This is a genomic window from Actinomadura sp. BRA 177 (genome assembly GCF_013372625.1).
Lineage (GTDB): Bacteria > Actinomycetota > Actinomycetes > Streptosporangiales > Streptosporangiaceae > Spirillospora.
This window is the reverse complement of sequence record NZ_JABXFD010000102.1, coordinates 1-56684: the sequence shown is the minus strand read 5'-3', so window position 1 is coordinate 56684 and position 56684 is coordinate 1. Positions and strand designations below refer to the sequence as shown.

Genomic DNA, 56684 nt, shown 5'->3' with positions numbered 1-56684 from the left:
GCGGCGCGGACGCCTCCGACACGATCGGCTGCGGCGCGGTCTCCCGCGGAGCCGATGCCGGGGACTGCGCCGGGGACGGCGGTGTGAAGGCCGCCATCGCGTCGGCGACGGGGGCCGGGTGGTTCGAGTTCTGTCGTTCGTCTCGCCTAGGGGACCCGGGATGGTCTCCGTACAAGGCGGTCCTTCCGACGGTCGCACGCGCATGGACGCGCGCACGAGCTGGTGTCACCCCCGGACCGGTCGGCCTGGCACCGCCCGGGGCGTGCTTACGGGGACACACAATGCCGGAGCCTGCGGGCCGCTGCGCAACCGAAACGAGACAAATGCGGCCGGTGGGATCCTTGTCAACTCCCCGGACGAACCGCCGAAACCCCGGACCGGCCTGCGTTTCTCCACCAACGCGGGCAACGCTGTGACCTTAATCACAATTCAACGGTACGAGGTTTCGTGATCACGTTCTGTAGGGAATGGAGCAGGGTGTTCTGAGACAAGAAACCCCGGCGGCCCGCACCAGGTCCGCCGGGGTTTCGACGCGTCTCCCGCTACGCCCCCACGTCACCGAGCATGTCGGTGACCAGCTCGGCGATCGGCGACCGCTCCGACCTGGTCAGCGTCACGTGCGCGAACAGCGGGTGGCCCTTCAAACGTTCCACCACGGCCGCGACGCCGTCGTGCCGCCCCACCCGCAGGTTGTCGCGCTGCGCCACGTCGTGGGTCAGCACGACCCGCGACCCGGAGCCGATCCGCGACAGGACGGTCAGCAGCACGCCGCGCTCCAGCGACTGCGCCTCGTCCACGATCACGAACGCGTCGTGCAGCGACCGGCCGCGGATGTGCGTGAGCGGCAGCACCTCCAGCATGTCGCGGTCCACGACCTCCTCGATGACCTCGGGCGTCGTCACCGCCGACAGCGTGTCGTAGACGGCCTGCGCCCACGGCGACATCTTCTCGTTCTCCGAGCCGGGCAGGTAGCCGAGCTCCTGGCCGCCGACCGCGTACAGCGGGCGGAACACCACGACCTTGCGGTGCCGGCGCCGCTCCATGACGGCCTCCAGCCCGGCGCACAGCGCGAGCGCCGACTTGCCCGTGCCGGCTCGCCCGCCGAGCGAGACGATGCCGACGTCCTCGTCCATCAGCAGGTCGAGCGCGATCCGCTGCTCGGCGGACCGGCCGCGCAGCCCGAACACCTCGCGGTCGCCGCGCACCAGCTTCACCGACTTGTCCGGCAGCGTCCGGCCGAGCGCGGAGCCGCGCTCCGACAGCAGCCGCAGCCCCGTGTGGCAGGGCAGGTCCCGCGCCTCCTCCAGGTCGGCGCGCCCCGACTCGTACAGCTCCTCGACGGGCCCGGCGGGCACCTCCAGCTCCCGCATCCCGGTCCAGCCGGACTCCACGACGGCCAGCTCCGCCCGGTACTCCTCGGCGGCGAGCCCGACCGCGGACGCCTTCACCCGCATCGGCAGGTCCTTGGAGACGAGCACGACGTCCCGCCCCTCGTGCGCGAGCCAGCCCGCCACCGACAGGATCCGGGTGTCGTTGTCGCCGAGCCGGAACCCGTCCGGCAGCACGCTCGGGTCGGAGTGGTTCAGCTCGACGCGGAGCGTGCCGCCCTGGTCGCCGTGCGGCCCCTCGACGGACACGGCCTCGTCCAGCCGGCCGTGCCGCAGCCGCAGGTCGTCCAGCGTGCGCAGCGCCTGCCGGGCGAAGTACCCGAGCTCTGGGTGGTGGCGCTTGGCCTCCAGCTCGGAGATGACGACGATGGGGAGTACGACCTCGTGCTCGGCGAACCGGGTCAGCGCCCCGGGGTCGGCGAGCAGGACGCTGGTGTCGAGGACGTACGTGCGCCGCTCCGGGACCTGGGCCCCGGAGGTGTTCCCGGACATGCCGGGACGGCGCGGGGAGGATGTGGCCACTCGATCTCCCTGACTATGGGGAACCAACCGGTGGCGCGCAGGTCCGCCGCAGGGGCGGTGGTCCGCGTGGGACGGTCAGGTACCGTAGCGCCGGTGCCGCGCGGCGTAGGAGCGCATGGCCCGGAGGAAGTCGACCTTGCGGAAGTCCGGCCAATGGACTTCGCAGAAGTAGAACTCCGAGTGGGCGCTCTGCCAGAGCATGAAGCCGGAGAGACGCTGCTCCCCCGAGGTGCGGATGACCAGGTCCGGATCCGGCTGGCCGCGCGTGTAGAGATGCTCCGCGATGTGCTCCACGTCGAGGGACTCGGCGAGTTCCTCGATGCTGGTGCCCCGGCTCGCCTGCTCGATGAGCAGTGAGCGCACCGCATCAGCGATCTCACGTCTACCTCCATACCCAACCGCGACGTTCACAATCAGGCCGGGAGCGCCGGATGTGGTCTCACCCGCATCTTTAAGGACACGCGCGGTCTTATCGGGCAGCAGGTCGAGGGCGCCGACGGGCTTCACATGCCAGCCGTCGGCGGCGAGCTTGCCGACGGTGTTCTCGATGATCTCCAGCAGCGGCGCCAGCTCGGCCGCGGGCCGGTTCAGGTTGTCGGTGGACAGCAGCCACAGCGTGACGACCTCGACGCCGGCCTCCGCGCTCCACTGCAGCAGCTCGGAGATCTTCTGCGCGCCGCGCTGGTGCCCGGTGTTGACGTCCGCCAGCCCCATCGACCTGGCCCAGCGCCGGTTCCCGTCCAGTATCACGCCGACGTGCCGGGGCGTGACGTCGGTCGGCAGGTCGGCCTCGACCCGGCGCTCGTAGAGCCGGTAGACGACGTCGCGGAAGGCCGCGTACGGGCCGCTGCGGCGGACGGCCGACACGAGCCGGCCGCCCTCGGCGGGGCGGCGGCGCGCGCCCTCGCTCCGCCCGCCGCGCAGCTTCGCGATGCGCGGCATTCCCGTACGCCGAACCCCCATATGGGCTTCCCTTCGAGCGACCCGTCCCTGGCGGGAGGACGCTCAATTATGGCCCGCCCGCGACACTTGTCCCGCCGTTTCGGTGGGGTCAGGGTAATGCGGAGGACGGCCCGGAAGGGACGGCCGGCCTGCTTCGGCCTGGCCGGCGTACGGGGGCGTCAGGCCGTCGGACCTGCGGCGCGGGCGCGTTCGACGTGCTGCAGCGCGGTGCGCAGTTCGGCGAGCCACGCGTCGGTGTTCTTGCCGACCAGCCGGACGCACCAGGCGAGCGCGTCGCTGCGGCTGCGCGCGACGCCGGCGTCCACGAGCGTGTCCAGGACGCGGCGCTCGGGCTGCCGCAGCCGGGTCATGACCGGCACCGACAGGTGGGTGAACATCTCCAGCTCGCCGTCGCAGTCGACGCCCCAGGAGACCTTGTAGCCGAACCGCTGCTCGGCCTCGCGGGCGATGCCGATGCGCCGCTCGCGGGTCTCCTCGCGGAACCGCTGGACGTGCCCGGCGATCTTTCCGGCCCGTTCCGCGCCCGACACCGCCTCGGCGCCCTGCGGCAGGGGCAGCCGGCCGACGATGCTCGCCTCCTCGCGGTCGAGGACGACCTCGGGGGCGCCGTCGAACCACTCGTCCGGAAGCCGCCCGGAGAACCAGCCGCGCAGCTCCTCGGCCGCTTCACTCGTAGTCATGTAATCAAAATTACAGCTCCACACTCCACTACGCCAGCCCGTCGCCACGTTTGACATTCACCATCTTTTGAGAGCTACTCTCATTTCATAGTGAAACTCATTTGGAGGTGACCGCCATGGCGGTGGGACACGCCCGGCGCTGGATCGGGCTCGGCGCGCTGTCGCTGTGCATGCTGGCGCTCGGGTTCGACATGACGATCCTCAACGTGGCGCTGACCACGCTGTCGGAGGACCTGCACGCGAGCACCAGCGAGCTGCAGTGGATCGTGGACTCCTACCTGCTGGTCTTCGGCGCGCTGCTGCTGCCGGCCGGGCTGCTCGGCGACCGGTTCGGCCGCAAGTGGCTGCTGCTGACCGGCCTCGGGATCTTCGGCGCCGCCTCGCTCGCCGGGGCGCTCGCCGGCGGCACCGGCGGCCTCATCGCGGCCCGCGCGTTCATGGGGGTCGGCGCGGCGATCGTCCTGCCGCTGTCCATGTCCATGCTCCCGGCCGTCTTCCCGCCGGAGGAGCGGACCAGGGCGGTCGCGATCTGGTCGGCCGCCAACGCGCTCGGGCTGCCGCTCGGCCCGCTGCTCGGCGGCTGGCTGCTCGACAACTTCTGGTGGGGCTCGATCTTCCTGATCAACGTCCCCGTCGTCGTGGTCGGCGGCATCGCGGTCGCGCTCCTGCTGCCCGAGACGCGCGACCCGGCCGCCCCGCGCGTCGACATGACCGGCTCACTGCTGTCAATGGCGGGCCTCGTCGCGCTGGTGTACGGGGTCATCGAGGGTCCGGTGCGCGGCTGGTCCGACCCCGTCGTGCTCGTCTCGTTCGCCGCCGCCGCGCTCGTCCTCACCGGGTTCGTGCTGTGGGAGCGGCGGGCGGCTGAGCCGATGCTGAACATGGCGCTGTTCCGCGACAACGCGTTCGTGTGGGCGATGGTCGCCGCCGTGACCGCGAACCTGATGCTGGGCGGGATCCTGTTCGTCCTGCCGCAGTACCTGCAGGCCGTCCAGGGCGCGGACGTGTTCGACACCGGGCTGCGGCTGATCCCGATGCTGCTCGGCCTGATGGCGGGCGCGGTCGCCACCGACCGGGTCGCCGGCCGCGCCGAGCACAAGCCGATCATCGTGACGGGCCTGCTGGTGCTGGCGGCCGGCTTCGGCTGGGGCATGCTCAGCGCCGCCGGCGACGGCTACGCCGCCACCGTGCCGTGGCTGGTCGTCATCGGCGTCGGCTCCGGCCTCACGCTGATCCCGGCGATGGACGCGGTGCTCGCCGCGCTCCCCGCCGACCAGGCCGGCCGCGGGTCCGGGCTCGTCCAGGCGCTCCGGCAGACCGGCGGCACCCTCGGCGTCGCCGGCCTCGGCAGCGTCCTGTCCGCGATCTACCGCGACCGCGTCTCCACTGGCGACCTGCCCGCGGACGCCGCCGACCGACCCGCGAGTCGGCCGGCGGCGCCGTCGCCGTCGCCGACCGCCTGCACGACGGCGCGCTGCTCGCCTCGGCACGGGACGCCTACGTCCATGGCATGGACGCGGTGCTCGGCGCCTGCGGGGCCGCCGCGGTCGCCGCCGCCGTCCTGCTGTGGCTCTTCATGCCGCGCCGCGCGGCGGGGGATGCGGCACCCGCCGCCGATGTCCGAGAATCGGACCATGAGCACGTCGTCCCCTGAGCACGCCATCGACCGGATGGAAGACCGGCTCTCCCGCCTCCCGCTGCGGGAGCGCAAGAAGCTGCGGACCCGGAGGGCGATCCAGGACCACGCCCTCCGGCTCTTCAGCGAGCACGGCTACGACGCGACGACGGTCGAGCAGATCGCGGCGGCGGCGGAGATCTCGCCGAGCACGTTCTTCCGCTACTTCCCCACCAAGGAAGACGTCGTGGTCACCGACGAGTACGACCCGATCATGGCGGAGGTCATCCGCGACCAGCCGCCCGAGCTGACCCCGCTGGACGCGCTGCGCGCCATGCTCCGGGAGATGCTGCCGCAGCTGTACGCGGACGACCTGGAGGTCATCCGGATGCGGCTGCAGCTCACCGCCGACGTCCCCGCCCTGCGTGCCCGCACGTTCGAGTCGATGCGCGGCACCTTCGAGCTGCTGAGCGAGGCGATCGGCGAGCGCACCGGGCGGGCCGCCGACGACTCGGACGTGGAGGCGTTCAGCTGGGCGGTCCTCGGCGTCATGCAGGCCGCGCTGTACCGGCTGATCGACGGCAAGGTCACCTACGAGGAGCTCCCGGACCTGCTGGACCGCAACCTGGACTTCCTCGCCCGCGGCTGCCCGCTGTAGGTCAGCCGCGCCGTCAGCCGCCGATGGCGGCGGCGACCTTGGCGGCCGTCTTCGGGCTCACCCGGACGGCGCCGCGCATGTTGCGGGTGTAGACCTTCTGGACCTGCACCACGGTGCCCCGGCGCGGCGCGGCGATCATCTTGCCGTCGCCCAGGTAGAGGGCGATGTGCGAGATGTAGCCGGGCGCGGTCGGGTCGTTCGCCCAGATGAGCATGTCGCCCGGCTCGGCCTTGCTGTAGGGGATCACCCAGCCGACGCGGGCCTGGTCGGCGGCGACGCGCGGCAGCCTGATGCCCGCCTTGGCGAACGCGAACTGCATCAGGCCGGAGCAGTCGTAACCGCCCTCGGCCTCGGACTCGCCGCCCCACACGTACGGCCAGCCGAGCCGCGTGCCCGCCGCCTTGATCACCGTCCGCACCTGCTGCGCGGTCATCACCTGGCCGTTGGACGCGGGAACGTCCCCGGCCTCCGGGAAGTCGATCTCCGGGTTGACCGCGACGGCCTTCGCCTGCTTCGGCAGGACCTTGCGCAGCTTCTTGATGAACGTCTTCGGCTCGCTCTTCGGGACGCTGATCAGCATCGCGTTGCCGCTCGGCATCCCGAGCGCCTGCGCGGTGGTGTGCGAGATGACCGCGTCGACGTCGCTGATGCCCATCGTCGCGTAGGCGCCGACGCGCAGCTGCGACTGGTGCTGCTTGCCGCCGGTGGGGACCTGGCTGCCGAGCTTGACGCCGCCGTCGCTGCCCATCGTGAACGAGATCGCCACGTCGCCGGACGCCAGGTTGCGCCAGAGCGCGTCCGACTTGGCGGTCGGCTTCGGCGTGTAGTTGCGGAACGTGGACGGGTTCACGCCCATCAGCCCGACCCGCTTGCCCGCGACCATGCCCTGCACGGCGTCCACGACCTCGACGCCCTTCACACCCTTGGCGCCGCGGACCTTCTGGACGAGGTCGGCCGGCAGCGTCGACGGGGCCGCCACCAGGACGTGCGGTTCGAGCCGCTTGCCGAGCGGTGCGACCGCCGTGGGCGACAGGCCGGTGCTGCCGGACGCGGCCACGTACCGGGCGCGCTTCTCGTCCGGCCGCGTGTCGGCGGGGCCGTCGTCGTGCGCGACGAGGACGGCCACGTTGGCGGCGAGGGTCGTCAGCACCGAAACGCCGATGATCGTCGGTAGGATCCGGCGGTTCGGCTTTCCCACTGCCACACTCCTCGATGGTCGCCCTGCGCCCTGACCGGTTCGCTGACCGTCCCCGGGACACGACTATGACTCAGTGGGACGGCCACCGTCCAGATACCCGGCCCCGCCGTCCGGCACCCTCGCCCGCCGCACCCCATCGGGTCAGTTCCGGCTCGGCTACTCAGTAGTAACACAAAGCCTGAACGAGACCAAGGTCACGTTGCCACAAAAGTGGACCATCAGTCCAATTGCCCACGTAGTTCGCGGTTCAGGTCGGCCTGGGTCGTCACCGGGAGGCGGCACACGAACCCGCGGCACACGTACGCGGCCGGCACCTCGTCCACCAGTCCGCGCCCCTCCAGGAGCGGGACGCCCTCCGCGTCCGGCGGGCCGACGCTCACCACCGCGCCCGGCGCGACCGACATGAGGGCCGTCCGGTGCAGCGCCTTCGTCCGCTCGTCGGCCGGGTCGCCGATCACGGCGATCTCCACCGGACCGGTCGCGTGCGCCTCCGCCACGGCCAGCCCCCAGCCCGCGAACCGCGCGTGCTCGCGGGCGAGCGTCCCGGCCGGGGCCAGCGCCGCCTCGGCGGCCTGCCGGTGCCAGTCCGAGCCGGTGAGCGCCGCGAACGACAGCAGCGCACCCGCCGCCGCGAACTGCCCGGACGGTGTCGCGTTGTCGGTCGGGTCCTGCGGGCGCCGGAACAGCCGCTCCGCATCGTCGGCCGTGTCGTAGAAGCCGCCGCCGCCGTCCGCGAACCGTTCGAGGACGGTGTTCAGCAGCTCGCCGGCCAGCCGCACGTGACGCGGGTCGCCGGTGACGGCGTGCAGTGCGATCAGCCCCTCGGCCACGTCGGCGTAGTCCTCCAGGACACCCGAGTTGGCGCCCGCCACGCCGTCCTTGGACGTCCGCGTCAGCCGCCCGTCGCGCTCGTGGACGTCCACCAGCAGCCGCGCCACCTCCTCGGCCGCCCGAACGAGATCCGGCCGGTCGAACAGAGCACCGCACTCGGCCAACGCAGCAACGGCAAGCCCGTTCCACGCGGCAACGACCTTGTCGTCCCGCGCCGGAGGAATCCTGTGCGCGCGCGCCGACAACAGTGCCGTCCGCACACGCTCGTACCGTTCAACGTCATCGGGGTCGCTCAGAAGCTGCAGAACCGACGTCCCATGCTCGAACGTCCCCGTCACCTCAAACAGGCTCTCCGCAAACGCGCCATCGTCTTCCCCGAGCACTTCACGCAACTGCCCCGGCGTCCACACGTAATACTTGCCCTCAACGCCTTCACTATCAGCGTCCAGAGCCGACGCAAGGCCACCCTCGTTCGTGCGCAGGTCGCGCAGCATCCAGTCGCACGTCTCCAGCGCGATCCGCCGCGCGAACGGCGTCCCGCTGAGCCGCCACCAGTGCGCGTAGACCCGCGCCAGCAGCGCGTTGTCGTAGAGCATCTTCTCGAAGTGCGGAACGACCCACCCCGCGTCCACCGAGTACCGCGCGAACCCGCCGCCGAGCTGGTCGTACATCCCGCCCCGGGCCATCGCCTCCAGGGTGTGCGACGCCATCGCGAGCGACTCACCGTCCCCCGTCCGCGCGTGGTGCCGCAGCAGGAACTCCAGCGCCATCGACGGCGGGAACTTGGGCGCGCCCCCGAACCCGCCGCGCGCCGCGTCGTAGGACCCGGCGAGCACCTTCACCGCGTGCGCGAGCATCTCCTCGCCGGGCACCTGCGTCCCGGCCAGCCCCGACCCCCGCGAACTGAGCGCCGCGACGACCTGCTGCCCCTGCCCGACCACCTCGTCGCGCTGCTCCGTCCACGCCTTGTGGACGGCCTGCAGCAGCGCCTGGAACTGCGTGCGCGGAAAGTACGTCCCGCAGTAGAACGGATGCCCCTCCGGGGTCATGAACACCGTCATCGGCCACCCGCCCTGGCCCGTCATGGCCTGGGTCGCCTCCATGTAGACGGCGTCGATGTCGGGCCGCTCCTCCCGATCCACCTTGATGTTCACGAACAGTTCGTTCATGACCCGCGCGGTCTCACCGTCCTCAAAGGACTGATGAGCCATCACATGACACCAGTGAGGTCAGCGGAGCTACCAGTGGCAGGATGCGTACCCTACTGAGAGCAGTATGGGCACGTCCCGCCGCTTTGCCTCCGCGATCGCCTCCTCTCCCCATTCCCACCAGTCGACCGGATTGGTGGCGTGCTGAAGGAGATAGGGCGACGTAGCTTGAGCTAGTCGATTCACCCCTCCAGCCTCTCATACGCCCTGCAGCCCCTCGCGATCACCCACTGCGAACTGTCCGACCCGGACCGTAACCTCCGACTCGTGCCCGCAGGCCGACCCCCGGAGGAGACATGAACCCCACCAGGCTCTCTCTCGTCGCGTATGCGCGGATCAGCGACCTTTCGGGGAAACGGCGGACGCTCGCCAGTGTGCTCGGCGTGGAGGCTCAGCACACCGCTTGCGAGGCGATGGCGCGTGACGCGGGGGCCATCGTGATCAAGCGGTACACGGACAACGACAGGTCGGCGAGCCGCGGCGAGCACCGGCCCGGCTTCGAGGCGATGCTCGCCGACATGCACCACGGCCGCACCGCCGATGGCGAGCCCGTCCAAGGCGTAATCACGGTGGACGTCGACCGGATCTACAAGACACCGGCTCAGTGGGAACGCTTCGTGACCGCCTTTCGCGCCGCCCCCGGACGCCTCTTCATGGATTGGCGGGGACAGCGCGACCTGTACGCCCCAGACGCGGAGGAGTCCGGCCTGCAGGACGTGTCAACGGTGATGCGTGAGAACTCGAGGCGCAGTGACCGGACGCGACGATGGCACGCCGCGCAGGCGCAGCGGGGAATCGCGCATACGGGCGGACGGACCTTCGGCTATCGCCCCGTTCCGGGATCCCCCGGCACCATCGAGGTCGTTCCGGAGGAGGCCGCGGTCATCCGCGAGGCCGTGGCAGCCTGCGTAGAGGGTCGTCCCTGGGGCTCGATCACACAGATCTTCACAGGCTCGGGCATCCCCACCGAGAACGGCGGCCCTTGGCGAACTCAGACCGTCAAGCAGATCATCTCCAGCCCGCGCCTCGCCGGACTGCGGATGCTCGACGGCCTGATCGTCACCGACCAGGCCGGCGAACCCGTTCTCGGCTCGTGGGAGCCCATCGTCAGCCCGTCCGAGTGGGCGGCCGTCCGGGAACGGCACGCACCGCGCCACCGGGCTCCAGGCGGCCGGAGCCGCGCCGGCAGGGGACGCACACCGCGCAAGTACCTGCTCTCCGGGTTTCTCCTCTGCGGCCGCGAGGTGGACGGAGGGCTCTGCAGATGCGTCATGTCAGGCTGTGCCACCAAGGCCGGTCAATCCACGTACCGGTACGCATGCCGCCCGAGGAGCGACGGCGGATGCGGCGGCAGCGCCGTACGAGGCGAGTGGATGGACCGCGAGGTGGCCGACCTCGTCCTCGGCGTGCTCGCCGCCGGACGGCCAGGCGTCCTGAAGCAGCCCGCGTGGAGCCGAGCCCGAGAGCTCAACGCCATCCAGGGCAGGCTGGACGAACTCCGGACACGGCAGCGGCTGGGAGACATCACGGAGACGCTGTTCCGGCAGCGGGCGACCGTCCTCAGCGAAATCCTCGACGACCTTCTGGCGGAGAAGCGGGCTTGGGAGGCGGTCGAGGCATGCTTCAACGATGACGGGCCCGAAAGACTCCGACGCTGGGAGATGCGTCCGAACGAAGGCGGTTACGGCCTTCGTCAAAGACGGGCGCTCGTTGCGGAGGTCCTTACATCGGTCCTTGTCTTCCCGGCGGGCCGTGGAACGAGACGCCGGCGCGGGGAGGGCTACCTACCGATTCTCAAGGACGGCCTGACAGGGAGGCAGGTCACGTGAGGTCGGCGAGGGCGGTTTCGATGGCTCGGTGGAAGGTGGGGTAGGCGTACATCATGTCGCGGAGGGTGGTGGTGGGGGTTTCGGTGTGGACGGCGACCGCGAGGAAGCCGAGGACCTCGCCGGCGGACGGGCCGACGGCGGTGGCGCCGACCAGGGTGCCCCATTCGGTGTTCTCGACGAGTTTGATGAAGCCGTCGTTGCCGACCTTGTGGATCCAGCCGCGGGCCGACTCGGGGATTTTCGCCATGCCGGTGCGGATCGGGAGGTTCTGATCGCGGGCCTGGGCCTCGGTCAAACCGACGGAGGCTATTTCCGGGTCGGTGAAGGTGACGCGGGGGACGGCTCGGTAGGCGGCGGGTGAGCCCTCCTCGCCGAGGATGTCGCGGACGGCGATGGCCGCCTGGTACATGGAGACGTGCGTGAACGCGCCCATGCCGGTGATGTCGCCGATCGCCCACACGCCGTCGGCGGCGCGCATGTGGCCGTCGACTGAGATGCTTCGGGCGTTCTCGTCCAGGCCGATGTGGTCGAGGCCGAGGCCCTTCAGGTTGGGGCGGCGGCCGGTCGCGATGAGGAGGCGGTCGGCGGTGAGGGTCTCGTCGCCGAGGTGCATGGTGAATTCGTTGTTCTCGTGGGTGACGGCGGTGACGTTCGCGCCGGTGCGGACGCCTATGCCTTCGCGTTCGAAGACTTCCTTGATGAGGGCGCTCGACTCGGGTTCCTCGTTGGAGAGGAGGCGGTCGCCCGCTTCGACGATGGTGACGCGGCTGCCGAAGCGGGAGAAGACCTGCGCCATCTCGGCGCCGACGACGCCTCCGCCGAGGACGAGGAGTGAGGCGGGGGCCTCGGTGGCCTGGACGGCTTCGCGGTTCGTCCAGAACGGGGTGTCCGCGAGGCCGTCGATGGGCGGGGCCGTGGGAGCCGTGCCGGTGTTGAGGACGATGCCGCGGCGGGCGTGGAAGACCTGGTCGTTGACGGTGACCTCGTTGGGAGCGGTGATGCGGCCCTCGCCGCGGACGAGTGTCGCGCCCTTGCCGGTGAGGCGGTCGGCGGCGACCTTGTCGTCCCACGAGTCGGTCGCCTCTTCGCGGATGCGGGTGGCGACCGGCGCCCAGTCCGGGGTGACCGTCGCTCCGCCTGCCATTCCGGGGATGCGGCGGGCCTCTTCGAGCAGCCCGGCCGCGCGCACCATCATCTTGGTGGGGACGCAGGCGTAGTACGGGCATTCCCCGCCGACCAGCCGGGACTCCACCGCGACGACGGAAAGGCCCGCTTCCGCCAGTCTCCCGGCGGCGTCCTCTCCGCCGGGGCCCAGACCGATCACCACGACATCGCACTCGTCAGCCATGCCGTCAATCCTCCCCCCGTTGCGGCTCGGTCAGTCGGCGCGGCGGCATCGGGATCCGGTCGAGGTCGTGGACGAGCGTGATCTCGCCGCCGAACACGGCGGACGCCTCGTCCACGTAGCGGTGCTCGTCCGCGGCGGGGTACCGCTCGGAGAAGTGGGTCAGGACGAGGTGCCGGACGCCCGCCTCCGCCGCGGCCGCGCCCGCCTGCGCCGCCGTCAGGTGCCCGTACTCGGCGGCCAGCGCGGCGTCCTCGTGCAGGAACGTCGACTCGATGACGAGCATGTCGACGCCGCCGGCCAGTTCGCGGACGCCGTCGCACAGCCGGGTGTCCATGACGAACGCGACCTTCTGCCCCGGACGGGGCACGCTGCATTCGTCGAGGGTGACCGTGCGGCCGTCCGGGGCGGTGACCCGGCCGTCCTCCTGGAGCCGCCGGATCATCGGCCCGCGGACGCCCCGCGCGGCGAGTTCGGCGGGCAGCATGGTGCGGCCGTCCGGTTCCTCCAGCCGGTACCCGTACGCCTCGACGGGGTGCGACAGCCGCCGCGCGACCAGGGTGAACGGGGCGTCGCCGGTGTCGAGCGGCATCCGCTCGCCGGACACGGGCCGCTCGCGGATCACGCCGGTGTCGTGGAAGGCGGTCGCGTGCCGCAGCCGCTCCCAGTAGCGCCGCCCGCTCGCCGGGAACGCCGCGTCCACCGGGTGCTCGACGCCGTCGCGGGCGATGCGCTGGACGATGCCGGGCACGCCGAGGCAGTGGTCGCCGTGGAAGTGCGTCACGCAGATCCAGGTGACGTCGTTCGCGGAGACCCCGGCGCGCGACATCTGCCGCTGCGTCCCCTCGCCCGGGTCGAACAGCACGCCGTGCCCGTCCCAGCGCAGCAGGTAGCCGTTGTGGTTGCGGGCCTTGGTGGGCACCGCGCTGGCGGACCCGAGAACGGTCAGATCGCGAACCGACATCCCCCCATGGTGCCGGGTGCGGAAGCATGCAAGCGCTTGGTTATTCTGTGCGCGATACAGGCGAGCCAGGGAGGCCCCGTTGGCCGGGAGCAAGCGCGACAAGATCAAGATGACGCCGGACGAGGTGGACGCCTACCTCGCGGACAACTTCAAGGTCCAGATCGCGACCGTCGGCAAGGACGGCGAGCCGCACCTCGTCACGATGTTCTACACGCTGCTCGACGGCAAGATCGCCTTCACCACGTACAAGGCGTCGCAGAAGGTGCTGAACCTGCGCCGCAACCCCACGATGACCTGCCTGGTCGAGGACGGCGTCGAGTACGGCGAGTTGCGCGGCGTCGCCCTCTACGGGCGCGGCCTCGTCATCGAGGACCCGAAACCGCGCAGCAAGGTCGGCATGGTCGTCGGGTCCCGCATGGCCGGCCTGCCCGTCCCGAAGATCGGCGAGCCGATCGACCCGGTGATCGCCGAGGGCATCGAGCAGGCCATCTCCAAGCGCGTCCTCATCGTCATGGAGCCCGACCGCATCGTCAGCTGGGACCACCGCAAGGCCTAGCCGGGATCGGCGTCCCGGACGAGGTCGGTGGCGCGGATCAGGGCCGCCGTCTCGGCGGCGTGGTCGGCTCGCTGGTGAGCGGCGTCGGCGATGTGGACGAACATGGCCGCCTGCTCGTCGCGCGTGCCGTGCTTCCGCAGGATCTCCAGCGCCTGGCCGAAGAAGTTGGTGGCCGCGACCGGGCGCCGCGCGCGCAGGTGCGCCTCGCCCAGGGTCGTCAGGGCGCGGGCGCGGTGGTGGTCGTCCGGATCGGGGAGGGCGGCGAACTCGTCCGGGAGCGGGCCGAGCAGTTCGATGGCGCGGTCCAGGTCGTCCGTCCTGATGAGGGTGCGGGCGAGGTCGTGGCGTGCCACCAGGATCGCGCGCTGGTCGCCGTCGTCCTCCGCCCGGCCGAGGTGCTCCCGCATGACCTCGGCGGCCTGCGACCAGCGTTCGCGGTCCAGCAGGGCCGCGGCCTGGGGGTCGTCGACCGCGGTCTCCGGGGTGAGGGCGCGGTCCAGGCGCCGGCGGAGATCGGCCTCGTCGCCCGGGGAGGCGTCCTCGAAGTTCGCGCACACGACGAGGGTCCTCCCCGGACGCGGCCCGATCGAACCGGACGGCTCAGGCGTCGTCGCCGGGGCTCTTCGCCGCCGCGGCGTCCTTCTCCTGCTGGGCGCGCTCCCACGCCTGCTGCTTCAGGTCCTCCTCGCTGGGCGCCTGGATCTTCTTCATCTGCTTGCTCATGGAGCGGATCAGGAAGACCGTCGCGACCAGGAGGGCGAGGAAGACCACGAAGCCGAGCACGCCGGGCGTGACCGTGTCGTCGTTCAGCGGCATGGCGTAGAGGGGAGGCATTACAGACACACCTTCTCCCGGATGCCGGCGAACAGGTCGTCCTCCGGCACCTCGGTGTCGACGAGGGACCTGGCCAAATGGTAGTCCTCGGTCGGCCATGCCTCGCGCTGGACGTCCATCGGGACGACGAACCAGAACCCGTTGGGGTCGATCTGGGTGGCGTGGGCGAGGAGGGCGCGGTCCCTGGTCTCGAAGTGGTCGGCGCACGGGACGCGGGTCGTCACGTCCCACTTGGCGCGCTTCTCGCTCTCCTCGTCGAAGCGCTTGATCCAGTCGTGGTAGGGCGACTCCAGGCCGGCCTGCTCCATCGCGGCATGGAGAGCGAGGATGCGCTCCTTGTTGAAGGTCAGGTGGTAGTAGAGCTTGAGCGGCTGCCAGGGCTCGCCCGCGCCCGGGTAGCGCTCCGGGTCGCCCGCGGCCTCGAACGCCTCCACCGACACCTCGTGGCACTTCACGTGGTCGGGGTGGGGGTAGCCGCCCTTCTCGTCGTAGGTGAGCATCACGTGCGGGCGGAACTCGCGGACGGCGCGCACCAGCGGCTCGGTCGCGGTCTCCAGCGGCTCCAGCGCGAAGCAGCCGTCCGGCAGCGGCGGCAGCGGGTCGCCCTCCGGGAACCCGGAGTCGACGAAGCCGAGCCAGCGCTGCTGGACGCCGAGGATCTCCCGCGCCCGCGCCATCTCCGCCTCGCGCACCTTGCCGATGCCGGCCTTGACCTCCGGCCGGTCCATCGCGGGGTTCAGGATGTCGCCGCGCTCCCCGCCCGTGCAGGTGACGACGAGGACCTCGACGCCGTCCGCGACGTACTTCGCCATCGTGGCCGCGCCCTTGCTGGACTCGTCGTCGGGGTGGGCGTGCACCGCCATGAGCCGCAGCGGGTGCTCGCCGCCGCCGCACGGCCGGTCGAGCGTCGTACCGTCGATGACCTCGGACACGGATCTTCCTCTCCGGACTCTCTTGGCGCCCCCCCGGTTCGAGGCATGCGCCGGCACAGACGAGAATTGTCCCTGACAACGTCCGCACACCGCACGGAGATTCCCCGCCATGACGACGAGCGTGTCGAAACCAGCGGCGCCCGCCGAGCCCCGGCGCGGCCGCGCCGGGATGGTGATCGCCGGCCTGCTGGCCGCGCTGATGGCGGCCGGCATCGGGATTCTCGCCGCGCACGCCGGGCAGACTCCCGGGATCGTCCCGCAGACCGTCTCCTACGACATCACCGACACCAGCGTGACGATCAACTACACGGTGGCCAAGGGGACGGACGACGAGGTCCGCTGCACGGTGGACGCCTACGACACCGACTTCGTGGTCCTGGCGAAGAAGGAGGTCTCCGTCCCGGCCGGGAAGTCCGGCATCAAGGGGACGGAGACGCTGACGACGCCGCGCCGCGCGACCGGGGCCCGCATCGGCGACTGCCGCACGGTGTAGGACGAACGATTGGCGGATTGCGGACGCCGAGTTCAGGGAACCTTTACCCGCACACACCGGATAGGCTAGAGGTTTCACCCGGCCGCACTTCATGTCGATGTGACACCCACCCGCGTGGGCGGGTGAGGATCGCAACATGTGGATGAGGAGTACCCGTGACCGAGACCCGCGCTGACAACGTCACCTGGCTGACCCAGGAGGCGTACGACCGGCTCAAGGCTGAGCTGGACCATTTGTCGGGCCCGGGCCGCATCGAGATCGCTCAGAAGATCGAGGCGGCGCGGGAGGAGGGCGACCTGCGCGAGAACGGCGGCTACCACGCGGCCAAGGAGGAACAGGGCAAGATCGAGGGCCGCATCCTCCAACTCCAGGCCATCCTGGAGAACGCGCGCGTCGGCGAGGCTCCGCGCACCGAGGGGGTCGTCGGCCCCGGCATGACCGTCACGGTCTCCTTCGAAGGGGACGACGAGGAGGTCACCTTCCTGCTCGCCTCCCGCGAGGAGGTCGGCGCCCCCATCGACGTCTACTCGCCCAAGTCGCCCCTCGGCGCCGCCATCGACGGCAAGAAGGTCGGCGACAAGGCCAGCTACACCCTCCCCAACGGCCGCTCCATGACGGTGGAGATCCTCGACGCGACGCCCTACGGCGCCGCCTGAGACAGTGACCTCGGCAAGCGCGGGCAGACGGTTCTACGCGACGCCCTTGCGACCCGGCGAACCCATGGGGAAGGCGGCCTCTCCCTAGCGCACCGAGCAATACGCGCGGGATGGTGGTTTTACGCGGCGCCCGTTGCGGTTCAGACGCCTCCAGGCGGATGAACCGCAACGGGCGCCGCTCATTGGTCCTCTTCCTTGGCGGCGGCGCGCACCAGGGGAAGGGTGCGGTAGGGGATCTGGTTGGCCAGGGAGATCACTGAGGAGGCGCGTTCGACGCCTCCGACGTCCACGATCTCGTCGATGACGCGTTGCAGGTCGGTGTTGCTGCGGGCGACGATGCGGCACAGCATGTCGCCGGGGCCCGTGATGGTGTGCGCCTCGATCACCTCGGGGACCTGGGCGAGGCGCGCGGCGACCGGGTCGTGGCCGCCCGCCTGACGCAGTTGCAGGGTGACGAACGCGGTCACGCCGTAGCCGAGGGCGGCCGGGTCGATCTCCGGGCCGAAGCCGGCGACGACGCCGTCCCGGGCGAGCCGGTCGAGCCGCGCCTGGACGGTGCCGCGCGCGACGCCGAGCCGGCGGGACGCCTCCAGCACGCCGACGCGCGGCTCGGCGGTGAACATCCCGATCAGCCGCGCGTCCAGTTCGTCGATCGCCACGACACCTCCACGTGACCGTGGTCACCATGTACAGGAATACCGGTCGGTACCCGAGTTCACTGTACAGATTGCCCAGCGATTCACGCGACCCTTGCGCACCTTGTAGCCGTATGCCGAGATTAGTGGGCATGGATGAGTTTCCGGTCAAGGGTATGGACGCCGTCGTCTTCGCCGTCGGCAACGCCAAGCAGGCCGCCCACTACTACTCGACCGCGTTCGGGATGCGCAGGGTCGCCTACCGGGGCCCGGAGAACGGCAGCCCCGACGAGGCGGTGCACGTGCTGGAGTCGGGCGGCGCCCGGTTCGTGTTCCGCGGCCCGGTGAAGGCGGGCACGGAGATCGGCCGGCACATCGCCGCGCACGGCGACGGGGTCGTCGACCTCGCGATCGAGGTCCCGGACGTGGAGCACGCCTACCGGCACGCGGTCGCGAAGGGCGCGAAGGGCTTGGAGGAGCCGCACGTCCTGGAGGACGAGCACGGCAAGGTGACCATCGCGGCGATCGCCACCTACGGCGAGACACGGCACTCGCTGGTCGACCGCTCCAACTACACCGGCCCCTACCTGCCGGGGTTCGCGCCCGCCGACCCCATCGTGGACGGGCCGGAGAAGCGGTACTTCCAGGCCATCGACCACTGCGTCGGCAACGTCGAGCGCATGGACGAGTGGGCCGACTTCTACCACCGCGTCATGGGCTTCACCGACATGGCGGAGTTCATCGGCGACGACATCGCGACGGAGTACTCGGCGCTGATGTCCAAGGTCGTCGCGGACGGCACCCGCAAGGTGAAGTTCCCGCTGAACGAGCCCGCGGAGAGCGCGCGCAAGTCGCAGATCGACGAGTACCTGGAGTTCTACGGCAGTCCGGGCGTGCAGCACATCGCGCTCGCCACGAACGACATCCTGGCGTCGGTCGACCGGATGCGCGCCGCCGGCGTCGAGTTCCTGGAGAGCCCCGACTCCTACTACCAGGACGCCGAACTGCGCGAGCGGATCGGTGAGGTGCGGGTACCGATCGAGGAGCTGCAGAAGCGCCGCATCCTGGTCGACCGGGACGAGGACGGCTACCTGCTGCAGATCTTCACCAAGCCCGTCCAGGACCGTCCGACCGTGTTCTTCGAGCTGATCGAGCGGCACGGCTCGCTCGGCTTCGGCAAGGGCAACTTCAAGGCCCTGTTCGAGGCGATCGAGCGGGAGCAGGAGCGCCGCGGCAACCTGTGACGGCCGGTGACTCGGGGGCCCGGCCTCGGACGCGCGTCCGGGGCCGGGCTTTTCCGTGACCTGGGCGTGGCCGGTAGCGGGCACACTGTGGGGGCATGAGTGAACCCCCTCAGAACCCCCGGCCTTCGGACGACGATCAGGCGACCCCCGATCCTCAGCAACCGTCCGCCGAACGTCCGCCGCCCTTCCAGGGGACGTACGGCTCCCAGCCCGGCCAGACCCCGCCTCCGCAGGCGGCCCAGTACGGGCAGCCCGGTCCGCCCCAGTACAACCAGCCGCTGCCCCAGGCGCCGCCGCTGCCCGGTTACGGCGCGCCCGGCGGCCCGCAGGACGCGCCGGCCGGACGTCTCGCCCGGCTAGGCGCGGGCATTCTGGACAGCGTCGTCCTCAGCATCGTGGCCATCCCGGCGGCGCTGGTCTCCATCCGCTGGGACAGGTTCATGGACGCCGCAGAGTCCGGCGAGCCGATCACCGACCCGATGGACATGTACAACATCCCGGTGCTGCTGATCGGGTACGCGGTCGTCTTCGTGCTGGGCTTCGGGTACTTCACCGTCCTGCACGCCAAGTTCGGCCAGACGCTCGGCAAGAAGGCGTTCAGCATCCGGGTGGTGAAGGCGTCCGACCGGTCCGCGGTGACGTGGGGCCAGGCGGTCGCCCGGCAGGCGTTCGTCTATGCCATCACCATCGTCACGGTGGTGCTCAACTTCGTCACACCCGCCGCGGGCATCCTCGGACTCGTCGGCCTGCTCGACAACGCCTGGATCCTGTGGGACGAGCGGCGCCAGGCCTTGCACGACAAGGTGGCGGGCACCGTGGTGATGAAGGCGACGCCGTGGACGCCGAACCCGTACGCGCGGACGTCCGGGCGGGAGCAGGCCGGCGGCCCCGGCAAAGTTTGATCACCGGCAGGCGAACATTTCGGGCACTCCCGGACGCGGCGATGTTTGGACGGCGGTGGCGCGGCCACGCTGACGACATGACGCAACCGCCGAGAGACCCCGCGTCCGGGGAAGGGCCGGAGGAGAACCGGCCGCATGGACACGAGGAGCCCGGACGGCCGGGACCGTACGAGGGCGGGCCGTACGGCGGCCTGCCCCGGTACGGCGAGCAGCAGTCCGGGCAGCAGCAGCCCCAAGGCGGGCAACAGCCGTACGGGGAGCAGCCGTACGGCGGCCAGCAGCCCTACGGCGGCCAGCCCGGATACGGAGGCCAGCAGCCGTACGGCGGTCAGCAGCCCTACGGCGAGCAGTCCTACGGGCAGTCGCCCTACGCCGGGCAGCCCGGGTACGGGAACGTGCCCGGGTACGGCGGGGGCGGCTACGGCGCCCCGCAGGCCGAGCTCGCGAGCCGGTGGGCGCGCCTCGGCGCCGGCATCCTCGACCTCATCATCGTGGGGATCGTCGCGGGCCTGATCTCCATCCCGTTCATCAACTGGGACCGGGTCGTCAATCCGGAGCCGGGCACGTCGTTCTACAACGGCGCCCAGGTCGGGACGAACGCCGTCAGCGTCATCGTCGCGTTCCTCTACTTCTGGCTGATGCACGCCAAGTGGGGGCAGACGCTCGGCAAGATGCTGCTGCGCATCCGTGTCGTCCGGGACGAGGACGGGCAGGCGATCAGCACCGGCCAGGCACTGGGGCGTTCGGCGTTCTACAGCGTCCTCGGCGGCATCTGCGGCTGCATCGGTTTCATCGACATCCTGTGGATCCTGTTCGACCCGCGTAAGCAGGCCCTCCACTGCAAGGTGGCGCACACGGTCGTCGTCAAGGCCCACCCGGGCCTTCCCAACCCGTACGAGTTCCGCTGACGAGCGCGCCTGCGGGCGGCTGAGTTGCCCGGCGGGCACCGGTACGGGCAGGCTGGGCGCGTGCATATGGCCGGAAACTCCCCCAGCCCCCGCCCGCATGGGTCACGTGCCGTCCGCGGTACCGCGGGGCTGGCCGCCCTCGCCGTCGCGGCGTCGCTGAGCGCAGCCTGCCAGGTCCCGCTCGGCGGCGACGACGCGGGCGGGTCCGGCGAGTCGCCGGCGGGCGCGGCGACCGGGCCGGCGGGCCCGACGACCGCGGGCGACAACTACGTGCCGGGCGACGGCAACGGCGGCTACGACGTCCAGCACTACGGGCTGAAGCTCACCATCGACCCGAACGGGGCGAAGCAGCTCGACGGCACCGCGACGATCACCGCGACCGCGACCGAGCGCCTCGCCCGCTTCAACCTCGACCTGGCCGGCCTGGACATCGCGTCCATCAAGGTGGACGGGGCGCCCGCGCGGCAGCAGCGCGGCGGCGACGAGCTGGAGGTCACCCCGGCCAAGCCCCTGCGGAAGGGGACGAAGTTCACCACGGTCATCAAGTACTCGGGAACCCCGAAGCCGGTGTCGGACCCGGTGCTCGGCACCTACGGCTGGATCCGCACGCCGGACGGCGTGTTCATCGCGTGCCAGCCGAGCGGCGCGCACACCTGGTTCCCGAGCAACGACCATCCGAGCGACAAGGCCACGTTCGACTTCGAGATCACGGTCCCGCAGGGCCTGACGGTCATCGCCAACGGCGAGCCGGAGACGCCGCCCGAGGGGACGGGCGGGACGCCGACCCTGCCCGGCGCACCGACGGGCGGCCCCGGCACGGACGGCCCCGGCCTCGAACCGGTCTCCCTCACCGGCACGAAGAAGCGCGCCATGACGACGTCGAAGTGGCACGTCAAGAACCCCATGGCCACCTACCTGGCGACCGTCAACGTGGGCCGTTTCGGGGTGCGGTCGAGCAAGACGGCGAGCGGGATCCCGAACATCACCGCGGTCGACCCGACGCTGTCCGGCGTGAGCCTCGACCAGTTCCACAAGCTGAACGGCGACATCACCGAGGAGTGGACGAAGCTGTTCGGCCCCTACCCGTTCTCCTCCACCGGCGGGCTGATCGACAACGCCGACGTCGGCTTCGCGCTGGAGACGCAGACCCGCCCGGTGTACGGGGCGTTCGGGCTGCAGCCGACCATCGTCGCGCACGAGCTGGCGCACCAGTGGTTCGGCGACAGCGTCAGCCTCACCCGCTGGCAGGACATCTGGCTGAACGAGGGCTTCGCCACCTACGCCGAGTGGCTGTGGGACGAGAAGACCGGCGGCCCGACCGTCCAGGAGCACTTCGACGAGGCGTACGAGGGCCTCGGCGCCGGCGAGCTGTGGAACGTCCCGCCCGGCAACCCGGGACGCAAGCAGATGTTCGGCCGCTCGGTGTACGACCGGGGCGGCATGACGCTGGTGGCGCTGCGCGGCCGGGTCGGCGAGGACACCTTCTACAAGATCCTCCGGACGTGGACGAAGGAGCGCGCGCACTCCAGCGGGACGACGGAGCAGTTCATCGCGCTGGCGAACAAGGTGTCGGGCAAGAACCTCGACACGTTCTTCGACGACTGGCTCTACCAGAAGGGCCGTCCAGCGAAGTAGTGGCGTCCAGCGAAGTAGTGGCGTCCAGCGAAGTAGTGGGGCGGATGCCGGATCCGGCCACAAAATCGCCTCGGCCGAGCGAATTCGAGACCAAATCGCGCTTGCACGGCCCCGGATCGCGAGAAAGTCTTGATCACGGTTGTGACGGCTTACCGAGGATCCGAGGACGAGGTCGATGAGCAGAACTCCGAGAGCCCTGGCCGCCGTGTCGCTGGGCGTGGCCGCGAGCCTTGCGGTGACCGCCGCGCCCGCGGGCGCCGCCACCGCGCGGTTCACCCCCGGCGCGCCCGGCGCGGGCGACCCCTACTTCCCCGACATGGGCAACGGCGGCTACGACGTCGCCCACTATGACATCGGCCTGAAGTACGACCCCGCCACCAAGGGCATCCAGGCCGTCACCAGGATCAAGGCGACGGCGACGCAGAACCTGTCCCGGTTCGACCTCGACTTCCTCGGCCCGCTGAAGATCTCGTCGCTGCGGGTGAACGGGCACCAGGCGTCCTTCACGCGGACCGGCGCCCAGGAACTGGTCATCACGCCGCGCAAGGGGCTGCGGAAGCACCGGCACTTCACGGTGACGGTCGCGTACTCGGGCGTCCCCGCGACGATCAACGACGCGACGCTGGGCACGTCCGGCTGGATCCCGACGGCGGACGGCGCGGTGATGCTCAACCAGCCGTTCGGCGCCGCGACCGTCTACCCGGTGAACGACCACCCGACCGACAAGGCGACGTACACGTTCACGCTGTCGGCGCCGAAGGACCTCACCACGCTCGCCAACGGCGACCCGCGCGGCACGCGGACCAAGCACGGCTGGACGACCACCCGCTGGGACGTGCGCCACCCGATGGCCAGCGAACTCGCCATGGTCGCGATCGGCAAGTACGACGTCCTGAAGGGGCGGACGGGGTCGGGCATCCCGAACCTGACCGCCACCGACCAGGCGATGGCCATCAAGCCGGACGACGCGAAGACGTTCCACGACCAGACCGCCGAGGTCACCGACTTCCAGGCGGCCACCTACGGCCGCTACCCGTTCACCTCGACGGGCGGGATCGTCGTCAAGGCCGGCGTCGGGTACGCGCTGGAGACGCAGGGACGTCCCGTGTACGACCTGGGCCGCCGGCCGGGCAGCATCCCGAGCGCCGGCCTCCTCGCGCACGAGCTGGGCCACCAGTGGTTCGGGGACGCGGTGTCCCCGGCGAAGTGGTCCGACATCTGGCTGAACGAGGGCTTCGCGACGTACTCGGAATGGCTGTGGGCCGAGCACGAGAACGGCACGCCCGTCCAGAAGAGCTTCGACGCCGTGTACGCGACCCCGGCGAGCGACGGCCTGTGGAAGGGCGAGGTCGCCGACCCGGGCCGCGACCACATCTTCGACGGGCTCGTCTACGACCGCGGGGCGATGGCGATCCACGTGCTGCGCACGACCATCGGCGACCGGGACTTCTACCGGCTGCTGAAGGCGTGGCCCGCCGCCCACCGGTACGGCAACGCCTCCACGGCGGACTTCGTCCGGTTCGCCGAGCGCCTCTCCCACGAGAACCTGGACGCGTGGGCCAAGGCGTGGCTCTACTCGGCGGGCAAGCCGTCCCTGTGACGCTCAGCTCAGGGTGAGGGTGTAGCCCTTCTCGCGCAGGCGGCCGATCACGTCTTCGGAGTGGTCGGCCCCTCGCGTCTCCAGGTGCATGAGGACCTCGGCCTCCTCGACGTGGAGGCGGGCGGCGACGCGCTCGTGCATCACGTCCAGCACGTTGACGCCCAGTTCGGCGAGCTCGCCCAGCAGGGTCACCAGGGCGCCGGGACGGTCTTTCAGCCGGCAGCGGACGACGAGGTACCGCCCGGCGCCGGCGAGGCCGTGCCGCAGCACCTTCGACAGCAGCAGCGGGTCGATGTTGCCGCCGGACAGCAGCACCACGACGGGCGGCTCGACCGCGTACGCGTGCTCCAGCAGCGCCGCGATCCCGGCGGCGCCGGCGGGCTCGACGACCTGCTTGGCGCGTTCGAGGCAGAGCAGCAGCGCCTGCGAGATGGACTCCTCGGTGACGGTCACGACGGCGTCCACCAGCTCGGTGAACAGGGCGTAGGTGAGGTCGCCGGGACGGCCGACGGCGATCCCGTCCGCCATGGTCGGCTCCAGCTCGATCTGGACGGGCCGGCCGGCCGCCAGCGAGGGCGGGAACGCGGCCGCGCGCTTGGCCTGCGCGCCGAGGATCTTGATGTCCCGGCCGCCGGTCTCCTTCACCGCGCCCTTGGCCGCCGCGGCGATGCCGGACAGCAGGCCGCCGCCGCCCACCGGCGCCACGATCGTCCGGACGTCCGGGCACTGCTCCATGATCTCCAGCCCGATCGTGCCCTGCCCGGCGGCGACGTCGGGGTGGTCGAACGGGTGGATGAACACGGCGCCGCACTCGCCGGCGTACTTCTGCGCGGCGATGAGGCAGTCGTCGACGGTCGGGCCGGGGAACACGACCTCGGCGCCGTAGCCGCGGGTCGCGGCGATCTTGGGGAGGGGCGCGCCGACCGGCATGAACACGGTGGCCTTGCAGCCGAGCATGGACGCGGCGAGCGCGACGCCCTGCGCGTGGTTGCCGGCGCTGGCGGCGACGACGCCGCCGGCCCGCTCGGCCCCGGTGAGCCGGGCGATCCGCACGTACGCGCCGCGGATCTTGAACGAGCCGGTGCGCTGCAGGTTCTCGCATTTCAGCAGGACGGGCCCGCCGAGTTGCTCGGACAGGACCCGGGACGGGAGCAGGGGGGTGGGAACGGCGACCTCGCTGAGCAGGTCTTGCGCAGCTCGGACGTCGGTGACGCTGACGGTGGTCATGCCCCGATCCTCGCACCCGCCCCGCTCAGCCCGCACTCCAGTAGCGATCTTGCGCGTAGACCAGGGCGGCGGCGCCGACGAGCCCGGCGGTCTGGCCGAGCGCGGCCGGGACGATCCGGGCGCGGCGCGCGAAGTCCATCCGGGCGTGCGTCCGGAACGCCTCGTTCATCGGGTCGAACAGCAGCGGGCCGGCCTGGGAGAGACCGCCGCCGATCGCGGCGACCTCCAGGTCGCACAGGTGGGTGGCGGACGCGATCGCGAGGCCGATGGCGCGTCCGGCGCGCCGCATCGCCGATCCGGCGACCGGGTCGCCGCGGCGCGCGTCGGCGGCCAGTTCCACGCCGGTGACGTCGCTGCCGCGGGGCCGCCAGCCCTGCTGCTGCGCCCACGCGACCAGTCCGGGACCGCGCGCGATCGCCTCCAGGCAGCCGCGGCCCCCGCAGGCGCACGGCGGCCCGTCCGGCTCGACGATGACGTGGCCGATGTGCCCGGCGTTGCCGCTGGCGCCGTTGACGAGGTGGCCGCCGAGGATCAGGCCGCCGCCGACACCTGTGGACACCACCATGCCGAGGACGTTGTCGTGCCCGCGTCCGGCGCCGAGCCAGTGCTCCCCCACCGCGACGCAGATCGCGTCGTTGTGGATGCGGACGGGCAGGCCCGGATGGCGGGCGCGGAGCCGCTCCCGCAGCGGGAAGCCGCGCCACGCCGGGATGTTCAGCGGGGACACCTCGGCGGCGGGCCACGTCATGGGCCCGCCGCAGCCGACGCCGACGCCCGCGAGCGGCGGGTCGCCGGCGTCGGCGAGCAGTTTGGCGAGCAGCGCGTCCAGCGCGCCCCACAGCTCCTCGCCGTCCACGCCCGGCATGTTCGGGGTGGGGGCGCGGTCGTGGGCGGCGACGCTGCCGTCCGGTTCGACGATCGCGGCGGCGAGCTTCGTCCCGCCTATGTCGATGGCAAGGACGGGGTCGATGGCGAGGACGCTCAAGAGCTCTCCCCGCGGCCGAACGCGAGGATGGACGCGGTGAAGCCGTGCACGTGGTTGCGTCCCGACACCGGGCCGATCTCGCCGGCGGCGAAGAACCCGCCCACCCCGGCCGGGCCGAACGCGCGGTCGAGGACCTTCGCGTCGTGGTCGGAGTCGGGGAACATCGCCTGGCCGCGCCCGTTGCAGGAGAACAGCAGCGCGCCTTCGACCGGCGTCAGGTCGAACCGTTCGAGCAGCGCGGCGAGGTCCTCCTCGGCGGCGCCCGCGTCCCGGACCTGGAACCGGACGGTGCGGCCCACGTCGACGACGTCTCCGATCGCGATGGCGCCGCTGTCGGTGTCGGCGCCCACCACCCCGCGGACGAGGAAGTCGCCGTGCTCGTGCTCGTCGGCGTACTCGTCCATCGCGACGCCGATGAGCAGCCCGCGCCCGGCGAGCTCCTGCTCGTCCTCCGGCAGTTCGAGGACGATCTGCTCCAGCTTCTCCAGAGCGGGGACGCCCGCCAGCTCGTAGAGGACGTTCTCCTCGGCCTTCGTCACCACCATGTCGGGCCCGATCGGGCGGGCGCCCTGGCTGACGACCGTGGCGGCGGCGACCGGCCCGCCGATCACGACGCCGACCGCGCCGTCCCCGTAGACCTCGCCGCCGACGAACAGCCGCGCCTCACCGCGCGCCGCCTCGCCGGGCACCCCTTCTTCGCCTGGCCCGCTGCTCTCGGCGAGGCCGCCGACGAGCGGCAGGCCGGGCAGCGCCTCGTCGGAGCGCTCCACGAAGGCGTCCACGGGGAAGCTGTACGGGTCGGCCAGCAGCACGCCGACCACGTCGTCGTCCTGCCCCTCCGGCATGCCGACCACGACGAGGCGGTCGTCGGCCTTGAGGGTCTCCAGCCGGAACGCGTCGAGCCGCGCGCCGGGCAGCACCGCCGCCCACGCGCTGACCGCGCCGCGCTCCTCCACCCCGCGCCCGGCGCCGATCACCCCGGACGCGCTGCAGCCGAGCAGCATCGCGGGCCCCGCCGCCCGCTCCGCGGCCACGGCCGCCGCCTCGATCTCGTCCGGGTCGTCGCCCGTGACGAACACGCACACCAGGTCGGGCGCCGCGCTGAGCGGGGCGAGCGCCTGCTCGACCGCCGACGCGGCCGCGCTGGACAGGTCGGGTCCGAGGGCCAGGCCATCACCGAAACGCGCCATCGGCGCCACCTCCCGCACTGCGTTCACCGGCTCCGTTCACACCTCCAGTCTCCCCCGCCGGGAGCGCTCCACCCAAACATCGGCGAGTCCGGCCTACCGGACGAATCCGAGGGCCGAGGGTGCGATTTCGCGGAACGGCGACGTAGTGTCGGTCGCGTGCGTCCATCGACACCCCGTGAAACGGCACCCTCTGGGACAACACTGGGCGAGTTGCGCAACAGCGGCCACGTCCAGCTTTCGGTGAAGGCCGAGATCCGCCGCAACCTGCTCGACCGGCTGCGATCCGGCGAGCCGCGCTTCCCCGGCATCCTCGGGTTCGACGACACCGTCCTCCCCCATCTGGAGCGCGCCCTGCTCGCCGGGCACGACCTGGTGCTGCTGGGCGAGCGCGGCCAGGGCAAGACGCGGCTGATCCGCACCCTGGCCGGGCTGCTGGACGAGTGGACCCCGGTGGTGGCCGGCTGCGAGATCAACGACCACCCGTACGCGCCGGTGTGCGTGCGCTGCCGCCGGCTCGCCGCCGAACTGGGCGACGGGCTGCCGGTGGAGTGGCTGCGCCGCGACGACCGGTACGGCGAGAAGCTCGCCACCCCCGACACGAGCGTCGGCGACCTCATCGGCGACGTCGACCCGATCAAGGTGGCGGAGGGCCGCACGCTCGGCGACCCGGAGACCGTGCACTTCGGGCTCGTCCCGCGCACCAACCGCGGCGTCTTCTCCATCAACGAGCTGCCCGACCTCGCCGAGCGCATCCAGGTCTCGCTGCTGAACGTGCTGGAGGAGCGGGACGTGCAGATCCGCGGCTACGCGCTGCGGCTGCCGCTGGACGTGCTGCTCGTCGCGTCCGCCAACCCCGAGGACTACACCAACCGCGGCCGCATCATCACCCCGCTGAAGGACCGCTTCGGCGCGGAGATCCGCACCCACTACCCGCTCGAACTGGACGCCGAGCTGGCGCTGATCCGGCAGGAGTCCGACTTCGCCGACCTCGCCGGGCTGCCCGCCGAGGTGCCCGAGCACCTGATCGAGGTGATCGGCCGGTTCACCCGGCTCGTCCGGGAGTCGACGGCGGTGGACGCCCGGTCCGGCGTGTCGGCGCGGTTCGCGCTCGCGGGCGCGGAGACCGTCGCGGCGGGCGCGGTGCGCCGCGCCGCGCTCACCGGCGAGGAGCACGCCGTCGCGCGGGTCTGCGACCTGCACGCGGTCGTGCCGTCGCTGATGGGCAAGGTGGAGTTCGAGGTCAGCGAGGAGGGCCGCGAGCAGGAGGTGCTGGAGCACCTGCTGCGCCGCGCGATCGCCGAGACCTACCGGCGGACGCTGGGTCCCGCCGACCTGACCGGGCTGCTCGACAAGTTCGACTCCGGCGAGCGCGTCGAGTCGGGCGAGCTGGTCCCGGCGAACGAGCTGCTGCGCCGCATCGGCCAGGTCCCCGGCCTCGCCAAGATCATGGAACGGCTCGGGCTGAGCGGGGAGTCCCCCGGGCAGGCCGCGGCCGCGCTGGAGTTCGCCCTGGAGGGGCTGTTCCTCACCCGGCGGCTGTCCAAGGACACCGCCGAGGGACGGTCCGACGGGACGGCCACCTACCGGACCTGACCGTCCGGATCTGAGGTCTCCACGCGTAAGGAGCTTCGATGAGCCGCTATCGCTACGGGGCCTACGAGGACGGGCCCGACCCGCTCGCCCCGCCGTACGACGTCCGCGACGCCCTCGACGCGATGGGCGACGCGGTGCTGGACGGCACCCGCCCCGACGACGCGCTGCGCGAGCTGCTGCGGCGCGGGCTGCCGAACGAAGGGAACCGGCCCCTGAATCTACGGGGCCTCGACGACATGCTGCGCCAGGTGCGGGAGCGGCGCCGCGCGCTGCGCGACCGGGGCCGCCTCGACGGCACGCTGGAGGAGGCGCGCGCGCTGCTCGACACGGCGATCGGGCAGGAGCGGGCCGAGCTGTTCCCCGACCCGAGCGACGACGCGCGGCTGCGCGAGGCCGAGCTGGACACGCTGCCGTCCGACACCTCGCAGGCGATCCGCCGGCTGTCGGACTACGACTGGCGGTCCGACGCGGCCCGCCGCACGTTCGAGCAGCTGAAGGACCTGCTGCGCCGCGAGGTCCTGGACGCGCAGTTCCAGGGCATGAAGCAGGCGCTGGAGAACCAGGACCCGGCCGCCATGGAGCGGGTCAAGGACATGATGGCCGCGCTCAACGAGATGCTGGAGCGGGACGCCCGCGGCGAGCACACCCAGGACGACTTCGACCAGTTCATGGAGCAGTACGGGGACATGTTCCCCGACGATCCGCAGAACCTGGAGGAACTGGTCGACTCGCTCGCCCGCCGCGCCGCCGCGATGGACCGGCTGCTCGCCTCGCTCAGCCCCGAGCAGCGCGCCGAGCTGGCCGGGCTGATGGAGCAGGCCATGCAGGACGCAGGCCTCGCGATGGAGATGACGCGGCTCGGTGATGCGCTGCGGTCCCGCCGTCCCGACCTCGGCTGGGGGCAGCCCGAGCAGATGACCGGCGACGACCCGCTCGGCATGGGCGACGCCACCACCGCGCTCGCGGAGCTGGCCGACCTCAGCGAGCTGGAGGCGGCCCTCGGGCAGGACTACCCGGGCGCGCGGCTCGACGACATCGACGAGAAGGCCGTCCGGCGGGCGCTCGGCCGGCAGGCCGTCGACGACCTCGACGCGCTGCGCCGCATCGAGAAGGAGCTGGAGCGGCAGGGCTACCTGCGCCGCAACCGCGGCAAGCTGGAGCTGACCCCGAAGGCGGTGCGGCGGCTCGGCGAGACCGCGCTGCGCCGGGTGTTCGCCCAGCTCACGTCCGGCCGGCAGGGCGACCACGACCAGCGCGACGCGGGCCAGGCCGGCGAGCTGACCGGGGCCAGCCGGGAATGGCGGTTCGGCGACGAGCAGCCCCTCGACGTCGTCCGGACGGTGAGCAACGCGATCCGCCGCAGCGCCATGGACGGCGCCGGCCTCGTCGCGCGCCCGTCGCTCGCGAAGGTCGTCGAGCCGAGCACCGCCGACGTCGTGCAGATCAACCGCGGCGTGCCGCGGCAGGGCGGCGCGGTGAGACTGGGCGTGGACGACTTCGAGGTGCAGGAGACCGAGCGGCGCACCGGCGCGGCCGTCTGCCTGCTGGTCGACCTGTCGTACTCGATGGTGCTGCGCGGGACGTGGGCGGTCGCCAAGCAGACCACGCTCGCCCTGCACACGCTCGTGACCAGCAAGTTCCCGCAGGACGCGATCGAGATCATCGGGTTCTCCAACTACGCGCGCACGCTGCACCCCGAGGAGATGGCCGGGCTCGACTGGGACATGGTGCAGGGCACCAACCTGCACCACGCGCTGATGATCGCCGGACGGCACCTGGACCGGCACCCCGACTTCGAGCCGATCGTGCTCGTCGTCACCGACGGGGAGCCGACCGCGCACCTGCGCCCGGACGGCCGCTCGCTGTTCGACTACCCGCCGTCCACCGAGACGCTCGTCCTCACCCTCGCCGAGGTCGACAAGATGACGCGGCGCGGCGCCACCATGAACTTCTTCATGCTGGCCGACGACCGGCGGCTCGTGTCGTTCGTGGAGGAGGTCGCGCGGCGCAACGGCGGCCGGGTCTTCGCGCCGGACGCCGAGCGGCTCGGCGAGTACGTCGTCAGCGACTACCTGAGAGTGCGCCGCGGCCGCCGCTGACCGCGGACAGGGGCTAGGGTCGGCGGCATGTCGACTTCCGATCGCATCCTGCTGATCCTGCACATCGGCTTCGCGATCTTCACGCTCGGGCCGCTGACCGCCGCGACCATGTCCACGCCCCGCTACATCCGCAAGCGGAACGTGGCCGTGGTGCGCTTCCTCAACTGGACCACCCGCGTCTACGGCCTCGGCGCGCTGGGCATCTTCCTGTTCGGGCTGGGCCTGGCCGAGGGGAACTTCGCGCAGGTGTGGCTGACGGTGTCGATGACGCTGTTCATCGTCGCGCTGGCGCTGCTGCTGATCGTCGAGCGCGACCAGCGGAAGGCCGCGCATCTGCTGGAGCTCGCGGCGGCCGAGGAGAAGCCCGCGGCGGTGGCCGTCCACCCGGACGCCGGTGAGGCCGGCGAGGCGGCGGACGGCGAAGCCGAGGCCGCGGAGAAGACCGAGGAGAAGACCACGGAGCAGGCCACCGCCGCGGGCGGGGTGGCGGAGGTGGAGCGCGGCCGGCTGGCCGCGCTCTCCGGCGTCATCGCGCTGCTCTGGCTGGTGATCCTGGTCCTGATGGTCTGGAACGGCTGAGCGGCGGCTACTCGGTCGATCCCGGCTTGAGGTTCTTCTTGAGCCAGCTCACGATCGTCGGGTAGGTGTGCTCGTCCTCCAGCAGCTGTGCGGCGTGCATGTGGCCCTCGACCGTCTTGACCGTGGCCTCGACGCCCGCGGCGCGCAGCGCGCCCGCCAGCCCGGTGCTCTGGGTGACCGGGACGAAGTCGCCGGTGGCGTGCATGAACAGCATCGGCGCGTCCCCCGGTGAGACGTGCGTGACGGTGCTGGCGTCGTCCAGCCTCGGCCAGCAGCCCTCGTCGCCGGTCTCGGTTCCGGTGCCGGTTCCGGTGCCCGCCTCGGTGCCGGTCTCGGTCCGGGCGCCGGGCACGCAGTTCATGAGGTCGACCACGGCCTGCCGAAGCTTGCGCTGGCTGGGCGTGGCGCCGGGCTTCGCGCCGTCGGTGTAGGCGAGGAAGGGGTTGTTGGGCGGCGACAGCGCGACCACGCCGCGGACCTGCCGGGTGCCCGTGCCGAGCGTGCCGAGCTGGGTGGCGAGCTGCCCGCCGGCGGACGAGCCGATCACGGCGACCCGCGACGCGTCGGCGTTCCACACCCGGGCGTGCTTCTTGATGAAGGCGAGCGCGGACATCGAGTCGTCCCGCTGCGCCGGCCAGTGCGCCTTCGGCGCGAGCCGGTAGTTCGCCGACATGACGACGAACCCCTCCTCGGTCAGCCGCCGCGCGAAGTACTTCCAGCCGCCGCCCTTGTCGCCCTGCAGCCAGTAGCCGCCGTGCAGGATCAGCACGACCGGGCGCGGCGTGGCCCGGGGCCCGCTGTCGCGCCAGTACGCGTCGATCTTCTGCGCGGCGGCCTTGCCGTAGGCGTAGGTGCGGAACTTCGGCAGCTCCGGGGTGACCATGACCGCCTGCGCGGTGACGGTGCCGTCGGGCTCGCCGTCCGGGGCGCCCTGCCCGTTCTCGGGCAGGGTCGTGGACGACGCCGACGGCGACTCCGTTCCGGGCGTCTCCGGCCCGCCGGACGGCCCGGTCGTTCCGGGACCGTCCGCCGGCGGCACCGCCGGGACGGTCGCGGACGGTGTCGGCGCCGGGGAGTTCGCGTGCGCTCCTCCCGGGAGCGCCACGGCGGAGACACACGTCGCGGCGAACGCCGCCCCACACACCAGTACTTTGCGCACCCTGGGGCCCCTCCTTTACGAACCTGGCGCGCTGAGTATAGATGTTTTGATCAAGTTGGGGCGGGAATGGTCAGCTAGTTCTCAGCTGAGCGCCTGCTCCAGGTCGCGCCGCAGGTCGGTCGCGTCCTCGATGCCGACGGACAGTCGCACCAGGTCACCGGGCACCTCCAGCGGCGATCCGGCGGCCGACGCGTGCGTCATCCGGCCCGGGTGCTCGATCAGCGACTCGACGCCGCCGAGCGACTCGCCGAGCGTGAACAGCTTCGTCCGCTCGCAGACGGCGACGGCGGCCTCCTCCGACTCCATCCGGAACGAGACCATGCCGCCGAACGCCTTCATCTGCTTGGCGGCGACGTCGTGGCCGGGGTGGCCGGGCAGCCCCGGGTAGAGCACCTCCCGGACGGCAGGGTGCCGCTCCAGCATCTCCACGATCCGCTCGGCGTTCGCGCAGTGCCGGTCCATCCGCACGCCGAGCGTCTTGATGCCGCGCAGCGTGAGCCAGGCGTCGAACGGCCCGGCGACGGCGCCCATCGCGTTCTGGTGGAACGCCAGCCGCTCGCCCAGCTCCGCGTCCGACACGATGAGCGCGCCGCCAACGACGTCGGAGTGCCCGCCGATGTACTTGGTGGTCGAGTGGACGACGGCGTCCGCGCCGAGTTCCAGCGGGCGCTGCAGGTACGGCGAGGCGAAGGTGTTGTCGACGGCGAGCAGTGCGCCCGCGTCGTGCGCGACCGCCGCGAGCGCGGCGATGTCGGCGATGCCGAGCAGCGGGTTCGTCGGCGTCTCCACCCAGATGATCTTCGTTTCGGGGCGGACCGCGGCCCGCACGGCGGCGATGTCGCCGAGCGGCACCGGATCGAACGTGACTCCCCACGGTTCGGCGACCTTCGCGAACAGCCGGTAGGTGCCGCCGTAGGCGTCGTTCGGGATGATCACGTGATCGCCGGGCTTGCAGACCGCGCGCAGCAGCGCGTCCTCGGCGGCGAGCCCGGACGCGAACGCCAGCCCGCGCACGCCGCTCTCTATCTCGGCCAGGCATACTTCCAGCGCGGTACGGGTCGGGTTGGCCGACCGGGAGTACTCATAGCCGCCGCGCAGGCCGCCGATACCGTCCTGCTTATAGGTGGAGACCTGGTAGATCGGCGTGACCACCGCGCCGGTCGCGGGGTCGGCCTCCTGCCCGGCGTGGATGGCCAGGGTCTCGAACCCGTGCTGAACCTCGTTGTCCATGGGTACGAGGCTATCCAGCGCTCGCCCCTCCTAGAGGAGGAGGTGCTCCCCCGGAGGTATCAGCCTTCATTTCGGCGCTCAGGGTGACCCCAAGGGCCCGCGCGATCTCTACCGTTTTAGAGGTATCCCAACGACCTTGATTAAGGAAGCCCCATGTTCGCTCGGCTCGCGCGCTTCGTCGTGAGACATCCGTGGTGGACGATCGTCGCCTGGCTCGTCGCGGCAGTCGTGATCATCGCCTTCTCCCCCAAGCTCACCACCGAGTCCGACCAGGGCGACTTCCTGCCCTCGAAGTACGAGTCGGTCCAGGCGATGCAGATCGCCGAGAAGGCGTATCCGCAGCAGGAGGACACCTCCTCGCTGATCGTCGTGAAGCGGTCCGACGGGCAGCCGCTGACGGCGCAGGACACCGCGAAGGTGACCGAGGCCGCCAAGTCGCTGAACGCCGACAAGCCGCCGTCGGTGCTGAACTTCGCGACCGGCCCGCAGGCCGTGGCGCCGAACAAGGCCGTCCAGGTGATCATGGTGCCGATGCAGGGCACCTCGATGGCCGACAGCGAGAAGCAGGGCGACGCGGTCAAGGAGATCCGCAAGGACCTGCCGGCGCTGCTCAAGGGCAGCGGCCTGGAGGCCAAGGTCGGCGGTGACGTGGCGAGCTTCGTCGACAACGAGGACTCCTTCAACCAGTCCTTCGAGATCGTCGGCATCGCCACCTTCGTGCTGATCATCGGCCTGATCCTGCTGATCTTCCGGGCCCCGCTGGCGGCGGTGCTGCCGATCGTCGTGATCACGGTGACGATGCAGGTCTCGATGGGCCTGATCGGCGTCGCCTCGAAGATCTTCGGCTTCTCCGGCGACGACAGTCTCAGCACCATCATCCTGATCGTGCTCTTCGGCATCGGCGCGGACTACTACCTGTTCCTGATGTTCCGGTTCCGGGAGCGGCTGCGGGCCGGCGACGACAAGAAGACCGCGATGATCACCGCGGTGGAGCGGGTCGGCGAGGTCATCTCCTCGGCCGCCGCCGCCATCGCCGTCACGTTCCTGGTGCTGCTGCTCGCGACGTTCGGCGTGTTCAGCGCCTGGGGCCCGTCCCTCGCCATCGCCGTCATCGTGATGGGCATCACCTCGCTGACGCTGATGCCCGCGCTCGTGTCGCTGCTCGGCACCGCCGTGTTCTGGCCGTCCAAGGCGTGGAAGAAGCAGCCGAAGGGCTCGATCTCCCAGGCCATCGGCCGGGGCGTCGGCAAGCGCCCGGCGGTCGCCGCCGCCGCGTCCGGCCTCGTGCTGGTCGTCCTCGCGCTCGGCGCGCTCGGGTTCAAGGCCGACTACGACTTCGCCGCCGGCTTCCCGCAGGACACCGAGTCCGCGCAGGCGACCAAGGACATGGAGAAGGGCTTCCCGCCCGGCCTGACCACCCCGGTGCAGGTGTACATCAAGTCCGACGGCGGGCAGCCGGTCACCGAGCAGCAGCTCGCGTCCTTCAGCCAGGCGGCCAAGACCGCGCCCGGCGTCGGCGCGGTGCAGCAGCCCGTCCCCGGCCAGGACAAGTCGGTGGCCCGGGTCGACCTGATCCTGAAGGAGAACCCCGCGTCCAACGAGGCGATCAGCCTGGTCAAGGACGAGCTGACGCCGGCCGTGCACAAGGCGGCGCCGGAGGGCACCCGCGCCTACGTCGGCGGCGCGACGGCGATCTTCGCCGACATCAACGCCGTCAACAACCGCGACCTGTCGGTGATCCTGCCGGTGGCGGCGGTGCTGATCGCGCTGATCCTGGCCCTGCTGCTGCGCTCGGTCGTCGCCCCGCTCTACCTGGTGGTGGCCGTCCTGCTGGGCTTCGCCGCGACGCTCGGCTCCGCGGTGTACGTCTTCCAGGACGGCATGGGCGAAGCCGGCGTCACCTTCCAGTTGCCGATCATCCTCTACCTGTTCGTGCTGGCCATCGGGACCGACTACAACATCCTGATGACGGCGCGGCTGCGCGAGGAGGCCAAGGAGGGGCACAGCCCGCGGGAGGCCGCCGCCCTGGCCGTCCACCACGGCGGCCCGACGGTCGCCGCGGCGGGCCTCATCCTGGCCGGCACGTTCTCGGTGATGATGCTCGCGCCGGTGTCGATGCTCCAGCAGATGGGCTTCTCCGTCGCGATCGGCATCGCGCTGTCGGCCTTCGTCATGTCGATGTTCCTCGTTCCGGGCATCACCGCGATGCTGGGCCACAAGGCCTGGTGGCCGGGGCACGGCGACGAGCCGAAGAAGGCGCCGGTCGGCCCCGCCGACACGCGCGAGGACTACGTCCCGTCCGGGTTCCGCCAGTAGGAGCCCCCTAGAACGTCGGGTTGCGGAGCCCGGCCCGAAACGCCGCCCACCGGCCGGCTCCGCAACCCGGCACCGCAAAAGCGGAGCGCCCGGAGATCACCGAGATCTCCGGGCGCTCCGTGCGTTGCCGGTCAGCCGGTGGACGCGGCCAGGAAGGACAGGAGGTCCTGGCGGGTGACGAGGCCCTTGGGCTTGCCGTCCACGAGGACGACCGCCGCGCCGGACTTCTCCAGCACGCCGACGGCCTTGGACACCGGCTCGCCGTAGCCGAGCGTCGGCAGCGGCGGCGACATGTGCAGCTCGACCGGCTCGGACATCTTGGCCTCGCCCTTCACCATGACGTCCAGCAGGTCCGTCTCACCGACCGAGCCGACCACCTCGGCCGCCATGACCGGCGGCTCCTCCTTCATCACCGGGACCTGCGACACCTCGTACTCGCGCATGATCGCGATCGCGGTCTGCACGGTCTCGTGCGGGTGGACGTGCACGAACTCCGGCAGCGTGCCGCCCTTGCGGGTGAGCACCTCGCCGACCCGCGCCTCCTCGCTGTGCGGGGTGAGGAAGCCGTAGTCCGCCATCCAGCCGTCGTTGAAGATCTTGCCGAGGTAGCCGCGGCCGCCGTCCGGCAGCAGCACCACGATCACCGCGTCCGGGCCGGCCTTCTCCGCGACGCGCAGCGCGGCGACCACGGCCATCCCGCAGGACCCGCCGACGAGCAGCGCCTCCTCGCGGGCGAGCCGCCGCGTCATGGTGAAGGAGTCCTTGTCGGACACCGCGACGACGTCGTCGCAGATCTCCCGGTCGTAGGTCTCGGGCCAGATGTCCTCGCCGACGCCCTCGGTCAGGTAGGGACGCCCCGAGCCGCCCGAGTACACCGAGCCCTCCGGGTCGGCGCCGATGATCCGCACCCGTCCGCCGGACACCTCCTTGAGGTACCGGCCGGTGCCGCTGATGGTGCCGCCGGTGCCGATGCCCGCGACGAAGTGCGTGATGCGGCCCTCGGTCTGCTCCCACAGCTCCGGGCCGGTCGTCTCGTAGTGCGACCGCGGGTTCTGCGGGTTGGTGTACTGGTTCGGCTTCCACGCGCCGGGGATCTCGGCGGCGAGCCGGTCCGACACCGAGTAGTAGGAGTCGGGGTGCTCGGGGTTGACCGCCGTCGGGCAGACGACGACCTCGGCGCCGTACGCGCGCAGCACGTCGATCTTGTCCTTGCCGACCTTGTCGGGGCAGACGAAGACGCAGCGGTAGCCGCGCTCCTGCGCGACGATCGCGAGCCCCACCCCGGTGTTGCCGGACGTCGGCTCGACGATCGTGCCGCCCGGCCGCAGCGCGCCGGACTGCTCCGCCGCGTCGATCATGCGGACCGCGATCCGGTCCTTCACCGACCCGCCGGGGTTGAAGTACTCCACCTTGGCGAGCACCTGCGGCCGCAGGCCCCCGGTCACCTTGCGCATCCGAACGAGGGGGGTGTTGCCCATCAGTTCGACGAGCGAGTCGTGTACGTGCACCGCGACTTCCTTGTCGGTTCAGTGTTGATCTGAGCATCGCGTCCCCGATCGGCCGCCGGTACGGCGGCGGATCGGGTGCGGCTCCGGAAGGTTTCCCGTTTCCGACGTTAGCCGACAACGACCGGCCAGGCATCAAAGCACCTTCGCGCGGGTAGAAAGATAATCACGGAGGGTCAGCACAGCATGTTGAGAGCATTTACCGCGCGCCGGATCGCGGCCGCCGCCGCCTACGGGGGCGGCGGCATCACCGCGATCGGCGGCGTCACCTTCGGCCTCATCGTCGTGGAGGCGCGGCTCGCCCGCAGGATCATCCAGGCGACGCCCTACGGCGACCCGCCCGTGGCCGACGGCCTCTACGGCGAGCGGTTCGGCGGCGCGCCGCTGTCGCTGGTCATGCTCGGCGACTCGACCGCGGCCGGCCTCGGCGTGCACACGCCGGAGGAGACGCCCGCCGCCCGCCTCGCCACCGGGCTCGCCGAGACCGCCGGACGTCCCATCCGGCTGACGAACGTGGCCCGCTCCGGTTCCCGCTCGCAGGCCCTCGGCGAACAGGTCGAGCACGCGCTGCAGACGCGTCCCGACATCGCCGTCATCATGATCGGCGCGAACGACGTGACCGGCCGGGTCTCCCCCGCCGAGTCCGTCCGGCACCTCGCGGACGCGGTCGGCCGGCTGCGCGCCGCGGGCGGCGAGGTGGTCGTCGGCACCTGCCCCGACCTCGGCTCGGTGAAGCCGCTGATGCAGCCGCTGCGCTGGTTCGCGCGGCGCGCCTGCCGCCAGCTCGCCGCCGCCCAGATGATCGCCGTCGTCGAGCACGGCGCCCGCTCGGTCTCCCTCGGCGACCTGCTCGGCCGCGAGTTCGCCGCCGACCCGCTGTCGATGTTCAGCGAGGACCGCTACCACCCGTCCGCCCGCGGCTACGCCGCCGCGGCCACCGCCGTCCTCCCGTCCATGGCGGCCGCACTGGGCCTGGAACCCGACCTCCCCACCGAAACCGCCCGCCCCGTCTCCCGCGCCGCCGCCGAGGCCGCCGAACGCGCCGGCACCGAGGTCAGCGGCGCCTCCGTGGCCGGCACCGAACGCGGCCCCCGAGGCCGCTGGGCCACCCTGCGCTACCCCCTGCAACACCCCTGGCGCCAAGCCCTGGGACGTCCCCTGTCCACCGGCCTCGCAGCAATCACCGCAATCACCCCCACCCGCCTGCGGACCCGCCGCACCCGCCGCCCCGCAACCGAAACCAGCGCCTGACCGCGCAGCGAGACCGTCCGCCCTTGCCGCAGGAACCTCGGCCACGCCCCGACCTGAGGCATGGCGTCTTTGGCCCCAGCCACCACCGACCTCAGCCATGACGTCCTTAACCCCAGCCGCGCAACGGCCTCAACGTTGCGATCGCGTCCGAAGGCAGGTTCGAGCTTGCGAGAACCTGATCGCGCAGCGAGCCGCTAGGCGAGCCGGAGCGATGCAGCGATCGCCGCTTTGCCCGCCGAAGGAAGGCGCTCCAGCGCCTGACGCCAAGGGCAAAGCAATGGGTAGGGCGGCCGTCATCGGGGAATCGGGACTACGCGCAGGTCAGTAAGTCAGCACTTATTAGACTCGCCGTCGATAAAGCCGGGGGGTCGGCGTGTACGGCGACGGCGCCAGCCGTTAGATTGGCCAGGTGACCGGTGAGTAAGTTGACATTCGGCCGCCTGAGACAGGAGACCCGCCATGCCCGAAGCAGTCATCGTCGCGACCGCGCGCTCGCCCATCGGCCGCGCGTTCAAGGGTTCGCTCAAGGACATCCGGCCCGATGACCTCACCGCCCAGATGATCACCGCCGCGATGGCGAAGGTCCCGCAGCTCGGCCCGGACCAGATCGACGACCTGCTGCTCGGCTGCGGGCTGCCCGGCGGTGAGCAGGGCTACAACATGGCCCGCGTCGTGTCCGTCCTGCTGGGCTGGGACAACGTGCCCGGCGCCACGATCACGCGGTACTGCTCGTCCTCGCTGCAGACGACCCGGATGGCGCTGCACGCGATCAGGGCGGGCGAGGCCGACGTGATCGTCTCGGCGGGCGTCGAGACCGTCAGCCGGTTCGCCAAGGGCAGCAGTGACGGGCTGCCCGACACGCAGAACCCGCTGTTCGCCGACGCGCAGGCCCGCACCGCGCAGGCGGGCGAGGGCGGCGCCCCCGTCTGGCACGACCCGCGCGAGGACGACCGGCTGCCCGACATCTACATCGCGATGGGGCAGACCGCCGAGAACGTCGCCGGGATGCGCGGCGTGTCCCGCCAGGCGCAGGACGAGTTCGGCGTCCGCTCGCAGAACCTCGCCGAGAAAGCCCTGGCGAATGGGTTCTGGGAGAAGGACATCACCCCGGTGACGCTGCCGGACGGCTCGGTCGTGGCCAAGGACGACGGCCCGCGTCCCGGCACCACCTACGAGAAGGTGTCGCAGCTCCAGCCGGTGTTCCGGCCGGACGGGACGGTCACCGCGGGCAACTGCTGCCCGCTGAACGACGGCGCCGCCGCGGTCGTCGTCATGAGCGACACGAAGGCGGCCGAGCTGGGCATCACCCCGCTGGCCCGGATCGTGTCGACCGGCGTCACCGGCCTGTCCCCGGAGATCATGGGCCTCGGCCCGGTGGACGCGTCCCGCAAGGCCCTCGCCAAGGCCGGCATGACGATCGGCGACATCGACCTCGTGGAGATCAACGAGGCGTTCGCGGCGCAGGTGCTGCCGTCCGCCGAGGACCTCGGCATCGACCACGACAAGCTGAACGTCAACGGCGGCGCGATCGCGGTCGGCCACCCGTTCGGCATGACGGGCGCCCGCATCACCTCGACCCTCCTCAACGGGCTGAAGTTCCACGACAAGCAGTTCGGCCTGGAGACGATGTGCGTGGGCGGCGGCCAGGGCATGGCGATGGTCCTGGAGCGCCTCTCCTGACGCACCACTCGCAGTGAAATTCGCGCGGTGGCCCGCGCGGAGGGCCCGTCCGGGCCGACCGCCGGGCCACCTGCGCGTTTCCGGGGAATATCCCCGTTACAAATGATCTACGTTACGCAAAAGATAGGTCCCCGTTAGGGGCTTGTCACATGCGCGGAGGTGTTGCAGAGTCAGCAGGAAGAGCCCCGCGACCTGGAGGTGCCAATTGTCACTGAACCACTCGCCGGAGACGCACAGCAAGCTGATCGCCCGCATTCCGCAAGTCACAGGACGTGACATCCCCGAGTGGTTCACCGCCATCGAGAACGGCCCCTCGTTCACCCGCTGCGAGGAACGCAGCACCTGGCTGGCCGAGGAGCACAACCTCTCGCACGGCTACGCCACGGCCCTGGTGCGCGAGCACGAGCGCACCCGCCGTCTGCGCCACTACTGAAGCGGCGCCCCAGAACTCCATACGGACCCGGTGGGATCCCGCCAGCGGATGCCCCCGCCGTCGTGCCGCTGTGTCGCCACGACTCTGGCGCAGAGATCCCACGCGGATCAGCCCCGCACCCCCAGGGCGCGGGGCTGATCACTGTCGCGGCTAGTCGCGTCCGCTGAAGTAGCTGAGCAGCCGGAGGATCTCCAGGTAGATCCACACGAGGCTCAGCACCAGCCCGAACGCGCAGTACCAGGCGAACTTCTCCGGCGCCCCGTGCCGGACGCCCTGCTCGACGGCGTCGAAGTCCAGCAGCAGGAAGAAGCAGCCGACGAGGATCGCGACGACGCTGAAGATGTAGGCGAGCGGGCTGCCGGGGTCGCGGATGCCGATGCCCTGGTCGCCGCCGAACAGGTGCACCAGCATGTTGATGAGCATCAGCCCGATGAGCGCGGCACCTGCGGCGATGACGAACTTGGCGAACTTCGGCGTGACCCGCACGATGCGCAGCGCGTAGACGGCGAGGGTGGCGCCGAACGCCAGCGCGGTGCCGACCACGGCCTGGAAGACCACGCCGTGGTACAGGTCGTTGTAGGCGTGGCTGATGATGCCGACGACGATCCCGTAGACGGCCGCGAACGCCAGCACCAGGGGCGCGTTCGCCTTGCGGCCGAACGTGATGAACGCCCAGATCCCGATCTCGGCGATGAGCGCGACGATCAGCACGGGCGCGGCCATCTCGACGGGCACCAGCACCCACGAGAGCGCCGCCGTGAGCACCAGCACGGCGAGCGTCATGAACCCGCGGACGACGACGTCGTCCATGGTCATCGGCCGGGTGGCCGGCGGCGCGTACCCGGGGGCGGGCGCCCCGTAGCCCGCAGCACCATACGGCTGCGTTCCGTAACCGGGTGCGCCGTAGGCCGCACCTCCGGCCCGCTGGTCGAAGGCGTTCCCCCGGAACGCGGGGTTTCTACTCTCCATCAGAGACTCCACTTTCGGCCGACGTGGCCCTCCAGTGTAAACGCGAAACCCCCGCATGATCAGCCCAGATCCACCTGGCAACCAGCGAGATGAGGGAAGGGCCTGTGCCCGCGTCCCCGCGGAGGCTTCGCCCCCCGCGGGGACGCGTTGCACGTACCCGCTCAGCGCAACCCCGCGCAGGCGAGGGCGAAGCCCTCGCATCGGGGGTTCCAGGGGGTCGCCCCCCTGGGCTAACACTGAAGCGACCGCGAAGGCGATCGAAGATCGACGAGTACGCGTGCCCCTGGTCGGACTCGAACCGACACAATGGCTCTTTTAGGGAGCCTGCCTCTGCCATTGGGCTACAGGGGCGGCGTCATCATATCGAGTCAGGGGCGGGCGGCGGCGCGTCCTTTCCCGGGGGTGCGGGACTCGGCCGGGTCCGGCCAGTTCCACAGGCCCAGTCAAGACGGGTCGAAGGCCCGCGGCGCGGGCCTTCGGCGCCCGGCCCCGGCCCGGCGGACGGGGTCAGGCGGTCACGTTCTCCCTGCTCCGTCCGGCGGCGAGTTCGAATTCCTGGCGCGGCCGTTCCAGTTCGGCCAGGGAGATGATTTCGCGTTGGAAGAAGAACGCGAGCGTCCAGTCCATGGTGATGCGGAACTTGCGGTTGAGGGTGGGCATCCGCGACAGGTGGTAGGTGCGGTGCATGAACCATGCGGGGAGCCCGCGCAACTGGATCCCGTAGGCGTTGGCGACGCCTTTGTGCAGGCCGAGGCTGGCGACGGAGCCGACGTAGGCGTGCTCGTACGGTTTCCTGGGCTTGCCGTGCAGGTCGGCCACGATGTTGTCGGCGAGGCGGCGGGCCTGCCGGACGGCGTGCTGGGCGTTGGGCGCGGTGAATTCGCCCTTTCCGCTGAGGTCGGGGACGGCGGCGTTGTCACCGGCGGTGTACACGCCCTGGAGTCCTTCGACGGTCAGGTCGGCGGTGGCCTTGAGGCGCCCCTTGTCGTCGAGCGGCAGGTCGCTCTCCTTGAGGAGGGGGTGCGGTTTCACGCCGGCGGTCCAGACGAGGGTGCCGGCGTCGAACTCTTCGCCGTCGCTGAGCACGATGTGCCGCTTCTCCGCGGATTTCAGCAGCGTCTTCAGCTTGACCTCGATGCCGCGGCGGCGCAGGGCGTCGGCGGTCCAGCGGCCCATCTCGGGGCCCACTTCGGGCAGGATCCGGTCGGTCGCCTCGACCATCATCCAGCGCATTTCGCTCTCGTCGATGGTGGGGAACCATTTGCAGGCGTCCCGCGCCATGTCCTCCAGTTCGCCGATGGCTTCGATCCCGGCGAATCCGGCTCCGACGAACACGAACGTCAGCGCCCGCTTCCTGACCTGTTCGTCGCCGGGGTTGGACGCGGCGATGTCGAGCTGGTGCAGGACGTGGTTGCGGAGGAAGATCGCCTCTTCGATGGTCTTGAAGCCGATCCCGCATTCGGCGAGCCCGGGAATGGGCAGCGTCTTGGAGATCGAGCCCGCCGCGACGACGAGCACGTCGTAGTCGATGTCGCGTTCGGCGACGCCGTCGGTGCGGGTTCCGGCCGGGCAGATGGTGACCTTCTTGGACGCGTGGTCGATCCGCGTCGCGTATCCGTTCACGATCCGGCAGCGTCCCAGCACCTTGCGCAGCGGCGCGACGACGTGCCGGGGCTCCAGGTTTCCCGCGGCCGCCTCGGGAAGGAATGGTTGATAGGTCATGTAGGACTGGGGATCGATGACGGTGATGCCGACCTCGCCGCGGCGCAGCTCCCGGCGGAGCTTCTTCTGCAGGCGCAGGGCCGTGTACATGCCGACGTATCCGCCGCCGACGACAACGATCTGCTTCGCGGACCCCCCGCCGTGCCCCGAGGCGGTCCGGGGACCGCTCGTCCGAACTGTTGTAGATGGCATGTCGGAGGCGATACCCGCATGCCCCGGTTGCGAACTTCATGGCCTGATCCGGCATCTCACGGGATGTACCACCAGAAAGAAGACGGTGGGGCCAGGGCCGGACGGGGGCGCCAAGCGGCCGCGGGCGGTGGACCGGGTCAGGGGCCGGTCACCACGGTCCCGGCCGCTTGGCCAAGGCCCTGCCCCGCCGTCGCTCTCATTCACCGGGGGTCACCATGCAACGACTCATCTGGGGGACGATCGCCACCGCCGCCATCACCACCGCGCTCGCCGGATGCGGATCCAGCTCCAACGTGGGCAACGCATCGTCCAGCGGCAGCACGGCGCCGACGCCGACGAGTACGTCCAGCACGTCCACCGCCCCTAGCCCAGGGGGTGGAACACCGGGAAGCGGCGGCGGGACGGCCGGCGCGAACGGTTCCAACGCGGGTGGACGCCCGCACTGCACCAGCGGGATGCTCAACGCCCGCCTCACCGACCTCGGCGCCGCGGCCGGCAACCGCTACGCGACGCTCGTCCTGACGAACAAGTCCGGCAAGCACTGCACGACCGGCGGCTGGTCGGGGCTGCAACTGGCCGGCGCGGACGGGACGATCGCGACGAAGGTCATCCGCGAGGGCACCGCGCACACGATCACGATCTACAACGGCGGCCACGCCTATGAGCGGCTGCACTGGGCGGTCGTCCCCGCCGGGGACGAGACGGACGGCACCAACTGCGAGCCCGAGCCGACCACGCTCAAGGTGATCCCGCCGAACAACACCGAGCAAATCGCCGCGACCTGGACCTACGGGCCGGTCTGCCAGCACGGCCAGATCCGCCTCACCCCCGTCACGACGAACCCGGAGCCCCGCTAGCCGGCCCGGCCGGCGTTTGCGGGCAGCGCGCTAGCGGTAGTCGCGGGCGCGGGCCAGGACCGTGTCCAGCATCTCCTCGGTGACCCGGCCGGTGAAGGTGTTCTGCTGGCTCGGGTGGTAGCAGCCCAGCAGCAGGACAGGGTCGCGCCGGGCCGCCGAGGGGGGCGGCACCAGTTCCGCCTCCGCGCCGTGGCCGAACTTCGGCCGCGGCCGGGGCACCTCGTATCCGGCCTGCTTGAGCGCCGGCCACACGCCCTGCCAGGCGAACCCGCCGAGGCACACGACGCAGCGGACGCTCGGCGCGACCATTTCGACCTCGCGTGCCAGCCACGGCAGGCACGTCGTGCGCTCCAGTGGCGTCGGCTTGTTGTCGGGCGGCGCGCAGCGGACGGTCGCCGCCATCCGCGCGCCGATGAGCCGCTGCCCGTCGCCCGCATGGACGCTGGTCGGCTGCGACGCCAGCCCCACCCGGTACAGGGACGCGAACAGCCAGTCGCCCGACCGGTCGCCGGTGAAGATGCGCCCGGTGCGGTTGCCGCCGTGCGCGGCCGGGGCCAGCCCGACGATCAGGATGCGCGGCTCCGGGTCGCCCCAGCCGGCGATGGGACGGCCCCAGTACTCCTCGTCCGCGAAGGCGCGGCGCCGCTGCACCGCGACCTTCTCCCGCCACGCCACGAGCCGATCGCAGGCGCGGCACACCGACTGGCGGGCGCACAGCTCGTCCAGGCCGGGCGCCTTCGCGGCCAGCTCGACGACCTCGCCGGTGCCGTGGGCGACGGGGGTGTCGGGTGTCGCGGGGTCCTCCGGCCACCCGGACCCGGGCGGCACGAAGGGGGCGTTGGCGGTCGGCATACCATCGATCGTCCCACGCCGTGCCAGCTCGCACGGCGGTGGCCGGGTTCCGCCCATGACGGGTGCGGAGCGTGCCCGATCGGTACGATGCGTTCGCCGGTCGGGGAGGACGGATGTCCGGCGCCGCCATCGTGCGAAGCGGGAGGCAGGAGTGTCGCAACCGGGCTGGTACCCCGATCCGTACGGCACCGGGAGCCTGCGCTGGTGGGACGGGCGGAACTGGACCGAGCGCCTCAACCCCGAACCGGACCGGCCGCCCCGGCTGCCGCCGCGGCAGCAGCAGCGCCGCGAGCCCGCCCGGGAGGAGCCCGCGACCACCTACGCCGCGCCGCACGCGCAGCCGACCTGGGACCGCGCCCCGTCCGTCCCGGCACTGGACGTGACCGTGCGCGGCATGCACCTGTACGCAGACGACACGGTCATCGCCTACGGGAACGGGTCGCTCACCTGGCCGCGGGTGGAGTGGGTGGCGTACTGGGCGGCGGAGCGCCCGGCCGGTTCCGGCCACGCCGGCACGCAGTGGATCTTCCAGGCGGGCCGGTTCCCGTTCCGCGGCGGCCCGCGCGTCGAGGTGGTGATCGAGCCGGACGCCGTGCCGGGCCGGGACGCCGAGCCCGAGACCGTCTGGGGGCGGCTGATCCAGCTCTGCCAGGAGCACGCCGAGCAGCGGCTGGTTGCGGAGCTGGCGCAGCGCGTCCGGGCCGGCGAGTCGGTCGACGTCGCCTACGGCCTCACCGTCCATCCGGGCGGCGTGCGCGGCAACCGGGTGTCGCTGAGCTGGTCGTCGATCTCCGGCGCGACCGTCGACCGGGGCCGGGTGTGGATCCAGCAGGCCAGCAGCAGCTCGCCGATCCTCTACGTCCCGCAGCAGAATCCGAACGCGGTGCTGATCCCGGCGCTGCTGGCGCGGCTCAAGGGCTGAGGGGTCAGAGCAGCGACCAGGCGATGCCGTCCAGGATGTCGTGCTCGCTGACGACGACGGCGCCGAACCCGTACTCGCGCATGATCCGGTCCAGGATCAGCGCGCCCGCGCCGATCACGTCGACGCGGCCCGGGTGCATGACGCCGATCCCGGCGCGCTCGGCGCGGGTGGCGTGCAGCAGCCGGCGCGTCACGTCGTGCACCTGGGTGGCGGTGATCCGCGACAGGTGGATGCGGGACGGGTCGTACTCCGGCAGGTCGAGCGCGATCCCGGCGACCGTGGTGACCGAGCCGGCGAGGCCGACGAGCGTGCGCGCCTCGTCCACCGGGACCCGTTCCCGGACGGTGGCGAGCGCGGCGTCGATGTCGGCGGCGGCGTTCGAGATCTGCTGCGGCGACGGCGGGTCGTCCTTGAGGTGCCGCTCGGTCATCCGCACGCAGCCGATGTCGATCGAGCGGGCCGCGTCGGCCGCGGAGCTGCCGAGGACGAACTCGGTGGAGCCGCCGCCGATGTCGACCACCAGGTAGGGGCGGGCGGGGCGCAGCTCGGCGAGTTCGCGGGTGGCGCCCATGAACGACAGCTCGGCCTCCTCGTCCCCGCTGATCACCTCGGGGACGACGCCGAAGATGTCGACGACGCCGCGGACGAAGTCATTCCGGTTGGCGGCGTCGCGGGTGGCGCTGGTCGCCACCACCCGGGTCTTGATCGGGCCGTGCCCGGCGCCGCTGCCGTGCCGCTCGATCAGCTCGGCGTAGCCGCGCATCGCGGTGAACGTGCGCTCCAGTGCGGCGGGCGCGAGCCGGCCGGTCTCGTCGACGCCCTCGCCGAGCCGGACGATCTCCATCCGGCGCTCGACGTCGGTCAGCCGGCCGCCGCCCGCGCCGGGCTCGATGTCGGCGATCAGCAGGCGGACCGAGTTCGTCCCGCAGTCGATGGCCGCGACCCGTGTCACTCGTCCTCCCCCGGTTCGGGCTCGGCGCGCACGCAGGGCCCGGATCGCCACCATTCGGGCAGCGCTTCCAGCGCCTCCCGGCCGAACGGGTTCACGCCGGGCACCGCCATCTCGTGCGCGATGAGGGCGTGCAGGCATTTCACGCGCTCGGGCATGCCCCCCGCGCTCTGCATGCCGGCCGGCAGCGGTTCGACGCCCTCGTCGCGGGCGGCCTCGTCGCGGCGGCGCAGGTAGTCCTCGTGTGCGGCGGCGTACTTCTCTCGCAGGGACGGATCGTCGGCGAGCCTGGCCTGCATGTCCCGCATGATGCCGCTGCCCTCCAGGGTTCCGATGGCCGAGGCGGCCTTCGGGCACGTCAAGTAGAACAGCGTCGGGAACGGGGTGCCGTCCGGCAGCCGCGGCGCGGTCTCGATCACCGCGGGCCGCCCGCACGGGCAGCGGCTCGCCACCGCGCGGACCCCGCGCGGCTCCCGCCCCAGCTGGGCCGCGACCGCGGCCGTGTCACCTGCTTCGATCATCTGTCCCCACCCGCGAATCAGCCCCGCGAATCAGCGCGGCCGGTCGGCGGCCTCCACCGATCGCCACAGCGTCTCGTACCAGGGCGGCCTGCTCGGTGGCCCGCCCCGCTGCGCCTCCCGGCCCTCTCCCCCGCTGCCGTCCAGCACGACGTAGCACTTTACGTCAGGACGGCAGTAGTGCAGCCGTCGCGTGGCCTCACGCTCAATGTACGACTTATCACCCAATTGTTGCTTACGTTGGACGAGTTCCTCGACCTGCCGGCGGGCCAGCGCCTCCTTGTGCCGCAGATCGGCGATCTCCTTGCGCTGGGCGATGTACTCGCGGACGGGGTAGGCGAGGCTCAGCGCGATCGCGCACACCACGACCGCGAGGATGGCGGCGCGGCTGGTCAGCGCCGGATTGCCGCGACGGCCCCCGGCCCCGGGCTCATCGTCGTCGCTCTCGTCGGCCGTGCGGTCGTCATCCTGCGCCATGGCGTCCCCTGCCTCCGGCTCGGCCGCCCGGGACCCGGCGGGACGCACGCTCGACCGCCGGGTCCCGGGCCCCTGCTCAACCCCGCGCGTCGAAGCGCGGGAACGCGGCGGCGCCGGCGTAGCGCGCGGCGTCGTCCAGCAGCTCCTCGATGCGCAGCAGCTGGTTGTACTTGGCGACGCGGTCGCTGCGGGCCGGGGCGCCGGTCTTGATCTGGCCGCAGTTGGTGGCGACGGCCAGGTCGGCGATCGTGGTGTCCTCGGTCTCGCCGGACCGGTGGCTCATCATGCACTTGAAGCCGCTGGTCTGCGCGAGCGAGACGGCGTCGAGGGTCTCGCTGAGCGTGCCGATCTGGTTGACCTTCACCAGCAGCGCGTTGGCGGCGCCGGACTTGACGCCGCGGGCGAGCCGCTCGGGGTTGGTGACGAACAGGTCGTCGCCGACGATCTGGACGCGGTCGCCGACCGCGGCGGTGAGGCCCTCCCAGCCGGCCCAGTCCTCCTCGTCGAGCGGGTCCTCGATGGAGATGAGCGGGTAGTTGCCGAGCAGCTCGCCGTAGTAGGCGGCCATGTCGTCGGAGGACCGCTTGGTGCCCTCGAACGCGTACTGGCCGTCGGCGTGGAACTCGGACGCGGCGACGTCCATGGCGAGCGCGATGTCGCGGCCGGGGGTGAAGCCGGCCTTGCCGATCGCCTCCACGATCAGGTCGAGCGCGTCACGGTTGGACGGCAGGTCGGGGGCGAAGCCGCCCTCGTCGCCGAGGCCGGTGTTCAGGCCGCGCGACTTCAGCACCGACTTCAGCGCGTGGTAGGTCTCGGCGCCCCAGCGCAGCGCCTCGGCGAAGGTGGCCGCGCCGATCGGCGCGATCATGAACTCCTGGATGTCGACGTTGCTGTCGGCGTGCGCGCCGCCGTTCAGGATGTTCATCATCGGGACGGGCAGCAGGTGCGCGTTCGGCCCGCCCACGTAGCGGAACAGCGGGAGGCCGGCGGAGTCGGCGGCGGCCTTGGCGACCGCGAGGCTGACGCCGAGGATGGCGTTGGCGCCGAGCGCGGACTTGGCCGGGGTGCCGTCCAGGTCGATGAGCAGCTGGTCGATCAGCCGCTGGTCGGACGCCGGGTAGCCGACGAGCTTCTCGTCGATGGTGTCGTTGACGGCCTTGACCGCGTTGCGGACGCCCTTGCCGCCGTAGCGCTCCCCGCCGTCGCGCAGCTCCACGGCCTCGAACTGGCCGGTGGACGCGCCGCTCGGCACGGCGGCGTGCGCCTCGGTCCCATCGGCGAGCAGGACCTCGACCTCGACGGTCGGATTGCCGCGGGAGTCAAGGATCTCCCGGGCGAGTACGGCCTCGATCGACGACACGGGGAACCCCCTGAGGATGCGGATTGTCTGGTGCGGTCACCGAGCCTATCCGCGCGGCCCCCGCCCGGACCAACGGGCTCGCCGGTCCCATATCGGACCAGCCGCGACGAACCCGTGCCGAGCAGGGGACTTGACGCGAGCCTTGCCCACCCTATCTACTATTCAGGTCTATCCGACTTGATTGGTAGGAAAAAGGGACAATGCTTCGTGGACTCTCCGGGCGCATCACCGCGGCGGCGCTGGCCGCCCTGGTCACGGCGGGCGCGCTCGGCGCCTGCGGCGACGACGGCGGCGGGTCCGCGGCGGACGCGCCGCTCAGACTCGGCTTCTTCCCCAACATCACGCACGCCACCGCCCTGGTCGGCGTCGAGAAGGGGATCTTCGCCGAGCATCTCGGCACGGCACCCAAGACGGCGACGTTCAACGCGGGTCCCGCCGCCGTCGAGGCGCTGTTCTCCGGCGCGATCGACGCGACGTTCGTCGGGCCCAACCCGTCCATCAACGCCTGGTCGAAGTCGCACGGCAAGGCGGTGCACATCATCTCCGGCGCGGCCTCCGGCGGCGTCTCGCTCGTGGTGAAGCCGGGGATCAAGGGCGTCCAGGACCTGCGCGGCAAGAAGATCGCGACCCCGCAGCTCGGCAACACGCAGGACGTGGCGCTGCGGTACTGGCTCAAGCAGAACGGCCTGGCCGCGAACAAGGACGGCAGCGGCGACGTGAAGGTAGTCCCGCAGGAGAACGCGCAGACGCTGCAGACGTTCGCGCAGGGCGACATCGACGGCGCCTGGGTCCCCGAGCCGTACGCGTCCCGGCTGATCCTGGAGAGCAAGGGCAAGAAGCTGCTGGACGAGAAGTCGCTGTGGCCCGGCGGCAAGTTCGTCATCACGAACGTGCTGGTCAGCCAGGAGTACGAGAAGAAGCACCCGGACCGGGTGAAGAAGCTGCTCCAGGGCGTCGTCGAGGCGACCGACTACATCAACCGGAACAGGGCGGACGCCCAGAAGGTCACCAACGACGCGCTGACGAAGCTGAGCGGCAAGCCCCTCAAGCAGGACGTGCTGGACGCGGCGTTCAAGGAGATCGACTTCACCACCGACCCCGTCGCCTCCTCGCTGACCGCCGGCGCCGCGCACGCGCAGGAGATCGGCCTGCTGGAGAAGACCGACCTGGACGGCGTCTACCACCTCGCGCCGCTCAACGACGTCCTCAAGGCGGGCGGGAAGGCACAGGTCAGCGACCGATGACGGCGACGGCGGTCCGGCTCGACGCGGTCTCCAAGGCGTTCGGGACGGGCCGGTCGGCGCTCCTCGCGCTCGACCGGGTCTCCCTGGACGTCGCGCCGGGCGAGTTCGTATGCCTGCTCGGCGCGTCCGGCTGCGGGAAGAGCACGCTGCTGAACCTGGTCGCCGACCTCGACGCGCCGAGCGCCGGGACGATCGACACGGCGGGTGCACGGGTCGCGCTCATGTTCCAGGAGCCCGCGCTGTTCCCGTGGCTGACGGTGACGGGCAACCTGGAACTCGCCCTCAAGATGCGCGGCGTGCCGCGCGCGGAGCGGCGCGGGCGGGCGGCGGAGCTGCTCGCGTCGGTGCACCTCGGCGACTTCGCGCGCAGGCGCCCGCACCAGCTGTCCGGCGGCATGCGGCAGCGCGTCCCGCTCGCCCGCGCGCTCGCGCTGACCGACGGCGCGGGCCCGGACCGCACCGTCCTGCTGATGGACGAGCCGTTCGGCGCCCCTCGACGCCATGACCCGCGACCTCCTCCACGACGAGGTCGAACGCATCTGGAGGGACCGCAATCTGACCGTGGTGTTCGTGACGCACAACGTGCGGGAGGCGGTGCGGCTGGGCGACCGTGTCGTGCTGCTGAGCAGCCGTCCCGGCCGGGTCGTGGAGGAGTTCCCCGTCGCGATGGCGCGGCCGCGGCGGATCGACTCGCCGGAGGCCGCGTCGCTGGCGGCGGCCATCACCGACCGGCTGCGCGAGGAGGTCGTCCGGCATGGCGCATGACGTGGTGCGGGAGGGCGGGCGGCTCGATCGTGAGCTGGCCGGCCTGGATGCGCTCGAACTCGGCGGCGGGGTGCGGGTCCGCCTCGGCCGGCGGGCGTGGTCGGCGGTGTGGCCGATGGTCGCGGCCGTGCTGATCGCGCTGGCCGCGTGGCAGCTGGTGGTGTGGAGCGGCTGGAAGGACCCGTGGGTCCTGCCCGGTCCCCGCGACACGCTGCCGGTGTTCTGGGAGCAGATCACCACGGCGCGGTTCTGGGAGTCGGTCGCGCTCACGATGCGCCGCGCCGTCGCCGGGTTCGCGCTGGCCGTCGCCGCCGGGGTGCTGACCGGCGCGCTGGTGGCGCGGTTCCGGGTGCTGCGCCGCGCGTTCGGGTCGCTGATCACGGGGCTGCAGACGATGCCGTCGATCGCGTGGTTCCCGCTGGCCATCCTGCTGTTCCGGCTGAGCGAGAGCGCGATCCTGTTCGTGGTGATCCTGGGCGCGGCGCCGTCGATCGCCAACGGGCTGATCGCGGGCGTCGACTACACCCCGCCGATCCTGCTGCGCGCCGGACGGGTGATGGGGCTGCGCGGCATCCCGCTGTACCGGCACCTGATCATGCCCGCGTCGCTGCCGGCGTTCGTGGCGGGGCTGAAGCAGGGCTGGGCGTTCGCGTGGCGCAGCCTGATGGCGGGCGAGCTGCTCGTCATCATCGGCGACACGACGTCGCTCGGCGTGCTGCTGTCGCAGGCCGGGGAGCTGAACAACACCGCCGACATGATCTCCTACATGCTGGTGATCCTGGTCGTCGGCATCGTGATCGACCAACTGTTCGGGGTCGCGGACGGGGCCGTGCGGCGGCGCTGGGGCGTCGCCGCGGCATGACCGGGTTTTACCCGTCCGCCACGGTGGCGTTTGCCCCGTTCAGGTAAGGAATCACGGGTACTGGCAGGAACGTACGTACCCGGGAGGTCGCCATACGCGTCCGGCTCCGCCGGCCGTCCAAGGGACTGAGCCACTGGATCTGGCGCGCCGTCCTGCGTCACCCGGAGATCCGGTTGCGGGTGACGCTGACGGCGGCGCTGGTCGCGCTGGTGCTGTGGACCGCGCTGTGCGCGGTGCTGCTGGCGCTGGTCCGGCAGGAGGCGATCAGCGAGACGGTACGGGGTCTCGCCCGGGACGGCCGGCGGGTCGCGACGGCGATCAACACCGGCACGCTGAGCAGGCCGATCCAGGCACCCGACGGCGAGCTGCTGCAGGTCACCGACCTGCAGGACCGCGTACTCGCCGCCTCGCCGCGGATGCTCGGCCGCGCGCCGGTGGCCTTTCCCCCGCCGCCGGTGGACGACGACCGCCGCGACGGCCGGAGCTGCGAGGTCGACGCGCCCGGCGGCGGCTGCTTCCTCCTCGTCGAGTACCAGGTCGGGCTGGGGCCGTCCGCGAAGCTCGTCTACTCGCTGGCGCCGCGGCCGGGCCTGCTGCCGCACCCGCTGACGGCGGCGCTCATCGCGCTCAGCATCCCGTTCATCACCGGCCTCGTCGGCTACGGGACGTGGCTGGCGGCGGGCCGGACGCTGCGGCCGGTCGGCGAGATCCGCCGCGAGCTGGACGAGATCACCGCCACGGACCTGGAGCGCCGGGTGCCGGTGCCGGGCCGGCGCGACGAGGTGGGGATGCTCGCCGAGAGCGTGAACGCGACCCTCGACCGGCTGGAGCGGGCGGTCGCGCGGCAGCGCGGATTCGTCACCGACGTCTCGCACGAGCTGCGCAGCCCGCTCACCGCGCTGCGCATGGAGGTGGAGCTGGCGCTGGCGGCGCCGGAGGACAGCGACGTCCCGGAGATGCTGCGGGCCGTCCTGGAGAACGTCGAGCGGCTCTCGGCGGTGGTGGACGACCTGCTGGCGCTGGCGCGGCTGGAGGCCGACCGGAGCTTCGCGCGCGAGCCGGTGGACCTGACCGAGGTGACGGACGCCGAGGTGCTGCGCCGCCCGCGCCGCACCCAGGTGACCGTCCTGTCGGAGGGGTCGGTGACGGTACACGGGGGCCGCAGCGAGCTGTCCCGGCTGGTGACCAACCTGCTCGACAACGCCGACCGGCACGCGGTGGCCGAGGTCACCGTGATCCTGCGCGCGGAGCCGCCCGCGACCGCCGTCGTCGAGGTGATCGACGACGGCCCGGGCATCGCGCCCGCGGACCGCGAGCGGGTGTTCGAGCGGTTCACCCGGCTGGCCGAGGGCCGGCACCGCGACGCGGGCGGCACCGGCCTCGGCCTCGCGATCTCCCGGGACATCGCCCAGGCGCACGGCGGGTCGCTGGTCCTCACCGACCGCATCGACGGGGAGACCGGCGCCCGCTTCGTCCTCCGACTCCCCCGCGTCAGTGCAGGTCGGCCGCCGTGACGGACACCTCGACGCCCGGCGCGGGCTCGACGCCCATCGCCTTCGCGAGCTTGCGGAAGGCGCCCGCCTCGTCCGCCCGGCCCCGCCGCTCCAGCGTGCGGGCGAGGGCCTCGTGCGCCCAGCCGTTGCCGGGGTCCAGCTCGACGAGCCGGCGGAACGCCGACTCGGCGCGGCCCAGCTGCGCGCTGTGGAAGTAGGCGCGGCCGAGCAGCTCGGCGACGGCCCGGTTGCCGGGGTCGGCCTCGGCGATGGGGGCCAGCAGGCGCGCCGCTCCGGCGTAGTCCCGGGCGTCGAAGAACAGCGTCGCGCGCTCGAACTCGGCGTAGGTGGTCATCCCGCCCTCCCCTCAGTTGCTTGACGCAACCCCCAACCGCGGCCGGACCGGCTTTGTTCCCGCACCGCAAGCGCCGCGGGAACCGTGCCGCGCGACGGTTCGTCTCATCGTCAGGACGCTCGGCCGAGGAGCACGCATGGAACTCGAGTTCACCTTCCCTGAGTCGGCGAATCCCGAGGAGGACGCGCGGTCCCTGCTCGCGTGGCTGCAGGCGGAGGACGATCTGCGCCCGTCCTCCATCGGATGGCAGCGCGCGGACATCGCGCCCGGAACCATGGGCGCCGTCACCGAGGTCCTGGTGATGTCGCTGGGCTCCGGCGGCGCGGGGGCGGTCCTCGCGAGGTCACTGCCGGTCTGGTTCCAGACCCGGCGCTCCGACGTGAAGGTCAAGCTCAAGACGGCGCGCGGCAGTTGCGAGGTCAACGCCAAGAACGTGCCGTCGCCCGAGAGCCTCCTCAAGGAGATCAGATCTCTGCTCGAGACGGAGTAGCCGCGGCCCCCGACCCCGCGCGGTCCCGTGCGCTGCTCGTGGGGTGCGCCGACTACCGCGACGCCGACCGGATCCCGGCGCTGCCCTCCGTCCGGAACAATCTCGGCGACCTGTCCGCCGCGCTCACCGACCCGCGGCTCCTGGGGCTTCCCCCGGACAACTGCGTCGTCGTGGCCGACACGGACGAGCCGACGACAGTCGCCACCACCCTCGCGTGCGTCGCCGAGGCGGCCCTGGACAGCCTCATCCTGTACCTCACGGGGCACGGCATGGTCGCGCAAGACGGCGGGCTCGTCATCGCGACCCGGCACACCGACCCCAGGTGGCCGGAGTTCAGCGGGCTCCGCTACTCGTGGGTCCGGGAGGCGCTCCGCCGCTCACCGGCGCGGCGCACCGTGGTGATCGTGGACTGCTGCTTCAGCGGACGCGCGATCTCGGCGATGGCGGGACCGGACGGGCTGCTCCTCGGCGGCCTCGACGTGGGCGGCGCGTACGTGCTCACCTCCACCACGTCCAACAGCACCGCCCTGGCCCCCGAGGGCGCCCGGCACACCGCCTTCACGGGCAGCCTCCTGCGCGTGCTGAGGCAGGGCATCCCCGGCGCGCCGCCGTTCCTGCGGCTCAGCGACATCTACGAGGCGACCCGCAAGGAGATGCTCCTCTCCGGGAGCCCGCAGCCGACGCAGATGGGCACGAACAACATCGGCGACCTCGCACTCGTCCGCAACGCCGCCCACGCACCCGACGGCGGCCCGCCGGCTCCCGCGCAGACGCCTGCCGCGCCGTCTGCGACCGTGCCCCGGACCCCGCCGGACCAGACGACCCTCATCAGCACCCGCATCTGGATCACCGGGTACGACGGACTCAGCCCGCTGGCCCGGCTCGACGCGAACATCGCATTGATCAACGTCATCGACGCGGCCGCGCGGGGGGCCGGGCTCGACTCCGGATCCTGGCGGCGGCAGCCCCGGCAGGACGGCGAGCTGGTCACCTTTCCTAAGAGCCCCGCCGGTTCCGACGCGCTCCTGCGCATGCTGGCGATCCTCCCGTCGGTCCTGGCCGAGAACGACCGGGACCGTCCCCGCGCGTCGTGGCTCCGCCTGCTGGCGGTCGTGGACGAGTTTCCGGCCACCGGCGGCGGCGCGGACTCGCCCAGCGCCCTCGACTCCGTCCCTGGCATGTGGGGGGCCGGCTCGGCGGAAGTCCGGGTCCAGGTCCTGCTGTCGCATCGCTTCTGGCGAGACGCGCGCGGCGGCGCGGTCGCGACACGGTTCGAAGGAATGCAGGACGTGACGCTGCCGTATCCGGGTTCGCCCGGCGGGTTCGGCCTGTGGGAGTCGGTCTAGTCACGGAGCATCGCGGTCTGCGCCGCGACGAGCCTGGCCCATTCCTCCTGCTCTCCGCCGTGCAGGCGGAAGGCGTTCGCCAACTCGAGTTCCACGCCCTGCTCTAAAGTCACGCTCGGTTCGAAACCGAGGGTTCGCTTGGCGAGTTCGGTGTCCGCCACCAGCCGCCTGGCATAAATGGATATCGGAATCTCGGTGAACACCGGGTCGGGCTCCACCCCCGCCTTCGCGCAGATCAACTGCAACAGCGCCAGAAAGGACGTCTCGACACCCGTTCCGACGTTGAGGAAAGGTGGCGGCGTCCGCGACTCGGCCGCGAGTACGAACGCTCTGGCGACATCGAGGCTAATTCAAAAGCTTGAGCTGGCGGCGTGGGCGGCGGCCCGGCTGGGCGTCGTTAATCCACAGCGTCCACAGATTCATGTGGATTAGATGAGAGGGGTAGACAAAACAACGGCCCGCACTCTT

51 protein-coding genes, 1 tRNA gene and 2 pseudogenes (1 of these 54 running past the window's edge) are annotated in these 56684 nt (G+C 71.6%); 25 read left to right on the top strand and 29 right to left on the bottom strand.

The window, feature by feature from the left end; translation table 11 throughout:
* From HUX53_RS02700 to HUX53_RS02685, 4 genes are all read right to left on the bottom strand, one after another.
* Positions 1-97: the beginning of a lytic transglycosylase domain-containing protein gene (locus HUX53_RS02700; RefSeq protein WP_176401582.1), read on the bottom strand. Its footprint begins 842 nt before the window's first position; 97 of the gene's 939 nt are visible here — the first part of the coding sequence; it begins with the start codon at positions 95-97; the stop codon falls past the left edge of the window.
* Between the two features lie 445 nt (positions 98-542).
* Positions 543-1880: a PhoH family protein gene (locus HUX53_RS02695; protein ID WP_176401595.1), complete on the bottom strand. Its 1338-nt coding sequence runs from the start codon at positions 1878-1880 to the stop codon at positions 543-545.
* 105 nt (positions 1881-1985) lie between these two features.
* Positions 1986-2873: an isoprenyl transferase gene (locus HUX53_RS02690; RefSeq protein ID WP_255204853.1), complete on the bottom strand. Its 888-nt coding sequence runs from the start codon at positions 2871-2873 to the stop codon at positions 1986-1988.
* Positions 2874-3031: 158 nt separating this feature from the next.
* On the bottom strand, positions 3032-3553 hold the full coding sequence (locus tag HUX53_RS02685; RefSeq protein ID WP_176401581.1) for a hypothetical protein: 522 nt from the start codon (positions 3551-3553) through the stop codon (positions 3032-3034).
* Between the two features lie 116 nt (positions 3554-3669).
* On the opposite strand from HUX53_RS02685, the gene HUX53_RS02680 reads away from it, so the two are divergent.
* Positions 3670-5826: a DHA2 family efflux MFS transporter permease subunit gene (locus HUX53_RS02680; protein WP_217919001.1), complete on the top strand. Its 2157-nt coding sequence runs from the start codon at positions 3670-3672 to the stop codon at positions 5824-5826.
* Positions 5827-5839: 13 nt separating this feature from the next.
* Here the strand turns inward: HUX53_RS02680 and HUX53_RS02670 are convergent, their stop codons facing one another.
* Both HUX53_RS02670 and HUX53_RS02665 read right to left on the bottom strand, forming a co-directional pair.
* Positions 5840-7024 carry a C40 family peptidase gene (locus tag HUX53_RS02670; protein WP_176401580.1) on the bottom strand — a complete coding sequence of 395 codons (1185 nt, stop codon included), beginning with the start codon at positions 7022-7024 and terminating at the stop codon, positions 5840-5842.
* A gap of 218 nt (positions 7025-7242) precedes the next feature.
* Positions 7243-9249: pseudogene (locus tag HUX53_RS02665) on the bottom strand (thioredoxin domain-containing protein).
* 110 nt (positions 9250-9359) lie between these two features.
* On the opposite strand from HUX53_RS02665, the gene HUX53_RS02660 reads away from it, so the two are divergent.
* A complete protein-coding gene (locus HUX53_RS02660) occupies positions 9360-10892 on the top strand; it encodes a recombinase family protein (protein ID WP_176401579.1) in 1533 nt (510 codons plus the stop codon).
* Here the strand turns inward: HUX53_RS02660 and HUX53_RS02655 are convergent.
* Both HUX53_RS02655 and HUX53_RS02650 read right to left on the bottom strand, forming a co-directional pair.
* Positions 10885-12240, bottom strand: coding sequence for an NAD(P)/FAD-dependent oxidoreductase (locus HUX53_RS02655; protein WP_176401578.1), 1356 nt, complete (start codon positions 12238-12240; stop codon positions 10885-10887). The two genes, HUX53_RS02660 and HUX53_RS02655, sit on opposite strands and share 8 nt — an antisense overlap.
* Positions 12241-12244: 4 nt before the next feature.
* Positions 12245-13201, bottom strand: coding sequence for a ribonuclease Z (locus tag HUX53_RS02650; RefSeq protein WP_176401577.1), 957 nt, complete (start codon positions 13199-13201; stop codon positions 12245-12247).
* Between the two features lie 79 nt (positions 13202-13280).
* Here HUX53_RS02650 and HUX53_RS02645 point away from each other — a divergent pair, with 79 nt between their 5' ends.
* The gene (locus HUX53_RS02645; protein ID WP_176401576.1) at positions 13281-13757 is read left to right on the top strand and encodes a pyridoxamine 5'-phosphate oxidase family protein; all 477 of its coding nucleotides are present in this window, start codon (positions 13281-13283) and stop codon (positions 13755-13757) included.
* Here the strand turns inward: HUX53_RS02645 and HUX53_RS02640 are convergent.
* From HUX53_RS02640 to mca, 3 genes are read right to left on the bottom strand one after another with little or no spacing between them, the layout of a single operon-like run.
* Positions 13754-14314 carry a tetratricopeptide repeat protein gene (locus HUX53_RS02640; RefSeq protein WP_176401575.1) on the bottom strand — a complete coding sequence of 187 codons (561 nt, stop codon included), beginning with the start codon at positions 14312-14314 and terminating at the stop codon, positions 13754-13756. The genes HUX53_RS02645 and HUX53_RS02640 overlap by 4 nt on opposite strands.
* Before the next feature lie 43 nt (positions 14315-14357).
* Positions 14358-14591, bottom strand: coding sequence for a hypothetical protein (locus HUX53_RS02635; RefSeq protein ID WP_176401574.1), 234 nt, complete (start codon positions 14589-14591; stop codon positions 14358-14360).
* Positions 14591-15454 carry a mycothiol conjugate amidase Mca gene (gene mca, locus HUX53_RS02630; RefSeq protein ID WP_176401592.1) on the bottom strand — a complete coding sequence of 288 codons (864 nt, stop codon included), beginning with the start codon at positions 15452-15454 and terminating at the stop codon, positions 14591-14593. The genes HUX53_RS02635 and mca overlap by 1 nt, the downstream gene beginning before the upstream one ends.
* 178 nt (positions 15455-15632) lie before the next feature.
* On the opposite strand from mca, the gene HUX53_RS02625 reads away from it, so the two are divergent.
* Entirely contained in the window at positions 15633-16016 is a 384-nt protein-coding gene (locus HUX53_RS02625) for a DUF4307 domain-containing protein (RefSeq protein ID WP_176401573.1), read from the top strand.
* 155 nt (positions 16017-16171) lie between these two features.
* Positions 16172-16672 carry a transcription elongation factor GreA gene (gene greA, locus HUX53_RS02620; RefSeq protein WP_176401572.1) on the top strand — a complete coding sequence of 167 codons (501 nt, stop codon included), beginning with the start codon at positions 16172-16174 and terminating at the stop codon, positions 16670-16672.
* Positions 16673-16851: 179 nt separating this feature from the next.
* Here the strand turns inward: greA and HUX53_RS02615 are convergent, their stop codons facing one another.
* A complete protein-coding gene (locus HUX53_RS02615) occupies positions 16852-17331 on the bottom strand; it encodes an Lrp/AsnC family transcriptional regulator (protein WP_176401571.1) in 480 nt (159 codons plus the stop codon).
* A 128-nt stretch (positions 17332-17459) separates the two neighbouring features.
* On the opposite strand from HUX53_RS02615, the gene hppD reads away from it, so the two are divergent.
* The 5 genes from hppD to HUX53_RS02590 all read left to right on the top strand — a co-directional run bounded on the left by hppD (position 17460) and on the right by HUX53_RS02590 (position 23596).
* Positions 17460-18551, top strand: coding sequence for a 4-hydroxyphenylpyruvate dioxygenase (hppD, locus tag HUX53_RS02610; RefSeq protein WP_176401570.1), 1092 nt, complete (start codon positions 17460-17462; stop codon positions 18549-18551).
* A 95-nt stretch (positions 18552-18646) separates the two neighbouring features.
* On the top strand, positions 18647-19453 hold the full coding sequence (locus HUX53_RS02605) for an RDD family protein (RefSeq protein ID WP_176401569.1): 807 nt from the start codon (positions 18647-18649) through the stop codon (positions 19451-19453).
* Between the two features lie 77 nt (positions 19454-19530).
* On the top strand, positions 19531-20361 hold the full coding sequence (locus HUX53_RS02600) for an RDD family protein (RefSeq protein ID WP_176401568.1): 831 nt from the start codon (positions 19531-19533) through the stop codon (positions 20359-20361).
* A gap of 66 nt (positions 20362-20427) precedes the next feature.
* Positions 20428-21996: a M1 family metallopeptidase gene (locus tag HUX53_RS02595; protein WP_176401591.1), complete on the top strand. Its 1569-nt coding sequence runs from the start codon at positions 20428-20430 to the stop codon at positions 21994-21996.
* 175 nt (positions 21997-22171) lie between these two features.
* A complete protein-coding gene (locus tag HUX53_RS02590; protein ID WP_176401567.1) occupies positions 22172-23596 on the top strand; it encodes a M1 family metallopeptidase in 1425 nt (474 codons plus the stop codon).
* 3 nt (positions 23597-23599) lie between these two features.
* On the opposite strand, the gene ilvA is transcribed toward HUX53_RS02590, so the two are convergent.
* The 3 genes from ilvA to HUX53_RS02575 are packed head-to-tail and all read right to left on the bottom strand — an operon-like array spanning position 23600 to position 26998.
* Complete coding sequence (gene ilvA, locus HUX53_RS02585; protein WP_176401566.1) at positions 23600-24823, bottom strand: threonine ammonia-lyase; 1224 nt, start codon at positions 24821-24823, stop codon at positions 23600-23602.
* A gap of 25 nt (positions 24824-24848) precedes the next feature.
* Positions 24849-25808: an ROK family protein gene (locus HUX53_RS02580; protein ID WP_217919000.1), complete on the bottom strand. Its 960-nt coding sequence runs from the start codon at positions 25806-25808 to the stop codon at positions 24849-24851.
* Positions 25805-26998 carry an FIST N-terminal domain-containing protein gene (locus HUX53_RS02575; RefSeq protein WP_176401589.1) on the bottom strand — a complete coding sequence of 398 codons (1194 nt, stop codon included), beginning with the start codon at positions 26996-26998 and terminating at the stop codon, positions 25805-25807. The genes HUX53_RS02580 and HUX53_RS02575 overlap by 4 nt, the downstream gene beginning before the upstream one ends.
* A gap of 156 nt (positions 26999-27154) precedes the next feature.
* Here HUX53_RS02575 and HUX53_RS02570 point away from each other — a divergent pair, with 156 nt between their 5' ends.
* From HUX53_RS02570 to HUX53_RS02560, 3 genes are read left to right on the top strand one after another with little or no spacing between them, the layout of a single operon-like run.
* A complete protein-coding gene (locus HUX53_RS02570) occupies positions 27155-28591 on the top strand; it encodes a sigma 54-interacting transcriptional regulator (protein ID WP_176401565.1) in 1437 nt (478 codons plus the stop codon).
* Between the two features lie 38 nt (positions 28592-28629).
* Positions 28630-30690, top strand: coding sequence for a VWA domain-containing protein (locus HUX53_RS02565; protein WP_176401564.1), 2061 nt, complete (start codon positions 28630-28632; stop codon positions 30688-30690).
* Positions 30691-30717: 27 nt separating this feature from the next.
* The gene (locus tag HUX53_RS02560; RefSeq protein ID WP_176401563.1) at positions 30718-31269 is read left to right on the top strand and encodes a hypothetical protein; all 552 of its coding nucleotides are present in this window, start codon (positions 30718-30720) and stop codon (positions 31267-31269) included.
* Positions 31270-31276: 7 nt separating this feature from the next.
* Here HUX53_RS02560 and HUX53_RS02555 read toward each other — a convergent pair whose 3' ends face one another.
* Both HUX53_RS02555 and HUX53_RS02550 read right to left on the bottom strand, forming a co-directional pair.
* A complete protein-coding gene (locus tag HUX53_RS02555) occupies positions 31277-32428 on the bottom strand; it encodes an alpha/beta hydrolase (RefSeq protein ID WP_309237012.1) in 1152 nt (383 codons plus the stop codon).
* Positions 32429-32509: 81 nt separating this feature from the next.
* Complete coding sequence (locus HUX53_RS02550; RefSeq protein WP_176401562.1) at positions 32510-33658, bottom strand: cystathionine gamma-synthase; 1149 nt, start codon at positions 33656-33658, stop codon at positions 32510-32512.
* Positions 33659-33811: 153 nt separating this feature from the next.
* On the opposite strand from HUX53_RS02550, the gene HUX53_RS02545 reads away from it, so the two are divergent.
* On the top strand, positions 33812-35974 hold the full coding sequence (locus HUX53_RS02545; protein ID WP_176401561.1) for an MMPL family transporter: 2163 nt from the start codon (positions 33812-33814) through the stop codon (positions 35972-35974).
* 131 nt (positions 35975-36105) lie between these two features.
* On the opposite strand, the gene HUX53_RS02540 is transcribed toward HUX53_RS02545, so the two are convergent.
* Positions 36106-37482, bottom strand: coding sequence for a cystathionine beta-synthase (locus HUX53_RS02540; protein ID WP_176401560.1), 1377 nt, complete (start codon positions 37480-37482; stop codon positions 36106-36108).
* Between the two features lie 183 nt (positions 37483-37665).
* Between HUX53_RS02540 and HUX53_RS42195 the strand changes: the two genes are divergently transcribed.
* The 3 genes from HUX53_RS42195 (at position 37666) to HUX53_RS02525 (ending at position 40843) form a co-directional block, all read left to right on the top strand.
* Positions 37666-38730, top strand: a complete 1065-nt coding sequence (locus HUX53_RS42195) for an SGNH/GDSL hydrolase family protein (RefSeq protein WP_176401559.1) — start codon at positions 37666-37668, stop codon at positions 38728-38730.
* 459 nt (positions 38731-39189) lie between these two features.
* Positions 39190-40410, top strand: a complete 1221-nt coding sequence (locus HUX53_RS02530; RefSeq protein WP_176401558.1) for an acetyl-CoA C-acetyltransferase — start codon at positions 39190-39192, stop codon at positions 40408-40410.
* A 205-nt stretch (positions 40411-40615) separates the two neighbouring features.
* The gene (locus tag HUX53_RS02525) at positions 40616-40843 is read left to right on the top strand and encodes a DUF4287 domain-containing protein (protein WP_176401557.1); all 228 of its coding nucleotides are present in this window, start codon (positions 40616-40618) and stop codon (positions 40841-40843) included.
* A gap of 150 nt (positions 40844-40993) precedes the next feature.
* Here HUX53_RS02525 and HUX53_RS02520 read toward each other — a convergent pair whose 3' ends face one another.
* The 4 genes from HUX53_RS02520 to HUX53_RS02505 form a co-directional block, all read right to left on the bottom strand.
* Positions 40994-41812, bottom strand: a complete 819-nt coding sequence (locus HUX53_RS02520; RefSeq protein WP_176401556.1) for a Bax inhibitor-1/YccA family protein — start codon at positions 41810-41812, stop codon at positions 40994-40996.
* Between the two features lie 278 nt (positions 41813-42090).
* Positions 42091-42163: transfer RNA gene (locus HUX53_RS02515), tRNA-Leu, on the bottom strand.
* Between the two features lie 156 nt (positions 42164-42319).
* Positions 42320-43726, bottom strand: coding sequence for an NAD(P)/FAD-dependent oxidoreductase (locus tag HUX53_RS02510; protein WP_176401555.1), 1407 nt, complete (start codon positions 43724-43726; stop codon positions 42320-42322).
* Positions 43727-43922: 196 nt separating this feature from the next.
* Positions 43923-44084: a hypothetical protein gene (locus HUX53_RS02505; RefSeq protein WP_176401554.1), complete on the bottom strand. Its 162-nt coding sequence runs from the start codon at positions 44082-44084 to the stop codon at positions 43923-43925.
* Positions 44085-44181: 97 nt separating this feature from the next.
* Here HUX53_RS02505 and HUX53_RS02500 point away from each other — a divergent pair, with 97 nt between their 5' ends.
* A complete protein-coding gene (locus HUX53_RS02500) occupies positions 44182-44583 on the top strand; it encodes a DUF4232 domain-containing protein (protein ID WP_176401553.1) in 402 nt (133 codons plus the stop codon).
* 30 nt (positions 44584-44613) lie between these two features.
* On the opposite strand, the gene HUX53_RS02495 is transcribed toward HUX53_RS02500, so the two are convergent.
* A complete protein-coding gene (locus HUX53_RS02495; protein WP_176401552.1) occupies positions 44614-45435 on the bottom strand; it encodes a uracil-DNA glycosylase in 822 nt (273 codons plus the stop codon).
* 151 nt (positions 45436-45586) lie between these two features.
* On the opposite strand from HUX53_RS02495, the gene HUX53_RS02490 reads away from it, so the two are divergent.
* The gene (locus HUX53_RS02490) at positions 45587-46357 is read left to right on the top strand and encodes a DUF2510 domain-containing protein (protein ID WP_176401551.1); all 771 of its coding nucleotides are present in this window, start codon (positions 45587-45589) and stop codon (positions 46355-46357) included.
* A gap of 4 nt (positions 46358-46361) precedes the next feature.
* Here the strand turns inward: HUX53_RS02490 and HUX53_RS02485 are convergent, their stop codons facing one another.
* From HUX53_RS02485 to eno, 4 genes are all read right to left on the bottom strand, one after another.
* Positions 46362-47309 carry a Ppx/GppA phosphatase family protein gene (locus tag HUX53_RS02485; protein WP_309237011.1) on the bottom strand — a complete coding sequence of 316 codons (948 nt, stop codon included), beginning with the start codon at positions 47307-47309 and terminating at the stop codon, positions 46362-46364.
* Positions 47306-47827, bottom strand: a complete 522-nt coding sequence (locus tag HUX53_RS02480) for a DUF501 domain-containing protein (RefSeq protein ID WP_176401549.1) — start codon at positions 47825-47827, stop codon at positions 47306-47308. The genes HUX53_RS02485 and HUX53_RS02480 overlap by 4 nt, the downstream gene beginning before the upstream one ends.
* 30 nt (positions 47828-47857) lie before the next feature.
* On the bottom strand, positions 47858-48301 hold the full coding sequence (locus tag HUX53_RS02475; protein WP_176401548.1) for a septum formation initiator family protein: 444 nt from the start codon (positions 48299-48301) through the stop codon (positions 47858-47860).
* Positions 48302-48377: 76 nt separating this feature from the next.
* On the bottom strand, positions 48378-49661 hold the full coding sequence (eno, locus tag HUX53_RS02470; protein WP_176401547.1) for a phosphopyruvate hydratase: 1284 nt from the start codon (positions 49659-49661) through the stop codon (positions 48378-48380).
* Positions 49662-49861: 200 nt separating this feature from the next.
* Between eno and HUX53_RS02465 the strand changes: the two genes are divergently transcribed.
* From HUX53_RS02465 to HUX53_RS02450, 4 genes and pseudogenes are all read left to right on the top strand, one after another.
* Positions 49862-50905, top strand: a complete 1044-nt coding sequence (locus HUX53_RS02465) for an ABC transporter substrate-binding protein (protein ID WP_176401546.1) — start codon at positions 49862-49864, stop codon at positions 50903-50905.
* Positions 50902-51670: pseudogene (locus HUX53_RS02460) on the top strand (ABC transporter ATP-binding protein). Before HUX53_RS02465 ends, HUX53_RS02460 begins: the two are co-directional and overlap by 4 nt.
* Entirely contained in the window at positions 51660-52532 is an 873-nt protein-coding gene (locus HUX53_RS02455; protein WP_176401545.1) for an ABC transporter permease, read from the top strand. Before HUX53_RS02460 ends, HUX53_RS02455 begins: the two are co-directional and overlap by 11 nt.
* A gap of 179 nt (positions 52533-52711) precedes the next feature.
* Positions 52712-54046, top strand: coding sequence for an ATP-binding protein (locus HUX53_RS02450; protein ID WP_309237013.1), 1335 nt, complete (start codon positions 52712-52714; stop codon positions 54044-54046).
* Here HUX53_RS02450 and HUX53_RS02445 read toward each other — a convergent pair.
* Positions 54024-54380: a M48 family metallopeptidase gene (locus HUX53_RS02445; RefSeq protein ID WP_176401544.1), complete on the bottom strand. Its 357-nt coding sequence runs from the start codon at positions 54378-54380 to the stop codon at positions 54024-54026. The genes HUX53_RS02450 and HUX53_RS02445 overlap by 23 nt on opposite strands.
* 136 nt (positions 54381-54516) lie before the next feature.
* Here HUX53_RS02445 and HUX53_RS02440 point away from each other — a divergent pair, with 136 nt between their 5' ends.
* Together HUX53_RS02440 and HUX53_RS02435 are read left to right on the top strand one after the other, a co-directional pair.
* On the top strand, positions 54517-54870 hold the full coding sequence (locus HUX53_RS02440) for a hypothetical protein (protein ID WP_176401543.1): 354 nt from the start codon (positions 54517-54519) through the stop codon (positions 54868-54870).
* Positions 54792-56216, top strand: a complete 1425-nt coding sequence (locus HUX53_RS02435; protein ID WP_255204850.1) for a caspase family protein — start codon at positions 54792-54794, stop codon at positions 56214-56216. Before HUX53_RS02440 ends, HUX53_RS02435 begins: the two co-directional genes overlap by 79 nt.
* On the opposite strand, the gene HUX53_RS02430 is transcribed toward HUX53_RS02435, so the two are convergent.
* Entirely contained in the window at positions 56213-56434 is a 222-nt protein-coding gene (locus tag HUX53_RS02430; RefSeq protein ID WP_176401541.1) for a hypothetical protein, read from the bottom strand. The two genes, HUX53_RS02435 and HUX53_RS02430, sit on opposite strands and share 4 nt — an antisense overlap.
* Positions 56435-56684: the final 250 nt, after the last annotated feature.

Bases quoted from the DNA above. Each gene is read 5' to 3' on its own strand.
- HUX53_RS02545 (WP_176401561.1), top strand. From the start codon at position 33,812: ATGTTCGCTCGGCTCGCGCGCTTCGTCGTGAGACATCCGTGGTGGACG.
- HUX53_RS02600 (WP_176401568.1), top strand. From the start codon at position 19,531: ATGACGCAACCGCCGAGAGACCCCGCGTCCGGGGAAGGGCCGGAGGAG.
- HUX53_RS02500 (WP_176401553.1), top strand. From the start codon at position 44,182: ATGCTCAACGCCCGCCTCACCGACCTCGGCGCCGCGGCCGGCAACCGC.
- HUX53_RS02685 (WP_176401581.1), bottom strand. From the start codon at position 3,553: ATGACTACGAGTGAAGCGGCCGAGGAGCTGCGCGGCTGGTTCTCCGGG.
- HUX53_RS02625 (WP_176401573.1), top strand. From the start codon at position 15,633: ATGACGACGAGCGTGTCGAAACCAGCGGCGCCCGCCGAGCCCCGGCGC.
- HUX53_RS02595 (WP_176401591.1), top strand. From the start codon at position 20,428: ATGGCCGGAAACTCCCCCAGCCCCCGCCCGCATGGGTCACGTGCCGTC.
- HUX53_RS02565 (WP_176401564.1), top strand. From the start codon at position 28,630: ATGAGCCGCTATCGCTACGGGGCCTACGAGGACGGGCCCGACCCGCTC.
- HUX53_RS02655 (WP_176401578.1), bottom strand. From the start codon at position 12,240: ATGGCTGACGAGTGCGATGTCGTGGTGATCGGTCTGGGCCCCGGCGGA.
- HUX53_RS02520 (WP_176401556.1), bottom strand. From the start codon at position 41,812: ATGGAGAGTAGAAACCCCGCGTTCCGGGGGAACGCCTTCGACCAGCGG.
- HUX53_RS02445 (WP_176401544.1), bottom strand. From the start codon at position 54,380: ATGACCACCTACGCCGAGTTCGAGCGCGCGACGCTGTTCTTCGACGCC.
- HUX53_RS02495 (WP_176401552.1), bottom strand. From the start codon at position 45,435: ATGCCGACCGCCAACGCCCCCTTCGTGCCGCCCGGGTCCGGGTGGCCG.
- HUX53_RS02455 (WP_176401545.1), top strand. From the start codon at position 51,660: ATGGCGCATGACGTGGTGCGGGAGGGCGGGCGGCTCGATCGTGAGCTG.
- ilvA (WP_176401566.1), bottom strand. From the start codon at position 24,823: ATGACCACCGTCAGCGTCACCGACGTCCGAGCTGCGCAAGACCTGCTC.
- HUX53_RS42195 (WP_176401559.1), top strand. From the start codon at position 37,666: ATGTTGAGAGCATTTACCGCGCGCCGGATCGCGGCCGCCGCCGCCTAC.
- HUX53_RS02550 (WP_176401562.1), bottom strand. From the start codon at position 33,658: ATGGACAACGAGGTTCAGCACGGGTTCGAGACCCTGGCCATCCACGCC.
- HUX53_RS02590 (WP_176401567.1), top strand. From the start codon at position 22,172: ATGAGCAGAACTCCGAGAGCCCTGGCCGCCGTGTCGCTGGGCGTGGCC.
- HUX53_RS02660 (WP_176401579.1), top strand. From the start codon at position 9,360: ATGAACCCCACCAGGCTCTCTCTCGTCGCGTATGCGCGGATCAGCGAC.
- HUX53_RS02635 (WP_176401574.1), bottom strand. From the start codon at position 14,591: ATGCCTCCCCTCTACGCCATGCCGCTGAACGACGACACGGTCACGCCC.
- HUX53_RS02465 (WP_176401546.1), top strand. From the start codon at position 49,862: ATGCTTCGTGGACTCTCCGGGCGCATCACCGCGGCGGCGCTGGCCGCC.
- HUX53_RS02560 (WP_176401563.1), top strand. From the start codon at position 30,718: ATGTCGACTTCCGATCGCATCCTGCTGATCCTGCACATCGGCTTCGCG.
- HUX53_RS02530 (WP_176401558.1), top strand. From the start codon at position 39,190: ATGCCCGAAGCAGTCATCGTCGCGACCGCGCGCTCGCCCATCGGCCGC.
- HUX53_RS02605 (WP_176401569.1), top strand. From the start codon at position 18,647: ATGAGTGAACCCCCTCAGAACCCCCGGCCTTCGGACGACGATCAGGCG.
- HUX53_RS02650 (WP_176401577.1), bottom strand. From the start codon at position 13,201: ATGTCGGTTCGCGATCTGACCGTTCTCGGGTCCGCCAGCGCGGTGCCC.
- mca (WP_176401592.1), bottom strand. From the start codon at position 15,454: ATGGCGGTGCACGCCCACCCCGACGACGAGTCCAGCAAGGGCGCGGCC.
- hppD (WP_176401570.1), top strand. From the start codon at position 17,460: ATGGATGAGTTTCCGGTCAAGGGTATGGACGCCGTCGTCTTCGCCGTC.
- HUX53_RS02690 (WP_255204853.1), bottom strand. From the start codon at position 2,873: ATGGGGGTTCGGCGTACGGGAATGCCGCGCATCGCGAAGCTGCGCGGC.
- HUX53_RS02510 (WP_176401555.1), bottom strand. From the start codon at position 43,726: ATGCCATCTACAACAGTTCGGACGAGCGGTCCCCGGACCGCCTCGGGG.
- HUX53_RS02440 (WP_176401543.1), top strand. From the start codon at position 54,517: ATGGAACTCGAGTTCACCTTCCCTGAGTCGGCGAATCCCGAGGAGGAC.
- HUX53_RS02480 (WP_176401549.1), bottom strand. From the start codon at position 47,827: ATGATCGAAGCAGGTGACACGGCCGCGGTCGCGGCCCAGCTGGGGCGG.
- HUX53_RS02695 (WP_176401595.1), bottom strand. From the start codon at position 1,880: ATGTCCGGGAACACCTCCGGGGCCCAGGTCCCGGAGCGGCGCACGTAC.
- HUX53_RS02575 (WP_176401589.1), bottom strand. From the start codon at position 26,998: ATGGCGCGTTTCGGTGATGGCCTGGCCCTCGGACCCGACCTGTCCAGC.
- HUX53_RS02680 (WP_217919001.1), top strand. From the start codon at position 3,670: ATGGCGGTGGGACACGCCCGGCGCTGGATCGGGCTCGGCGCGCTGTCG.
- HUX53_RS02475 (WP_176401548.1), bottom strand. From the start codon at position 48,301: ATGGCGCAGGATGACGACCGCACGGCCGACGAGAGCGACGACGATGAG.